Source organism: Staphylococcus sp. HMSC62B09, assembly GCF_001839115.1.
GTDB lineage: Bacteria > Bacillota > Bacilli > Staphylococcales > Staphylococcaceae > Staphylococcus > Staphylococcus haemolyticus.
This window is the reverse complement of sequence record NZ_KV840153.1, coordinates 747-57,410: the sequence shown is the minus strand read 5'-3', so window position 1 is coordinate 57,410 and position 56,664 is coordinate 747. Positions and strand designations below refer to the sequence as shown.

Here is a 56,664-nt window from a genome sequence, read left to right as displayed (position 1 = left end):
ATGAAGTATGCATTTCATTTTAATGATTTGCAGCAACGCTTTGATACAATTATTGCATTTTTACTAATTGCCTCACTTTGTAAGTTGATTTTATATCTTATAATAATTACTTTTGATAATATAGTGACGTATCGAATGATTAACCAAATCAGTAGACTATTTGGTAGTTTAATAAGTGTAGTGATGGCAGTTGTTGCGATACAGTTATCAATCTATGTGTTAGCATTGTATCCAATTGAGTGGTTACAACACAATTTACAACATGCGTACATAGGCAAACTTATCTTGTTTCATACACCATTTTTCTCGTCTTATATTTTAAATTTATAAAACAAAACTGATATAAGGTCAGGACAAGGCTTCTTTGTTAAATGTCCTGGTCTTCTTTTTATGGAGTGATTAGAATGACAAAAAAAGATGTAATTCAATTATTAGAAAAAATTGCTATATATATGGAATTAAATGGGGAAAATACGTTTAAAGTATCTGCGTATAGAAAAGCAGCTCAAAGCTTAGAAATTGATGAACGACCACTTGATGATATTAAAGATGTTACTGAATTAAAAGGTATTGGTAAAGGTGTAGGGGAAGTCATTGATGAATATCGTAAAACAGGTGAATCAAGTTATTTAAAAGAATTACAACAACTTGTTCCAGAAGGCTTGATTCCATTAATGAAGATTCAAGGATTAGGTAGTAAAAAAATAGCTAAATTATATAAAGAACTTAATATTACAGATAAAGAAAGTTTACAATTGGCTTGTGAAAGTGGAAAAGTGAGCGAACTAAGTGGTTTTGCTAAAAAAACTGAACAAAATATACTTGAAGCAGTTAAAGCTTTAGGAGCAAAAAAAGATAGCTATCCAATAGACACTATGCGAGGTTTAAATCGTATCATAATCGATTATTTAGAAACAATTGATAGTATTGAGAGATACTCAGAAGCAGGAAGCTTCCGTCGTTATAAAGAAATGAGTAAAGATTTGGATTATATTATTAGTACGAAGCATCCAGACGAAGTACAACAACAACTTTTAAATATACCTAATAAAGTTAAAGATGTTGCTGTTGGCCAAACGAAAGTTTCATTAGAGTTGACGTATGATGATGAGACTATTGGCGTAGATTTTCGCCTTATTGAGCCAGTTGCGTTCTATCACACATTACAACATTTTACAGGTTCTAAAGATCATAACATTCGTATAAGACAAATGGCTAAAGCGCAAAATGAAAAAATAAGTGAATATGGAATTGAACAGCAAGATGGCACTTTACTTCAGTTACAGAGTGAGGAAGAGATTTATCAACATTTCGGTAGTGAATGGATTGCACCCGCTTTACGTGAAGACGGTAGCGAATTTGATAAAGATTTAAGTGAAATTATTACTTTGGATGATATTAACGGAGATATTCATATGCATACCACATATAGTGATGGTGCTTTTTCTATTAGAGATATGATTGAAGCAAATATAAAAAAAGGCTATCAATTCATGGTGATTACTGACCATTCACAAAGCCTTAAAGTCGCAAATGGGTTACAAGTTGAACGTTTATTACGTCAAAATGAAGAAATTAAGAAGCTAAATGAAGAATATGCAGAAATAGATATCTTTTCAGGCACAGAGATGGATATTCTTCCTGATGGCTCGTTAGATTATGATGATGATGTGTTATCACAACTTGACTATGTTATAGCTGCGATTCACCAAAACTTTAATCAATCAGAAGAAGAGATTATGAAACGTTTGGAAAATGCATGTCGAAATCCATATGTACGACACATCGCTCATCCAACAGGACGTATTATCGGTCGTAGAGAAGGGTACAAACCGAATATCGATCGATTAATGAAGTTAGCAGAAGAAACAAATACAATAATGGAAATTAACGCAAATCCTAAGCGATTAGACTTAAATGCTGAAACAGTTAAAAAATATCCTAATGTAAAATTAACAATTAATACAGATGCTCATCATATTGATCATTTAGACTTTATGAAATATGGTGTAGCCACTGCTCAAAAAGGGTTTGTAAATAAAGATCGAGTAATTAACACAATGTCTCGTCAAGCGTTTAAGGATTTTGTTGGAAATAATAAAAAGTTGAAGAAATAGAGGGATTGTATGAGACAAAAAACATTAGACGTCTTAGAATTTGATAAAATCAAGTCATTTGTAGCTTCGGAAACAATAAGTGACTTGGGGCGTGAAAAAGTGTCTAAGATGTCTCCAGCCACTGATTTTGAAACAGTAGAATTTCAAATGAATGAGACAGATGAAATTTCACAAATTTATAATAAACATCGTTTGCCAAGTTTAAGTGGTTTAGCCAAAATTTCACCATTGATTCATCGTGCAAATATAGGTGGCGTATTAAATGTTACAGAGCTAAATTTAGTTAAACGTTTAATTCAAGTTCAAAATCAATTTAAGACATTTTATAATCAATTATTAGAAGAAGATGAACAAGTTGTTAAGTATCCAATTTTGAATGATAAAATGAACCAATTACCAATTTTATCGGATCTTTTCCAAGAGATAAATGAAAAATGTGAAACACACGATTTATATGATAGCGCAAGTTATGAATTGCAAGGTATACGAAGTAAAATTTCAAGTACAAACCAACGCATAAGACAAAATTTAGACCGTATCGTTAAAAGCCAATCCAATCAGAAGAAATTATCTGATGCTATTATAACGGTACGCAATGATCGTAATGTTATACCGGTTAAAGCTGAATATCGCCAAGATTTCAAAGGGATTGTTCATGATCAATCTGCCTCTGGACAAACGCTTTATATAGAACCATCATCGATTGTAGAAATGAATAATCAAATCAGTCGTTTACGAAATGATGAGGCAGTAGAACGTGAGCGAATTCTAACAGAATTAACAGGTATGGTTGCTGCCGAAGCAGATGGTTGCTTAATTGCTGAATCAGTCATGGGACAAATTGACTTTTTAACAGCTAAAGCACGATATGCACGCTCAATTAAAGGAACGAAACCTACGTTTTACAAAGATAGAACCGTTTATTTACCTAATGCATATCATCCACTATTAAATAAAGATACGGTTGTAGCTAATACAATTGAATTTGTTGATGATATTGAAACTGTCATAATTACAGGTCCAAATACGGGTGGTAAAACGGTTACATTAAAGACACTTGGATTAATTATTATTATGGCACAATCAGGATTGCTAATTCCGACATTAGATGGTAGTCAGTTAAGTGTCTTTGAAAATGTTTATTGTGATATAGGTGATGAGCAATCAATTGAACAATCACTATCCACTTTTTCTTCACATATGAAGAATATTGTGGAAATTTTGCAAGAGACAGATAAAAATAGTTTAGTTTTATTTGATGAATTAGGTGCAGGTACTGATCCAAGTGAAGGTGCAGCGTTGGCGATGAGTATCTTAGATCACGTTCGTGAAATAGGTTCATTAGTAATGGCTACAACACATTATCCAGAATTGAAAGCATATAGCTATAATCGTAAAGGTGTCATGAACGCTAGTGTTGAATTTGATGTTAATACGTTAAGTCCCACGTATAAATTGTTGATGGGTGTACCTGGTCGTTCTAATGCATTTGATATCTCCCGCAAATTAGGACTTAGCTTAGGTATTATTAATAAAGCTAAGACCATGATTGGGACAGATGAACAAGAAATTAATTCAATGATTGAATCTCTTGAAAAGAATTCAAAACGTGTTGATGAACAACGAATAGAGTTAGATAGACTTTTAAAAGAAGCCAAAATAACACATAACGATCTAGAGCAACAATACGAGCAGTATAAAAATTATGAGAAAAGATTGATGGATGAAGCTAAAGAAAAAGCAAATCAACGTGTTAAATCTGCTACTAAAGAAGCGGATTCAATCTTAAAAGAGTTAAGAACATTACGTGATCAAAAAGGTGCAGATGTCAAAGAACACGAACTTATTGATAAAAAGAAACAATTAGATGATCAATATGAAGAGAGATCAATAAAACAAGATGTACAAAAACAAAAATATGATGAAATACATGAAGGTGACGAGGTCAAAGTATTATCATATGGTCAAAAGGGCGAAGTATTAGAACTTGTAAATGAAGAAGAAGCAGTTGTTCAAATGGGTATTATTAAAATGAAATTACCTATTGAAGACCTTGAAAAAACTAAAAAGAAAAAAGAGAAACCAACTAAGATGGTAACTCGACAAAATCGTCAAACAATTAAAACTGAATTAGATTTACGAGGTTATCGTTATGAGGAAGCGGTTGGCGAATTAGATCAATATATTGACCAAGCTGTCTTGAGTAATTATGAGCAAGTTTATATTATTCATGGTAAAGGTACCGGTGCACTCCAAAAAGCCGTACAGAATCACTTGAAAAAACATAAAAGTGTTAAATCATATCGTGGTGGTATGCCAAGTGAAGGTGGTTTTGGTGTGACAGTAGCTGAACTTAAATAAGGCATAATAAAGTGTAAGCAGTGTTGTTGATTTTTTTAGAAAATAACGTACAATTAAGCCAGTGAAAATAAAATGAAATGAAATGAGTGAGATTCGACAATTATTGACAGACAGTTAATAAGTGAGCAATTGCAATGCACGTACTACTAAAGTCTGTTATAATTTGCTCATCATTCAAAATTTAAGGAGGATTGGCATTTATGGCAATCGTAAAAGTAACGGATTCAAACTTTGATGAAAATATTCAATCAGGCGTTAAATTAGTTGATTTCTGGGCAACTTGGTGTGGACCTTGTAAAATGATCGCACCAGTTTTAGAAGAATTAGCTGGAGATTATGATGGAAAAGCTGATATTTTAAAATTAGATGTTGATGAAAACCCATCAACAGCAGCTAAATTTGAAGTAATGAGTATCCCAACTTTAATCGTATTTAAAGACGGTGAACCAGTTGATAAAGTAGTAGGTTTCCAACCTAAAGAAAACTTAGCTGAAGTATTAGATAAACATCTTTAAGAATAATTTGAACGTATATGAGACTGGGGCATTACATAGAATGTAATAGCTCCGTCTTTTTTATGTGTAGTTAATTTTATGGGAAGGAGGATAAATGTTGTCAGACTACAAAGAGAAAATTAAAAATAAATTAAGTGTAGTTCCATTTGAACCGGGTTGTTACTTAATGAAAGATCGTAATGATCTAGTGATTTATGTCGGCAAAGCCAAGCGTTTAAGAAATAGATTACGTTCATACTTCACAGGTGCACATGATGCAAAAACTACTCGGTTGGTAGGAGAAATTCGAAATTTTGAATTTATAGTAACTTCAAGTGAAACTGAATCCTTGCTTTTAGAATTAAATTTAATTAAACAATATCAGCCTCGCTACAATATTCTATTAAAAGATGATAAAAGTTATCCATTTATAAAAATTACTAAAGAAAAGCATCCAAAGTTAATTGTTACGCGTACAGTTAAAAAAGGTACTGGAAAATATTTTGGACCATACCCTAATGCTTATTCAGCTCAAGAGACAAAAAAGTTATTAGACCGTATTTATCCTTTTAGAAAATGTGATAAAATGCCTGATAAATTATGTCTTTATTATCACATTGGACAGTGTATGGGACCATGTGTATATGATGTTGATCAACAAGTTTATGCACAAATGACTCGTGAAATAAGTGATTTTTTAAATGGTGAAGATAAAACTATACTTAAAAATTTAGAAGATCGTATGATGGATGCTAGTGAAAAATTAGACTTTGAACGTGCAAAAGAATATCGTGATTTAATACAACATATTCATAATTTAACTAAAAAACAAAAAATTATGTCATCTGATAATACGATTCGAGATGTGTTTGGTTATAGTGTCTCTAAAGGATGGATGTGCATTCAAGTCTTCTTTATTCGTCAAGGTAATTTGATACAAAGAGATGCTACAATGATTCCTTTACAACAGCAATCTGAAGAAGAAGAATTTTATACATTTATAGGTCAATTCTATAGTTTAAATCAGCATATATTACCCAAAGAAGTACATGTTCCTAAAAATTTAGATAAAGATATGATTCAATCTGTAGTAGGTACTAAAATTGTACAGCCAGCTCGTGGCGCAAAAAAAGAAATGGTAGATTTAGCAAACCATAATGCGGAAGTCGCTCTTGAAAATAAATTCGAGCTAATTGCTAGAGATGAATCACGTACGATAAAGGCAATAGAGGAGCTCGGTGAACGAATGGGTATACAAACACCTATTCGTATTGAAGCATTTGATAACTCAAACATACAAGGTGTAGACCCTGTGTCTGCTATGGTAACCTTTGTTGATGGAAAAGCAGATAAAAAAGGTTATAGAAAATATAAAATTAAAACAGTTGATGGACCTGATGACTACAAATCAATGAGAGAAGTTGTTCGTCGTAGATACACACGTGTTCTAAATGAAGGCTTACCGTTACCTGATTTGATTATAGTTGATGGTGGGAAAGGACATATGTCGGGTGTATTAGATGTTCTAGAGAATGAACTAGGACTGGATATTCCGGTCGCTGGATTAAGAAAAAATGATAAACACCAAACGTCAGAGTTACTTTATGGAACAAATGCAGAAGTTGTACCATTGAAGAAGAATAGTCAAGCATTCTATTTATTACATCGAATTCAAGATGAAGTACACCGTTTCGCAATTACATTCCATCGTCAAACACGTCAAAAAACAGGATTACAATCAGTATTGGACACTGTTGATGGAATTGGAAGCAAACGCAAGACAAGTTTGTTAAGAACATTTGGATCGATTAAGAAAATGAAGGAAGCGAGTGTAGCGGATTTGAAGAAAGCAGGACTTCCTGAAAAGGTTGCACTAAACTTGCAGCAAGCATTATCAAATGATTAATTAAAAAAAGGGCTATGAGAATTATTCTCATAGCCCAAAAACATATAAAAAATGTTACAATACAGTTAACAAAAAGTTTATTTTTTTAAGAAAGTATGGAAGCGTTTTCTGATTGAGAAACATTATCATTAAAGTGGTTTTATTAATGATTAATGTAATACTAACATTTCTCATTAAAACAAATATGATTTATTTACTTTTTTAAGTCCTACTTGTTTACATAGTTCTTAATAGAACCGATATTTATTGATTATTGTCACAATAATTTAACAATGAACAAGTACTAAATAAAATAGTAAATCATTATGATGTTTCTTGATTGTAAAGACTTTCTTATAAATAAACTATTTAAATCAATAGTTTTACAGGGGGGACTCCTTTTGGCAAAGTCTAAAAATGAATTCTACCTTAGACGTGTTCACTCGTTACTAGGTATTATTCCAATTGGTGCATTTTTAGTTGTTCATTTAATTGTGAATCATCAAGCAACACAAGGGGCAGAGGCTTTTAATAAGGCAGCTGGCTTTATGGAATCAATTCCATTTTTATTAGCAGTTGAATTTTTATTAATTTATATTCCAATTTTATATCACGGTTTGTATGGTATTCACATTGCATTTACAGCTAAAGAAAATATCGGTCATTATTCTTTATTTAGAAACTGGATGTTTGCATTACAAAGATTTTCAGGTATTGTGACATTCGTATTTATCTTCATGCATTTATGGCAAACTACAATTCAAAAATACTTCTTTGGTAAAGCAGTTGATTTTGAATTGATGCACAAAACACTTGAAAATCCAATTTGGGTTATCGTATATATCGTTTGTGTATTATGTGTTATTTTCCATTTCTCAAATGGTTTATGGTCATTCTTTGTAACATGGGGATTCTTACAATCTAAACAATCACAACGTGTATTCACTTGGATCTCTTTAATCGTATTCTTAGTTCTAGGATACATTGGAGTATCTGCAATTTTCGCATTTGTATAAAACACAATTTGTAATCATATATAGTACGTTGAATTTTAGATAAGTATTTATATCACGTACTTATCAAATGAGCTTAAGCAATTACGTTAAGCTATCGATATATTTTAGGGGAGTGACTTTTCTATGGCAGAGAAAAAAATTATTGTTGTCGGTGGAGGACTTGCCGGTCTGATGTCAACAATTAAAGCTGCAGAACAAGGTGCGCATGTAGATTTATTCTCAATTGTACCTGTTAAACGTTCGCACTCTGTTTGTGCCCAAGGTGGTATTAACGGTGCGGTAAATACCAAAGGTGAAGGGGATTCTCCTTGGATTCACTTTGATGATACAGTTTATGGTGGGGACTTCTTAGCAAACCAACCACCTGTTAAAGCTATGGCTGAAGCTGCTCCATCAATCATTCATTTATTGGACCGTATGGGCGTTATGTTTAGTAGAACAAAAGAAGGGCTATTAGACTTTAGACGTTTCGGTGGTACGCTTTATCACAGAACTGCTTTTGCAGGTGCAACTACTGGTCAACAATTATTATACGCGCTTGATGAACAAGTACGTTCATTTGAAGTAGATGGATTAGTAACTAAGTATGAAGGTTGGGAATTCCTAGGAATTGTCAAAGATGAGGACAATGCTGCAAGAGGCATCGTAGCTCAAAATATGACAACTTCTGAAATTAAATCATTTGGTTCAGATGCCGTTATTATGGCAACTGGTGGACCTGGTATCATTTTCGGTAAAACAACAAACTCAATGATTAATACAGGTTCAGCGGCATCAATTGCATACCAACAAGGTGCTAAATATGCAAATGGTGAATTTATTCAAATTCACCCAACAGCTATTCCTGGTGATGATAAATTACGCCTAATGAGTGAATCAGCACGTGGTGAAGGTGGTCGTATTTGGACATACAAAGACGGTAAACCTTGGTACTTCTTAGAAGAGAAATATCCTGATTATGGTAACTTAGTACCTCGTGATATTGCAACGCGTGAAATCTTTGATGTTTGTATCAATCAGAAATTAGGTATAAACGGGGAAAACATGGTTTACCTTGATTTATCTCATAAAGATCCACACGAATTAGATGTTAAACTTGGTGGTATTATTGAAATTTATGAGAAATTTACGGGTGATGACCCACGTAAAGTTCCAATGAAAATTTTCCCTGCCGTTCACTATTCAATGGGTGGCTTATACGTAGACTATGATCAAATGACTAATATTAAAGGATTATTTGCAGCTGGGGAATGTGATTTCTCTCAACATGGTGGTAACCGATTAGGTGCCAACTCATTATTATCTGCAATCTACGGTGGTACTGTAGCTGGTCCTAATGCAATAAAATATGTTGAGAATGTAGAAACAACATATACTGAATTAGATGACAGCATTTATCAAAAACGTGTCGATGAAGAGCAAGAACGCTTTGATAAATTATTAAATATGCGTGGAACTGAAAATGCATATAAACTTCACCGTGAACTTGGTGAAATTATGACAGCGAACGTAACAGTTGTTCGTGAAAACGATAAATTATTAGAAACAGATAAAAAAATCGTTGAATTAATGAAACGTTATGAAAATATTGATATGGAAGATACACAAACTTGGAGTAACCAAGCTGTATTCTTCACTCGTCAATTGTGGAATATGTTAGTTTTAGCACGTGTAATTACAATTGGGGCTTACAATCGTAACGAATCTCGTGGCGCACATTACAAACCAGAATTCCCTGACCGTAATGATGATGAATGGTTAAAAACAACATTAGCTGAATATCAAGGTAGAGAAGAAGCGCCTAAATTCACTTATGAACCAGTTGATGTAAGTTTAATTCCACCACGTAAACGTGACTATACAAGTAAGTCTAAAGGAGGTAAAAAATAATGGCTGACAATCAATCAGTAAAAGACACTCCCGAAGAACTTCGCCAAAACGATAATAATACAAATGAAAAAGAGCAAAAAGAACCAAAACAAAAATCAATCAAGTTGATTATCAAACGACAAGATAATCAAGATTCTAAACCGTATGAAGAAACGTTTGAAATTCCTTATAAAGAAAATATGAACGTAATCGCATGTTTAATGGAAATCAGACGTAATCCAGTAAATAATAAAGGTGAAAAAACAACACCTGTTACATGGGATATGAACTGTTTAGAAGAAGTTTGTGGTGCTTGTTCAATGGTCATCAATGGACGTGCTAGACAATCATGCTCAGCAATTGTTGATCAATTAGAACAACCTATACGTCTTGAACCAATGAGTACTTTCCCTGTTATTCGTGACTTACAAGTGGATCGTACTAGAATGTTTGATAACTTAAAACGTATGAAAGCTTGGATTCCTATTGATGGTACGTATGATTTAGGACCAGGACCACGTATGCCTGAGAAAAAACGTCAAACAGCTTATGAGTTATCTAAATGTATGACGTGTGGTGTTTGTTTAGAAGTTTGTCCTAATGTTACTCAAAATAATAAATTCGTTGGTGCTCAGGCAATTTCTCAAGTTCGTTTATTCGACTTACATCCAACTGGTGCAATGACTAAAGACGAACGATTAGACGCTTTAATGAGTGCTGGCGGTTTGCAAGAATGTGGTAATTCTCAAAACTGTGTAAATGCTTGTCCGAAAGGTATTCCTTTGACAACTTCTATCGCAGCTATGAATAGAGAAACAACATTCCATATGTTTAAATCATTCTTCGGCTCAGACCACAAAGTAGATTAATATATACATTTAATTATAATTTGAAAAGTAGTTAATGATTCTTAATTGAATTGATTAACTACTTTTTTCTTTATAAAGCTTTTTAAGGTATGTATATGAATGCTTAATCGGATTAGTCAAACTCTTAGCATGTATATGATAAAATAAATGTATTATGTGTTATAAGGATGAATGAAGATGAACAAACCAATTGGTGTTATAGATTCAGGTGTAGGTGGTTTGACAGTTGCTAAAGAAATCATGCGTCAATTACCCAACGAAACAATTTACTATCTAGGGGATATTGCAAGATGTCCTTATGGTCCAAGACCTGGTGATGAAGTTAAACAATTTACTACTCAACTTGCTAATAAATTAATGCAATTTGATATTAAAATGCTTGTAATAGCTTGTAATACAGCTACCGCTGTAGCATTAGAACATTTGCAACAATTGCTGCCTATTCCAGTTATTGGAGTTATTGAGCCAGGGTCAAGAACAGCCATTATGACTACTAAAAATCAAAATGTTTTAATTTTAGGGACTGAAGGAACAATTAAATCTGAGGCGTATAGACATCATATTAAGCGCATTAACCCAAACGTACATGTTTATGGTGTAGCTTGCCCTGGGTTTGTTCCACTAGTTGAACAAATGCGCTACGATGACCCTACAATTACAAGTATTGTCATTCATCAAACGTTAAAACAGTGGAGAAATACTGATGCAGATACGATAATTTTAGGATGCACACACTATCCATTGTTATATAAGCCTATAAATGATTATTTTGGAGGAGAGAAAAAAGTTATTTCCTCTGGATTAGAAACAGCACGTGAAGTTAGTGCTTTATTAACTTTTAGTAATGAACATGCGAGTTATACACAACATCCAGAGCATAGATTCTTTGCTACTGGAGATACAGTACATATTAAAAATATCATTCTACAATGGTTAAAATTAGATGTTGAAGTTGAACGCATCAGTGTAGATGAATAATCAAGGAGGAATATGAATGACAGACATCGTAATTGCTACAAATAATAAAGGTAAAATTAATGATTTTAAATCAATTTTTCCCAATGACAATGTGATAGGTATATCAGAACTAATAAAAGACTTTGATGTAGAGGAAACGGGAACAACTTTTGAAGAGAATGCACGATTAAAGTCTGAAGAAGCTGCAAAAGTATTGAATAAACGTGTGATAGCAGATGATAGTGGATTAGAGGTATTTGCTCTAAATGGCGAACCTGGCGTTTATTCAGCTAGATATGCAGGATTAGATAAGAGTGATGATGCTAATATTGATAAATTATTAAAGAATTTAGATAGTATCGAAAATCGAGATGCACAATTTGTTTGCGTCATTAGTATGAGTGCACCTAATGAAACTACTCAAACTTTCAAAGGTACTGTTTCTGGAGTGATTACTACTGAAAGACAGGGCGAGCATGGTTTTGGTTATGATCCTATTTTCTATGTGCCTGAAAAAGGTAAAACTATGGCTCAACTTACAGCAACAGAAAAGAGTGAAATCAGTCATAGAGGTAATGCAATTAAAAAATTGAATGCTTATTTGGAGAGTGAAAAGTAATGACAAAGTGGCTTATCGTCAGTGACAATCATACAGAATCTGGTATTTTATATCACTTATATGAAGCGCATAAGGATGCTGATGTTTTATTACATTTAGGGGATTCAGAATTTGAATATAATGATACTGAACTAAGCCTATATAGAAGAGTAAAAGGGAATTGTGACTTTTATCCTGAATTTCCTAATGAAGAAGAAGTGGAAATTAAAGGTTTAAAGGCTTTATATACTCATGGACATTTGTATTCAGTAAATCAAACTCGTATGCATTTAGCACAAAAAGCTAAATCTCAGGGATGTCAATTTGCATTTTATGGTCATACTCATGTTGCAAAATATGAGCATTTAGATGGTGTACATGTCATAAATCCAGGCAGTATATCACAATCTCGCAGTGGTATTGAAGAAACGTTTGCCGAACTCATTATTGATGAAGTGAATGGTAGGGCTATTCTAAATTATAGAAATCGAGATAATCATATTATAGAAACGATTGAATTTGAACTTTGATATATAGACACTTAAGCATTTAATTAACTCCTAAGTGTTTATTCCAATACATATAATATTGGTTAATAGAATATTAATATTGAATGGAGTTTTTAAATTGAGAAGTGAAAAACTAACGTCTTTAACGTTTTATTTTGCAATAGTCATTTTGGTCATTTCAATAATTAATTTAATACTTACATTTAAAAACTAAATTTTTTAGGTAAAAAAGTTGTTGATCACGTGTCAAATACGTGTCAAAAATTTTTAAACTAACAACATAATAATATTATCTTAGAAACTCGTCATAACATGGCGGGTTTTTCTATTTTTGGTGCAGTTTAGCTTAGTTACAAGACAAAATAAAAAGAACGCCGTCATAACAGCGTTCTCAACCTAAAAATATATGTAATTTTTAGTTAATGACGTCCTGGGAGGGATACTATAAACCTTATAACGACGGGTTTCATGGGCTTTCGGGTCCCTAATGGGTCCCTAAAAATCACATTGCACTTATTATTTGTGTCGCTTTTTCATCTTCTTCTTTGTATGTTTCTTCAAGTAAATGTGAATAAACTTCAGTAGTAACTGATATATTTTTGTGTCCTAGTCTTTTCGAAATGTAATATATAGAAATGCCTTTGGCTAATAAATATGAACAGTGAGTGTGACGTAGTGCATGTGAAGTAATTTCTTTGATACCTAGATTTTTACAATATACTTTTAAACGTTTATTAACCGCATTGTTTGTTAGTTCGCCAAATACAGTTCCGTCAATTGTTCTAGGTAATTGATCAACAGACTTAATAATATGATTCATATCTTTTTGACTGATAGATACATAACGAGGGGAAGAATCTGTTTTATGCTCATCAATATATATTTCACTTTTAACTTGGTTAATATATTCACGTTTTAGATTCAAAGCACCACTTATGCGACAACCAGTACAAATCATAATGAATAGTACAAGTGATGATGCGTTGTCTTTAGTCATCAAATGCTGTTTTAACAATTCATAGTCTTTTAGGTTGATATACTTACTATCTTCACTTTTGTTTGGTTTACTAGCTCTATAACTCACTTTAAAAGTAGGGTTCTTTGCAATAAGTCCCTCGTATACTGCGTCGTCTAAAGATGTTCTAATATAACCGTTTAGCTTTCTAATAGATTCTTTAGAATGGTATTTTGAAAATTCATTGATGAAATCTTGATAGTGATATCGTGATAAATCTTTCAATTTCTTTTTGCCAATTGAATGATTGTTGATATGCTTTATAGCAGAAGTATAAGACTTGTAAGTTTTAGGTGTCACCGTCGATTTTTTAAACGTTTCGCACCAGGTTTTAAAATAGTCACATAGTGTTAAATCAGGTTCGTACTCAATACCTTGCTTTAACTCACTTAACTTATCTAACCCTGCAGAATTTGCCTCACGTTTGGTTCTGAAACCTTTCTTACGATATCGTTTGCCTTCATATTTAAATTCATATTGCCATTTTTTACCGTCATAACATCGTGTTTGCATGTTATCCCTCCTAAAAAGGTAAAAAAATAATAAGGGTAGGCGAACTACCCTGAAAATTAATTAATTGGTTCTACTTCGTCTAATATTTCTTCTTGTCTTTTTTCCATAGAGTTATATTCAGATTCACTAACTCCATCTTCATACATTTTATCGCTTAAATCGAAATATTCATCTTGAAGTTTTTGTTCTTTAGCTTCTTGTTTCTTATTCCATTCTATTTGCCCATTAACCCAATCTTCATGAGCCTTTTGTTCTGCAGGGGTTCTATAAACGCCATTATGGTCATAGTCATATCTTTGTTCATTTTGTTGATTGTTATTAGCTTGTTGTGTTTGTTGTTCCTGAGTTGTCGCTTGTTGTGTCTGCTGTTGTTCTTGTGTGTTAGTTTGCTGTTCTTGTGACTGTTCTTGGCTATTTTGATTCTCTTCATTTGAAGATTTTTCTTTATCTTCTTTCTTTTTATCTTTATCCTTTGACTTGTCTTTATCTTTATTAGGATCATTCGATTTTGTTTCTGATTTAGAATCAGAATCGTTGTTAGATGTGTCATCGTTACCACAAGCGCCTAATACTAATAAACTACTAAATAATAAAACTAAAAACTTTTTCATTTTACATTTCTCCTTAAAATAAAATTATATTAGAGCGCCGCTTGGGCGCTTATTAAAATAGTTTTTGACTTGCTACAACTCTACCAATTATTTTTACTTCGTCATTTTTGCCATACACTTGTGGGTAGTGGCTAGAATTATTTGATTCTGGAATTAATATAATTTGGTCGCCATTGTATCTAATACGTTTAATAGTAGCGTTATAACCATTAATCATAACGACACCTAATTGACCGTTTTCAACAACAGAATCTTTTTCTACTACAACGATATCGCCATCTTGGAAAATCTTATCCATGCTATCGCCAGACACTTTTAAACCAAATTCTTCTTTATCAGAATTAAATTTATTAGTAGCGAAGTATATGTAATCTATTAAATTTTCTTCACTATATATAGGTAAGCCAGCAGATACTTTTGAAACAACTGGAATCTTTTTGACTGGTAGGGTTTCTAGTTGAGGTTGTTCATGTTTTTGAAATAAATCTGTCGGAGTCACACCGAGAGCCTCACAATAGTTCATTATATCTATCTCGTCTATTCCTCGAGTCCCATTTTCATGAGATGAAATAGTATTTTGTTTGTATCCAGTCAACTTACTTAGATCATTTTGAGTTAGTTTTTTCTGTTTTCTTAGTTCTTTTATTCTTTTTCCTATCACATTTTTGCTCATTTGGTATCACTCCTTGAGATAAATATAACACATCTATAATAAGGAAACAATAAAAAATATTACAAAATGTGATAAAAAATGTTTGAAATGTATCACGAAACGTGATATAGTTTATATACAGTCATCGGAGGTGATAATAAATGACGGCGACAGATAAAAAGAAAATGCTTAAAGAAAAATATTTAAAACCTAAAACTAAATTGCGTAAACTTAGATTATCTGAAGAGTTTACCACAGAGTATGTAGCTAATTTGATAGGTTTACAACGTAGGCAGTATGAGCAGAAAGAACAAGGTAAATATCCTTTCAACGATTATGAAATGGAAATCTTAGCTAAAACTTTCGATGTTAGTGTCGAAGATATTTTTTTTAATTATTAATATCACGAAACGTGATATAGGAGGGTTGAAATGAACGAATTACAAAAAGTGAATGAAGAAGTAGTAATAGAAGAATTAGAAACATTGAAAGTAGTTTTAGAAAGAACGAAGCAACAACCAACTCCCCAACAGATTGAGGCTGCTGCGAAACTGGTTGAAGCTGTACGTGCTACAGCATTTAATTACTAGCGTGTAACATTACTTACTTGATTTTCATCTTTGCAAAGAATTGCATTCGTAACATTGTTCAAATTTATAAATTGATTTTTGTTTGCAAAGATAGTTGATTCATCAATGATTTCAGAATGAGTTACAGTAGTGTGTCTGCCATTAACGTATTTAATCACTACAGCATAATTATCATTTAATGAATCATTTATTGATTTAGCGTTCATAATTATCACCTCCACAGGTGATTATACCAAAACAATCGAACAAACAACTTAAGGGAGGAATGAACATGCAAGATTTAAAACCAATTAAAAAAGCAATCATTCTATATGCTGCTGTAACAGTTATAGAACAATTGCTTAATCGACCTAAGAGTCTTTCAGAGTTATCAAATGAAAAATTTGTTATACCTAAATGCTCAAAATCGGCTAATGATTCTGCTCGTCGTCTTGTAGAAGCAGCATCGCGGTATTGTAAGTGATAGATTGAGAATACTTTTTGTTTAGCTCATAAAGAGATAAATAGAAATTCATATCCTCGCTCATTTCAGGGTTGAATTCATAGAATTTTTGTTGAGTTTCTTTGAAATAGTCGCTTTCAACATTTAACTCTACTTCTAGGAATTCTTTCAACTCATCAAATTTTTAATCAAATAGATTTTTATCCATAAAATCACCTCCTCATAAGGAGTATAGCAGAAAGGAGTATAAACGATTGAACGAATTACAACAACAAGAATTTGATTATTCGTTAGTAGACAACGAAACGGCAACTAAATTAGAAAAATATGAAAAACAACTTAATAGAATTTACAACAGTTATTCGATAGAGGTTGGAGAAGTCTTATATAACGCTCATAAAGATTTATCTAATTACGGAGATGGAACTTTTATCAAGTGGGCTGAAAGTAAAGGGATAAAAAAAGCAAGTGTATATAACTATATAAACGCTTATAAGTTTGTCCAACGATTGGACAAACCAGAAGAAAAAGATACGTTTTTATCTCAACCTAAGACACTTCAATATGCAATGTCAAAACCATCTGCGAAAGAAAAAATTAATCAAGAAGTATTCAATGGCAATATTAAAACTTCTCAAGAGTATAAAGAAATGGAACGCAAAGCTAAAGAATACGAGCAACAACTCAAACGACGTGACGAACAAAACGCTCAACTTCAATCTCAAGTAGAACAAGCACAACGTTCCGAAGAGATTGCTAAGAAACAACTAGAGGATGCAGAGAGTAGAGAGCCAGAAGTGATTGAGAAGTATATGGAGCCAGAAGATTATCAAGAAACTAAAAATGCTCTAGCGCAATCAAGACACCAACAAAAACTCATTGAACAACGTAACGAAAAATTAGAAAAAGACATCAAAGAAATGGAACTACGCAGAGATGAAGTGAGTGAGAAATCACAGAAATATGATGAGTTGAATAAAGCTATCAATGATATGAACGCCAAATTGAATGACGGCCAACAAAGGTTAAAAGCTCAAAAAGAAATTTATGATTTGGTCAAAGGTAGTGAGAAAGTCATCAGGGAAGTAGCACCACTTTGTTATCTGGCTTTTTCAAAAGATATTATCGACAACGATTATGCAAGAAAACCTATTGAAAAAATTATCGAAGATTTAACTGATATGGCAAACAGATTAAGAAAACAATTAAAAAAAGGAGATGTTATAGATGTCTAATCAAGTAATGGAATTAAGAAGAAGCCAAATGGAAAACATGGTAACACAGGCAAATTCAATTTTACAAATGTACGACGAAATTGTGGAAACAAAAAACGAAATTAGAGAAACAAAAGCAGATATTGCTCATACAAAAGATGAACTTTTATCTTTATACAAAGAAATTAAAAAGGAATTTGAAGATTTCAAAAACACAGTACCTTTAACTGGGCCACAAGCAGATAGATTATACGCAGTTTGTACAAGAAAAGGTCACCAACTCACTAAACAATATTTTGGAGAAGAAGTGTCTCAAGAGTTGTATTCTAAAAAGTTTGGTCATCTTGTGAAAGGTGTTTACACAGCTATTAGAAAGAAATTTGAAGTTAATAAATACAATCAAGTAAAACGTGTGGAATGTGAAGTAGCTATTGCGTTTACAGAAAGTTTGGTTTTAAGCGATTTACCTAAAAATTATTTAAGACTTACAGACCATCAAATTGATGTTGCTGAAAGACATGGAGATTTCGGAATTTTAAAAAGACTCGCTTAACCCACAATCGAACAAACAAATTAAAGGAGGCAAAACATGAACATTTTATACAAAACAACCCTCCTCATCACAATGGCGGTTGTGACTTGGAAGGTTTGCAAAATTGAAATAAACACTAGGAAAACGACAATTAGTTACATCGATAAAAAAGATTTAAATACTAACCGTCATTTTGGGTTTTCTCGACATATTTTCTAGCGTGTTCAAACGCCATTAAATATACGGCAAACGCTTCGTCAAGCATTTCTTGTTCACTTTCGTAATTACTCGGTTTGAACTCTTGAGTGCTTAAATAAGCATTTGCAAACTGTTGAGGGTCGAAATATATCTTAGACATTTATGTCACCTCACTTTCATTTGAAGATAACCAAATTATACACGAAAGGAGTATCTAAGATGACGCAAACTTTAAACGTAACTGTTCCAATACCGGACACACATGTTCTTGTTTCTAAAGATGAATATGAAGAGTTAATAAATTATTCATTAGATCCAGTTTGGGACTTAAAAGAATTGAAAAAGAAACTCAAAATGTCAGCTGACGACACGATTAAAGACAGATTATTAACCCACCCAAAATTTGAGAAATTACTCAAAAAGCAAGGCATCGTACATTATCCAGATGAAAATTTAAATCGTTGGAGAATCAACGCAAGAAAGATGAATAAATTCATCGATGAGCATTTCGAAGAAATTTATGGAAAGGGGAGATAAATATGAAATCACACGATAAAGCATTCTTAATATCAGGCATGTTGTTCAACGCAGTATTCTTCTTGCTCATGCTAGCAGAAGTGGTCATCACTAAGTCAGCAGGATATGCACTATTCGCAGCATTAGCAACTTATGTATTTTTCGACCAATGTTACTACAAAATAAAAGACTGAATGCTATCGGCAAATAGCAAACAGTCGGAGACTTTTAAAATTATATGTACTTAAAATTTACAACTAAATAAGGAGGTAGTCAAGTTGAAACACAAATTACTAAAAATAGTTAATGAATTGAATGAATTAATTATGCACAGCAAAGAAAGTGTTGAATGTCAATTCGGAACAGGAATTTGTGATGACGAAGTAGTCCTATTCTTCTTTCATCACTCAGACGAGTATAAAACAGATGTTAAGAACATTATGTTCGCTGAATTTCATACATCAGAAGAACTTCATGACAAATTCGAACTAGCTAAAAAAGTGATTAAAGGAGAGTGCTTGATTGATGAAAGAAACAACCAAAATCGAGTATCGCATACAAGATGAACATCATGGCTGGTGGCTTACAAATAAACCTAGTTCACAAGATTTCGCAAATTACAACGGTATGCGAAGTAGAGCAGCAGTTATTAGTGGATTAGATGGTATTGATATCGATTGGGAGAAACATGATATCGAAATAACAACTTACAAAATACAAGAAACACGCAAAAAAGTGAAAATGAAAGACTTGAAGGAGGTCGAAGCTGATGAGTGAAGAAAATCAAGAAGTAGATATTCTTAAACAACTCGGTGTAAAAGATATTGGTAAACAGAATGCTAACAAGTTTTACAAGTTCGCTATCTACGGAAAATTCGGTACTGGTAAAACAACTTTCTTAACTAAAGATGAGAACGCACTTGTACTTGATATTAACGAAGATGGAACGACAGTAGCGTCAAATGGCGCTGTGGTATCAATAGCCAATTACAATCATTTTGCAACAGTAGTTAAAAACTTACCACTCATTATTAAGCAGCTAAGAGATAACGGTAAAAAGATTGATGTAGTAGTGATTGAAACTATTCAGAAATTACGTGACATCACTATTCAAGACATCATGAATGGTAAAAATCGTAAACCTACTTTCAATGATTGGGGAGAATGTGCAACTCGAATAGTAAGTATTTATCGCTTTATCTCTAAGTTACAAGAACAACATCAATTCCACTTAGCGATAAGTGGTCATGAAGGTATCAATAAAGATAAAGACGACGAAGGTAGCACGATAAACCCAACTATAACGATTGAAGCACAGGATCAAATTCGGAAGGCAGTTGTCAGTCAATCTGATGTACTTGCAAGAATGACAATAGAAGAACACGAGCAAGAGGGTCAGAAAACGTATGAATATGTATTGAATGCTGAACCTTCCAGCTTATTTGAAACAAAGATAAGACATGCAAGTAACGTAACAATTAATGATAAACGATTTGTTAACCCTAGTATTACAGACGTAGTAGAAGTAATTAGAAACGGAAACTAAAAATTAATTAAAAGGACGGTAATCAATTATGAATTTCAATTTAAACTTACAAAATGCTCAAAAATTAGGTAACTATATGCAACCTGGTCAATATAGCGTGAAAGTAAAAAACTTCGATAGTAAAAATTCTAAAAATGGACATCCTCAATTTGTTATCACATTCACTCACAGAGAAGAAGGAGACTTCACTCATTATGCTAATGCTGATATGGAAAATGAGTTTGCTAGAAACTGGATGTACACATTCTTAGATGACTTAGGTATTCAAAGTGATAACGGAATGTTTAATTTCACAGAAAGAGATGTTATCGGTAAACCAATCAATATCGAATTAGAACGTAAATACAATGACTACACAGATAAATGGAACACTTCTTTAAAACGTGTTTGGAAATTTGATGGTACGCCAGTATTTGAAAAACATGAAATTAAAGATAATCAAAAGAATAATAATAATGAACAACAAACAAGTAAATCTAGTTTGAACAGTCCAAATAATCCATTCGCAAACGCTAACGGTCCAATTGATATATCTGATGATGATTTACCTTTCTAGGTCGTGGTTAGATGTCGCAAATAATTAAGTATCAAAAGAATAATAAAGGCACTTACACAGTGATTGTTACTGATGTAGAGATACCTGAACAAGCTATTGATTTATTGAACTTAGGCAAACCTATTAATGTTGATTGTTCAGTGATAGATCCAAACTCTATCACTAGCAAACAACGTAGGTTGATATTCGCATTATGTAACGATATAGAAGCACATACTGGACAACCTAGAGATTATATGAGGCAAATGTTCCAAGATTATGTGAAGTTCTTATATGGATATGAACAGCGAATTTCATTAGCTGATTGTACCAGAACGATTGCTAAACAAATTATAGATGTAATGTTCGAATGGATATTCACTAATGGAATACCACTTAACTACAAAACAAGCGAAATGATGAAAGAAGATAAAAATTATCTCTATTGGGCAACTATTACAAGACATTGTGTCATATGTGGCAAACCTAATTCAGACCTAGCACACCTAGAAACAGTAGGTAGAGGGATGAATAGAAATAAGATGGACCACTATGACAAGCACGTTTTAGCGTTGTGTCGTAAACATCATACTGAACAGCATGCAATTGGTGTTAAGTCGTTTGATGAAAAGTATCAATTAGAAAACTCATGGATTTCAGTAGATAGCAGGTTAAACGATATGTTAAAGGGGCGTAGTTAGATGAAAGAAATTTGGAAAGATATACCAGGTTATGAGGGGTATTATCAAGCTAGTAATTTAGGGAGAATAAAACGATTGAAAGGTAAATATGTTCCTGACGAAAGGGTTTTGAAACCTCAAAGAAGGCCTAATGGCTATTTAGCTATAACATTATCGAAAGATAAAAGTCGTATAACTAAATCAATTCATAGAATTGTAATGTTAGCGTTTATGGGCGAGTCAAAATTAACTGTTAATCATATAGACGGAGATAAACATAACAATAAATTAGAGAATTTGGAATACGTTACCTCTAGAGATAATTGCAGACATGTATTTGAATCAAAGATAAAACTCACTAACATTCAAAAATTCGAAAACGATATTATAAACGATTATGGTAAAGGGTTTAATTTAACAAAATTAACCCAAAAATATCATGTGGATTTGCGTGATTTGAAAAAACTTTTACTAAAAAATGGTTTTGAATTAAAAGAGCAAAGAACAGGAAATTACCCGAAAATTATAAATGAAAAAATCATAAATGAGATTCAAGCTATCTACAAAAATGATCCAGAAATAACTAATAAAGAAATATCTATTAAAACAGGTCTTTCTATAACGACGGTAGGCAGAATATTGAAAGACATTTCTTAAACGCCATGCTGAAAGGAGTTAAACAATGAAATCAAGAAAGATCACGTATGAAGATAGAATGCACATTGCTCGTAGAATTAACACGCTAAGACTTGATGCTGAACTATCACAAATTGAATTCGGAAAACGTGTAGGTGTAGGGAGACTTGCTGTAACACGTTGGGAAAATAGAGCGCAACTACCAAAAATGGAAGCTATTAGAAAGTTAGCTAAAGAATTTAATACAACGCCTGAATGGATATTGTACGGGAGTGATAGCAATGAGTGAACAACCTAGTTACTACTCAATTATTACTGCAAACGTAAGATATGATAATCGGCTAACCGATAGCGAAAAGCTACTATTTGCAGAGATTACTTCGTTAAGTAATAAGTATGGTTACTGTACAGCGAGTAATGGTTACTTCGCGAAATTGTACGAAGTAACTAAAGTAACAATATCAAGAAGGATAGCAAACTTAAAAGACAGAGGTTACCTCAATGTTGAAATCATTAGAGAAGGTAATGAGATTAAAAAAAGAAAGCTATACCCCTTAACACAAATGTTAAGACCTATTAACACAAATGATAATACCCCTATTAACAATTCTGTTAATACCCCTATTATCACAAATGTTAAAGAGAATATTACAAGTATTAATAATACAAGTATAAATAATATAAATAGAACAGATAATAGCGCAACTGACGTTACGCGTGAACGTTTTGAAGAATGGTGGGAACTTTACGATAAAAAGTTAGATAAGAAAAAGGCTTTCAGTTTATTCAAATCAGCGCTTAAAAAACATGAATTTGAAACTATCATGAACGGAACTAGAGAATATCTAAAAACTATTACCAATAAACAATATCAAAAATATCCTAAAACATTTTTATCTCAAGAAAGTTATTTAAATGACTTTAGTGAAGAACTACAACCTAGTGGCATGGATCAACTTAACAGAATGAAGTATGACGAAAGTTATTGGGACTAGGAGTGATAAGTAGTGCAATCATTAGGGAGTTTAGCAAGAAATATCAAGCCTAACCAAAACATTGTAGAAGAAGAACATAATCTTAAATGTGAAAGATGTGGCAACACCTACGACTATTACAAGTTTAGTAATGGTCAAGAGTTCAGACATGGTTGTGATTGCTCAATGATACAAGCTGGTAAAGAAGCTGAGCAACAGAGAAAGCAAAAGTATCTTAATCGTATCTTTAACCAATCTAATGTGAACGCTTCTTTACGTGATGCAACAGTTAATAGCTACCAACCACAAAACGAATATCAAATACAAGCGAAGAATACAGCTATTGAGTACGTTAAAACATTCTCGCTAGATGAACCTAAGTCATTAATACTACAAGGCTCGTATGGTACTGGAAAAAGCCATTTAGCTTATGCCATAGCAAAGGCAATTAAGCAACAAGGGCATTCGGTAGCATTCATGCACATTCCAATGTTAATGGAACGCATTAAAGCAACATATAATCGTAATGCTACTGAAACGACAGACGAACTTGTACAGCTATTAAGCAGCATAGATTTACTTGTACTTGATGATATAGGTGTAGAAAACACTGAACACACATTAAATAAACTATTTTCAATTGTAGATAACAGAGTAGGTAAGAACAACATCTTTACTACTAACTTTAGCGATAAAGAATTAAATCAAAACATGAACTGGCAACGGATCAATTCACGTATGAAACAAAATGCAAGAACGGTTCGAGTGCTAGGAGATGATTTCAGAGGACGTGACGCATGGTGACGGTAGACAATATTAAGCAAATACTTGAGTGTTCCGATGTGTATGCTCAAAAAATGATTGATTGGTGCAGTGGTAATCAAGCTGCACTTATCAAATTAATCAATGACAAATTGGAAGAAAAAGACAACAGGCATGCAATCGTGGAGGTGTCCTAATGGCAATTATCGAAAAGTATTACCTTTATAGACCTGACGGAACAGAAGAAATAAAAGTAGAGAAACGTAAGCCTAATGTGAATGTCGTTAAAACGCTCACAGGCGCTCATTTTAGCGAAGAATATAAAGAAATGACTGATAGTGAGTTGAAACATTTCAAAGGCGTGTATGAACTTCTATACGAAGAAGAACTAGGGTTACAAGCAACGATATTTGATATGTAGGAGTGACAACGTGAGTAAATACAATGCTAAGAAAGTTGAATATAAAGGTGTCGTGTTCGATAGCAAAGTCGAATGCGACTACTACCACTATTTAGAACGTAATTTAGGTGATGGGTATGATCGCATCGAGTTGCAACCTAGATATGAATTAATACCTAAACTCGATAAGCAACGTAAAACGGAATATATCGCTGACTTTGCACTATTCAAAAATGATGTGCTAGTCGAAGTGATAGACGTAAAAGGAATGCCAACAGAAGTAGCGAAGTTGAAAGCGAAAATGTTTAGACATAAATATCCGAAAATCAAACTCACATGGATATACAAAGCGCCTAAATACACAGGCCTTGAGTGGATAACATATGAAGAACTAATTAAAGCACGCAGAAAGCGTAAGAAGGAGAAGATGAAGAATGGCAACAGTCAAAGCTGAAGTGTTAATCAGAGGCACGATTAAGTTACCGGCAACCGAAGAAACTGAAGAAGAAATGGAATACAGAATCGAGCAAGCGAAGAAAAACCCTATCGACACATTAGAAGATGTGGAAGTCAAAGATATAGAAATATATGAAGCGTATTGGAAGTGATCGTATGAGAAAACGCAAAAAAACTGCAACACGTGTTTATATCAATGGCACTCGTATCGCATTAAGAGATGTAGCAGAAATATATAACGTACCACTCACTACCTTACGTGGGAGATACAACAAAGGTTTACGTGGTCCAGAATTATTATACGGAAAAGGAGTATATGAGTATCGTGATTAATAATGATGAATTAGTAAAAGAAGAGCAACGATTAAGCAATAAAGAGCAGTATGGCAGATTATCAGAAAGAGAATACCATCAGCTTATGCATATCAGAGTAGCACACGAAAGAGCATTGAAACGTAAACGACGTGAACAACGTATCGCAAGAGCAAGACGTTCAGAAGAATTAGTCGCTAAGCACAGAGTGAGTAGTAAGTGGTTTAGATACTTAGTGGAGAATGACATATTTCCAAAGGTAAGGGGATAGGTAAATGGAAAACTTGAGAATAGTAGAACTTAACCGAAATGACATCGTTCAGTTCCAATGTGCTAATAAAAAGTTTAGTGCTTTTCAAACTGCGATTGTAAACCGAGTGTACGCAGAAGAAATACTGTTAAAAACGGTATGGAAAGCAGAAGTAGAAAACCAAGCAGGCTATAAATTCACACTTACTGATAGTGACGACTTTATGAAAGTGAACGAGCCATTCACACGTAAAGTTAATTTAAAGCAGAAAAAACAAGATAATAATATACCTGATCATTATAAAGGTAGTGAAAATATAGATGTTATCGACTTCTTGTATCAACAATTACCATTTGAACAATTCAAAGGTTTTATGAAAGGCAATATGATTAAATATCCAGTTCGTGCAGGTCGAAAAGATGATGAACTAGCAGATATTAAAAAAGCTAGAGATTACGCAGATAGATTAATCGAAAAAATGGAGGTAGAACAATGATCTATTTAGGTGGCGATATGCTTAGTATTGGGCAACAAATGCGCAGAGAGTGGGAAAAGCAAGAGTTACAGCGATTAGGTTTTAAAGTCTACGCACCACATGACGACAAAGACATAAATGATAAAACAAATGCTAAGCAAGATAAATTAGCAGAACGTATTGTGTTTAACGACACACTAGGCATGGAAACAAGCGCTGTAATGATATTTGACTACTTACCTCATGCACAAGGGACAATTTGCGAAATGGGGTATGCACAGCACCTAAAAAAAGCTAGTGAGAAGGATATTAAAATTTACGTTCAATGTACTGACATCAGACAAGGAACTGGACATATTTCAGACGAACAGGACCGAGCAGAGTTCAGTATTAATCAGTATGTCTATGGCGTAATCATGGATGTCACTGATGGCAGAGGCATTCAAGAATTCGATGAGATATGCAAAGAGTTGGTGGAAGAATGATTAACGACATATTAAACATAAACGACAGCTATAAAGCACCACAACGCATTATGGATATTCTGTACGGAGATATAGAAGAACGTAACAAAATATTTATGGAATTTCTCGAGGCATTTGATAAAGATGTCAATTACGACTGGTTTCACGAATACTTTCAAGATGAACATGCTAATAGAAAGAAACATAAGCAAGACTTTACACCACAATCTATTAGTAGACTACTTGTGGAAATGGTAGATGACACTAATGGTAGTTACTACGAGCCAGCAGCAGGTACAGGTGGGATAATCATCGAGAAATGGAATAAGGATAGAATGAAACACTCACCTTTTGATTATGAGCCTAGAATGTACTTCTATACAGCAGAAGAATTAAGCGATCGTACTATTCCTTTCTTACTATTCAACATGCTTATTCGTGGAATGAATGGTCTAGTTATTCAATGCGATGTACTTACTAGAGAGGCATACGGTGCATGGTTTATACAAAACGACGCTAACGACCATTTAGGTTTTAGTAGTTTGAATAGACTACCTTATACAGAAAGTACAAAGAAAATGCTCAATATTAAATTTGTTGAACATAAATACCCAGATATTAGACAGACTAAAGAAATACCGGAGTGGTTAGCACATGATATTATCCAACACAATTAACCAACGCTATCGCTATGCTACACAAGGCAAGACACCTACACAAATACAGCATGAGTTACGTGAGATAGGTGTCAAAGGCTTTGTGGTTAAGGTAGCAGGAAGTAGAGTGACGATGAAAGTTAGTGAGTGTGACATAAAAAGGAACAGGGAGTGTTTGAGATGATACCTAAATTTAGAGCGTGGGATCTAATAGATGGCCGAATGAGATATGACATAGGCGTTATTGAATTCAACGGAATTGATAAAAATGTTTCAGCGATATCGTTTAATTACGTATTAGACGATACAGGTTATGGAGAAGTCGATAACAGTCATTCAGAATATTATGATGCAAATTGTTTTGAACTCATGCAATCAACAGGCTTGAAAGACAAAAACGGTGTCGAAATATACGAAAAAGATATTGTCAGAGATATTTATGGAGATAAATATTTAATTGAATGGTTAGACGGAGGATTTGTCTTAACTGAGTTTTATATTGGTGGCTACGACCATTATAACATTGATGATTCGACTGAATATGAAGTTATTGGCAATGTGTTTGAAGATAAGAACTTATTAAGTGAGGAGTAAAAATATTGATTGTTAATTCACAAAAAAGCATAAATTTTAGAAATGAATGTAATTGTAAAGTCGATTATAAGGAATTAGAAAAAGCTATATTATGGGTACAAAGCAAACCCACTTCAAGTAATAAGAAAATTTATATACATGGTTTTTACCCTTGTGTTTCTGTACACGATAAAAAATACCATGTACATAGATTATTAATGATGTATTGGTTAGACAGAAAATTAGAAAGAAATGAACACGTTCATCATATCAATGGCGATAAATTAGATGCTTCAAAATCAAATCTTACCATTTTAATAGCAAACCAACACTTGTCAAATCATAACAAAGGAAAAGCTTTTACAGAAGTCCATAGAAGTAAAATTGCTAAAGCTAATCAGAAAAGAAAAGGAATGAAAATGAAACGTAAATATAATATTGACCCAAAGGAATTGAAACAGCACTTAGAAAACGGGCTGAGTATTAGCGAAATAGCCAGAATATATAATTGTGATTGGACGGTAATAAAACAAAGAATCTACGAAAACCCAGAGTTATTGGAGGACGAGTAAATGAACGCAGAAGCTAAGTTTGTATCTAGTGTTATGGACGCTAGGTTGAAGAAAGTTAGAAAGGAATGTGAGAGTTTCCGTAAGCAACGTGATGAACTAATACAGGATATAGCTAAATTAAGAGAACAATTGGAGGATAAGGAAATGGAAAATAGATTAGAATTCAAGAAGTTATCGAAAGACGCAACTACACCAGAACGTGACCGATTAGATGCTGGTTATGACATCTTCGCAGCAGAAACAGTAATACTTGAGCCACAAGAGAAGGCAACGATTAGAACAGACATCGCTGTGAACATTCCAGAGGGTTATGTAGGGCTATTAACATCAAGAAGTGGTGTAAGTAGTAAAACACATTTAGTGATTGAAACAGGCAAGATAGACGCAGGGTTTCAAGGTAATATGAAGATTAATATTAAGAATGATATTGAAGTAGTAAATGCAGATGAATTTTACTATGTAGATATAAAAGGTGAAGTGATTGACGATGGAAGCTTTAATGAATCAATTGATGAGCAAAGCTCTAATCCGCTAGATATTTTTAAACCAAGAAACACAAGTTATGTTATCAAAAAAGGCGACAAACTCGCACAACTTGTTATCGTACCTATTTGGACACCAGAGTTAAAAGAAGTAGAGGAGTTTAGTTATGTGTCAGAGAGAGGGACAGACGGGTTTGGATCAACAGGATACTAAGGACATACTAGAAAGAGTAAAAGAGGTGCTGGGGAAGTGAAACAATACCTAATCAGAGAATTCACAGATAGCACAGGTCATGCGCATGTAAATGTAGAACAACCTAGAGAGAATGAACACATACGTGTAGTAGAAGCAGAAAGTAAAGAAGAAGCTGAAAAGAAAGCAAAGTGTATATTAAGTCAGCACGATAGATTACAACTTAGAAAATTATATCGTTTGCAAGACTTATTGGGATAAGGAGTGAACAGAATGAAAAGTAGTGAAGAAGTAGTCGAAAAATTAAAAAGTGTAATTAGCGATATTGAAGAATCAATGCAGGAAGATTCAATAACACTTACTTATAAATCAGCATTGGAACACGTTATAGAATATATCGAACATGGAGATGATGTAGATGTTTAAACGCATACTAAAAATATGGTTCATTATCGGAATGTATGAACTAAGCAAATATCTAACTAACGAACTTATCGTTAAGTTGCAGAGCGAAGATGATATAGAAGCACCTAAAGATTTTAATAAGCATGATCATATCCATTTAAACAAGGAGATAGATTAATATGTGGATAATCATATCAATACTATTAGCTGTTGTTTGTCTTGTCTCTTTAGGTGTACAACATGAGCAACGTAAGGAGATAGAGGCACATAAGTATGCTAATGAATTATTGTTGCACAATGTTAAAGAATGTATGGAAGATAAGTATAAGTAATGGAGGTAATGTAATGGATAATATATTTAATATGGACGGCAGTAAAAAAGAAGGCGTTAATATTCAAAACCAAATATATGAATTGAAATCAATGTTACCTTTAATACTTGAAGTTGCTAAGATGAAATCTGAATACCAACACGAGAGATTAACAAGTTTAAGACAACAAGGTTTTACAGAAGAGCAAGCATTAGAAATTATTAAAGTGGAACGCACACCTTTTGACCAACAATAAACAATGGAGGTAATCACTTGTACACACACGAACAAATAAGAGATATGATATTTGAATACCATTGGCGTAGAAACAGATTAGTAGATGAGGGATATACCAAAGAGAGTAACGGTACTGCTCAATATGGTATAGAGGCTACTATGCCTAAAGGTAAAGGACATACTTCAAACAAAGTATTGAATATCGTTACACGTAATGACACATTGTATAGAGTGTTGTACAAACATATAGAAGTTGTAGAGTTTATAGATAAACATGAACATAAGATAAATGATGATATGAACCTCAACATCTTATATGAGTTCAAGAAGGGAAAGAACTTCACTCAAGTTAAAAAGATAATGAAGATTGGAAGAGATAACTTAAACAAAAGGATAGATGAGATTGTGAACAGTTATATCAATCAACAAGAACAACACAAACAACAACATCAACACAATCAACAACTTCAACAAGATAAGCAACATCAACACTAATTTTTAATATATTTATATAAGTCTATAATTGAGTTAACACGATATGAATATACAGGCACATCACATAGGTGGTGTGTCTTTTTGTTTGGAGTAAATGAAGATGAGTAAAGCATATGCAGATTATATAGAACAACGAACCAAGAACAAAGGTTTCTATTCAAACGCTAGATGGCGCAAGACAAGACTGAAGGTGTTGGCACGTGATCATTATGAATGTGTGATGTGTAACGCTGAAGGTCGATTGACAATTAATCAAAAACAATCACTGGAAGTTGACCATATCAAAGAGTTAGAAATACGACCAGATTTAGCATATGAACTTTCTAACCTAAGAACACTATGTAAATTTCATCACAATAAACGTCATGGAAGATTTGAACATAATCCAAACAATAGAAAGAATAAATTTAATGATGAAAATTGGTAAAACAAAATTGTATAAAAATATTGTTTAATTAAAATAAATAAAAGTTTAAAAAGTGTCAAATACCCCCCACCTAAATAAATCGCGCCACAAAAGGCTTCGCGGAAACCGGCGCTTGGGTCAACTCTGCAGATTTATTCATCAAAAAGATACGTAAGGGGGCTTGACATTTCGAAAAAAATAAAAAATAAGCAAAGGGGGGAGGGGATTGAAAAAGGATAAATACCTCAAAGATAAATTAACACCCAGTCAAATTGAACGAATTAATGCTTCAGAAGATTACCTAATGAAGCAGATAGATACAGATAATGATATAGAAGTTGAAAAAGTTGAGCGCTATACCAATTTACTTAAATTATTTTACGCATTAGATGTTTATATCGAACAATCTGGGCCGATTACAGTAGTAAAAAACGCTTCACAAGAGTACATCAAACCTAATCCTGCAATAGCAGAGAAGAACAAAGTGAATGGTTCGTTGTTAGCTTTAGAGAAATCGTTTCATTTAGAAAGAAAAGCCGAAGAAAGACGCAGACAAGAACAAGCGAAAGGACCTGATTTAACATGAAGATACCTAAACATGTTACAGATTATATAGAAAAATATAAATCAGGCAACGTTATTTTTAACAAAGAGCGCATTAGACTTGTATCTTTTTTAGAAGATAATATCTTGCAACGTGATGACCTTTATTTTGATGATCAAAAAATAGAAGATTACATCAAGTTTAGTGAGAAATGGTTTTTCAAACTACAAGACTTCCAAAAGTTCATTTCATGTTTTGTTTTCTTATATGAAAAAGATACTAAAACGCCTTATTTTTCGGAGTTCTTCATATCAATGGCTCGTGGCGGTGGCAAGAACGGTTATATTAGTACGTTAGCAGCATTCTTTATGACACCATTACATGGTATTCCTAAATATAATATGTCAGTAGTAGCTAATAGTGAGAAACAGGCGCTAGTAAGTTTTAGGGAAATCTATGAAATGATAGAAAGTAACAACTTATATATTACAGGCGAACGACCTAACAACCCTTTTTATTTAAGTAAGGTTTATGTGGAAGGTACAAGTACCAAATCACAGTTCTTGTTTGATACATCTAATGAGAAAACGAAAGATGGCGCTCGTGAAGGTTGTATTTTCTTTGACGAAGTCCATGCTTACGAAAAAGATACGATTATTAATATCAAACGAAGTGGACTAGGTAAAGTTGCACACCCTCGTACTTTCTACATAGGTACAGACGGATATGTAAGAGAAGGGTTTTTAGATAGATTAAAAGAAAGAGCAGACAATGTCTTAAAAGGTATTAATCCAAAAGATAGATTGTTCCCTTTCATTTGCAAAATTGATGATAAAGAAGAAATAGATAAACCGGAACTTTGGGAAAAAGCAAACCCAATGTTTGAAAACCCTAAAAGTGAATATGGCGCTCAATTATTTAAAGAAGTCCATCAACAATATCTAGGACTTCAGTTTAATCCATCTAATCGACCGGAATTTATGACTAAACGAATGAATATGCCTGAAACTGATACTCAAAGTGTTGTAGCACCGTGGGATGACATAATGGCTACAAATCGACCTATACCCCCACTTGAAAACAATGAATGTATTGGTGGGCTTGATTATGCGAGTTTAAAAGACTTTGCAGCAGTCGGCTTATTGTTTAGATCTGGTGATGATTATATTTGGAAAACTCACTCATTCGCTAGAAAAGAATTTCTTGATAAATACAAATTAAAGCCACCTATTCATGAATGGGAGAAAAAAGGTTTACTCACAATTGTAGATGAGCCAACAATAAACCCTAAACATATTATTGATTGGTTTATTGAAGCGCAAAAGAATTATGGACTACAAAAAGTCGTAGCCGACAACTTCCGTATGGATTTACTTAGACCTTTATTTGAAGATGCAGGTATCGAATATGAAGTAATAAAAAACACTCGTGCAATTCAATCATTACTTGCACCAAGAGTTGAAGATATGTTCGCGCAACATCATCTTATCTTTGGTGATAACCCTCTAATGCGTTGGTATACGCAAAATGTAGCTGTTAAGATACGCAAGGACGGTAATAAAGAGTATGAAAAGAAAGAACCAATAAGACGTAAAACTGATGGTTTCCAAGCTCTTATACATGCGTTGTATAGAGCAGATGATTTGAAAGATTCTAATTTAGAAGAAGAAATTAATCTGTTAAGGGGCTTGAGATTTTAAAGGAAGGAGGGAGTAAGTTATGGGGCTATTTGATAAGATATTTCAAAAAAATAAAGAGATTTCATGGATGTATGACTTAGAACTTTTACAAGAAACAAGTTCAAAAGCCTATATCAAAAGAATGGCTTTAAATGTGGTAGTTGAGTATGTAGCAAGGACAATCGCTCAATCTGAATTTAGAGTGAAAGAAAGTGATCATGTCACTAAAGATGATATGTATTACTTATTGAATGTTCGACCAAACCCTAATCAAAATGCTACACAGTTTTGGCAGAAATTTATTTATAAACTTCTTGTCGATAACGAAGCTTTAATCATTAAATCGGATGATGATTATTTATATGTGGCAGATGATTTCGAACATGAAACAGACTTAGGACTATTACCACATCGCTTTAATTCAGTTATGGTTAACGACTATAAATATAATCGCTACTTTTCAATGGATGATGTAATTTATTTAGAATACGCCAATGAAAAGCTAGATAAATTCTCATTAGGATTGTTTGAAGATTATGGCGAAGTATTTGGTCGCATGTTAAATATGCAACTCAAGAAAAATCAAATACGAGGCGTTTTGAATATAGGTTCAACACAATTAAGTACGAAAGGTATCCAAGATTATATAGATATGATTTTTAATACCTTTGAGAAAAATCAAGTTGCAGTTGTACCTTTGACGAAAGGTTTGGAATACGAAGAACATTCAACGAATAACTCTAGTGCGAATGGATCAGATTTCAAAGAGTTACGACAAGCAATAGAAGATATTCTCATCTATATTGCACGCATTGTCGGTGTATCACCTTCTCTAATTCTGGGAGAAAATGCAGATTTAGAAAAAGCGATTGAAGCAACTAATCAATTTTGTTTTAAACCTTTAACTAAGAAATTAGAGCGTGAATTAAATGCTAAATTATTTTTTAAAGATGAGTATTTAAAAGAAAATAAACGCATTGAAATTGTTGGTATAGATAAGAAAAAACCAATCGAATTGGCGGAAGCGATTGATAAACTGCGTTCTTCTGGTACTTATACTGGTAATCAAATTCGTGTCATGCTTGGTGATGAACCAGGAGATGATGAACACCTAGATGAATACGTATTAACTAAAAACTACGAATCAGTTTCACCAGTTGGAGGAGGTGAGACTAATAATGAGTAATCCAATTGTGAGAAATGTCACGCCAGTTTTTAGAAACGAAACTAAGAATAACAAGCACATTTTAACGTTGTCAGGTACTATTGCTAACTTATCTTTTCTTGACGACACTATCAGCGCTAAAGTTGTGAAAGATTCGCTTGATAATGTTAAAGAAGATATTGTTATTCGTTTAAATTCTGGCGGTGGTGATGTGTTTGAAGGGATAGAAATTTATAATTACTTAAAGTCCTTATCAAATCACATTACAATTGAAGTCACTGCATTAGCTGCAAGTGCTGCATCATTAGTTGCAATGGCAGGAGATAAGATTATTATCCGAACAGGCGCAAATATGATGGTACATGAAGCTTCTACAATGGCTTTTGGTAACAAATCAGACATTCAGAAAACATTGAATGCTTTAACTGCAATTGATACATCTATTGTTGATATATATCACGATAGAACAGGTTTAGATCGTGATGAGATTGTTAATCTAATCACTAATGAAACATGGTTAACTGCAGATGAGGCAATCAATAAAGGTTTTGCAGATGAGAAATCATCTCGTAAATCTGTTGATAAGCAGAAAGAAGGTGTAAAGAACGTGGGGAATTCAAAATATGTAGCAAAATTGAAGGAACAGTTGCAAATCATTAATTCTATGATTGATGAAGCAGAAGAAGGAACACCAGATGAACCTTCAAGTGATGATTCAAATAAAAAACGTATTGCAGATTTGGAAAACGAAGTTAAAAACATTAAGTCACGCCTAGATAAATTAGAAAAAGGCGATGACGAAGGTAATGAAGGCGAAGGCCAAGGCGGAGGTACTAATCCACCACCAAAAGAAAATAAATTTTCAAGATTTGCATTTTAAGTAGCTATTAGCAATTGATGTTAATGGCTATTTTTTATGCATAAATTTAAGGAGGAATATTAATGCCTATCAAAGTAGGAGAAAAATTAAAAAACTATCAAGATCACAAAACACACTTTGCAGAATTAGTTCGCAATGGTGCAAGTGATGAAGAACAATCAAAAGCATTCGGAGAAATGTTTGATGCATTATCAAACGATTTACAAGAAGAAATTTCAGCGGAAGTAAATAATCGTGTAGTAGACAACGGTATTTTAGCTAAACGTTCACAAGATCCTTTAACTTCAGAAGAACGTAAATTCTTTAATGAAATCAATACAGAAGTAGGATATAAAGAAGAAAAATTATTACCTGAAACAGTTATTGAACGTGTGTTTGATGATTTACAATCAGAACATCCATTACTTTCAAAAATCAACATTCAAAACGCAGGTTTAGTAACACGTATCATTAAAGCAGAACCAACAGGTCAAGCTGTTTGGGGTAAAATCTTTGGTGAAATCAAAGGTCAATTAGATGCTGCATTTGATGAAGAAGAATTCAAACAATCTAAATTAACTTGTTTCGTAGTTATTCCAGATGATTTAAAAATGTTTGGTCCTAACTGGGTAGAGCGTTTTGTTCGTACTCAAATTGAAGAAGCTATTTCAGTTGCTTTAGAAGCTGCTTTCTTAACTGGTGAAGGTGCATCTAAAGACCAACCAGTTGGATTGATGAAAGATATCCAAGAAAATGGCGGTGTCGTTGATAAAACAACATCTGGAACTTTAACTTTTGCAGATGCAGACACAACTGTAAATGAATTAAAAGACGTATTAAAAGGCTTATCTGTTAAAGAAAACGGTAAAGAAGTAAACATTGACGGTAAAGTTGTATTAGTAGTTAACCCACAAGACTCATGGGATGTACAAGCACGTTACACTTACTTAACTGCTAATGGTGGTTTTGTAACTGTATTACCTTATAACGTACAAATCGTATCATCTGAATTTGTTCCAACAAATAAATTAGTTGCTTTTGTAACTGATCGTTATGATGCAGTACGTGGTGGCGGATTAACAGTAAAAAAATTCGACCAAACTTTAGCTTTAGAAGATTGTATTTTATACACTGCTAAAACATTTGCTTATGGTCAACCAGCTGATAACAATGCATCACGCGTGTATGACTTAGAATTATCTACTGCAGTTCGTACTTCAACTCCTGCAGGTGGTACTACAGACGGTGCAGCACAAGCCTAAGAAAGTAGTTGATACTAATGCCAAGCGTTAAGATATCGGATGAAATTTTAGATGAATTTAAAGAATACACTAAGATTTCTCATGATACGGAAGATGAACACTTATTACGTGTTTTAAATATGTCTTACGAGAACTTAGAAACACGTTTTGGTGCATTTGATATTAATAGTAATTTGAATGGTAAAAACTTAGTTTTTGCACGCGCTCGATATGATTATGAAGATTTATTAGAGTTCTTTAACGACAATTATCAAGATGATTTGTTACACTTTGGATTTTTGACATTAAGAGAGCGTGATGTAAATGAAAAGTAAATTTAAAAAACCATTTATTACAACAAAAAAGTTAAATACGCGTGTTCATTTTTATGAGTATCAAGATAACGAAGGACCAGAAGCAGGTGTAAAACGTAAAAGAGTTTTATATCATTGTTGGGCATACGTTCCACAGTGGAAAATGACTGAATTACAACAAGCAATTGCAAATGGTACAGAACATGATGTGAAGATATTTATACGTGAAACACACGGGCAATATATACCAAACGAGAAGCATTACGTTGCAATAGATTCGCCATATATTCATCAAGATTTGAATATTAAATTAGTACAACCTGATGTAGAGAACGAACAATTTTTAATGTTAACTGCAGGGGTGGTATCTAATGGCGAGTAATAATTTTAGTGGTATTCGTGCAGATGGATTAAAACAACTTCAAAAAGATTTGGAGAATAAATTTAGTCGTCAAAGAATGAACAAAATTATAGATAAGGCGTTGATTAAGGCAGGAAATATTGTTTTAGACGCTATCAAAAGTAATATTCGTTACTTTAGAGATACTGGCGCAGAATACGAAGAGGCTAAGCTATCAGCGCCTTATTGGGATAAAGGCGTTCGTTCTGTTCGAGTATATTGGGAAGGACCACATCATAGATATTCTATTGTTCATTTAAACGAGAAAGGCTTTCACGCTAGAAATGGTAAGTTTATTCGACCTAAAGGTTTTGGTGCGATAGATAAAGCGTTGCGTACAGCTGAGAAAGAGTTTTATAAAACGGTGCAGGAAGAAGTGGAGAAGTTACTATGATTGATATATTAAATAAAATATACAGCGTCCTAAAAGATGACGAAAAACTAATGAAAATACTAGATATCAAGAATGTAAAGTTCAATGACTATCCTGACGTTAAAGACATCACAAAGCCTTATGTCGTATTAGATGATTTTGATGATCCTATTCCCGAAGTACATTATGACGGAGAACGTGCAGCGTATAGTTATATTGTTCAAATAGATGTATTTGTGAAAGCTAATGCAGATTACAATGCACGATTAAGAAGAAACGAAATATCACAACGTATTAGTGATTTGCTCTGGAAAGAATTGAAAGCAGGGCAAGTAAGTAATTTAGGAAATGAATATAACAAAGAATTTGCTTTGTATCGCTCAACAAGACGATATGAAGCAATTTTTTATGAGGAGGAAAATTTAAATGGTTAAATATGCTAAAACACCAAAATCATTTATTAATATTAAAGATTTAGGTTTCGCTTTATTAGAAACAGATGAATTAGATGGCACTATCAAATATTCAAATGTAACACAAACTCGTGGTTTACAAGAAATTTCAGTAGAAACTGGTGGAGAAATTGCTAATGCTTACGCTGACGGTTCAATCATTGAATCAGGTACTACTGATGGCGAAGGTAAAATTTCAATGACAATGCATGCTTTCCCACAAGAAATTCGTGAGTTAATCTTCAATGAAATTTACGATGAAAACGGAGTGTACGCAGAAAAACGTGGTAAACAAAACAACTACGTATCAGTATGGTTTAAACGTGAACGACGTGACGGTTCTTACCAACAAGTTGGTTTAACTAAAGTTATGTTTGCTGATCCAAACTTAGAAGGTAAAACTGCCGAAGAAGATTGGGAATTCAGTTCGGAAGAATCAGAAGGTACTGCAATGCACCGTGTAGCTGACGGTAAACGTAAAATCTTATTCGATAGTTCTCGTGAAGGTGCAAATGTCGATTCATTCTTCAAGGAATTATTAAATGGTGCTTATGACAGTAAAACAGAAGTAGATACTGATGATAGTACAACAGGAGAATCTGCTGCTGAAGCATAAGGAGTGTTAATCCATGGTTCAATATAAAGTTTTAAAAGATGCTAAAGACCTTAAAACTGGTAAAGAATATCGTAAAGATGAGGTTGTAGAAGAAAAAGTAAAAGTAGTCAACGACTTTGAAAAACGTTTAAAAAAAAAGGTTATAAGTTACCTTTCTTTGAAAGAGTAGAAGAAAATTAAATTATCTTTAGGACGGTGTAATGCCGTCCTTTTATTTCGAAATAAAAGGAGATATTAAGACATGTCAAACAAATTAAAACGTAACTATATTCGTTTAGTAGAAAACCCAGAAGCAGAAGAAATTAAATTAGAAACATACTTAACACCACATTTTATTCCATTAGATGTTTTATATGAATCAGTGGATATCATGGCTGAATTAGAGAAAGCAGAAAATGGAGAAGTTGAATTATCATTCAAAGAACAATTAGATAAATTAATCGATGTAGTAGTTAAAATTTATGGTAAACAATTCACTGCTAAAGATATTAGAAATCGTTTACATGCGCCTGACGCACTTGAAACATTACAAAAACAAGTACAATTCATTGCTAATGGCCAACAAGACGAGGAAACAAAAAAGTTTATTCAGAGCATCAGCTAAACAAATTAAAAAAAGAAGAATTAACTTACAATGGCATGTTGAAGAATTTGGATAAAGTCGTAAAAGATATGGTAGAAAATGGTACACCAGCAAACCAAGTTCTTGAAATGCCATTTTATTATATACTTCAAATTTTAGATGAACGTCATCTAAATACTGTTGATACTGATGAAAAAGCCGATGCGCTATTCTCTGCATTATAGCCTTAGTCATTAGTACTAAGGCTATTTTTTTTATACCTAAATAAGGAAGGAGGGACAGTAAGTGGCTGAATCAAGATTTAAAGGTTTATCAATCTTAATGAATATGCGTGATGTTGGTATTGAACGTACAATGAAACAAATAAGAGCGCAATTCAAAACGTTAGATTCAGAAATGCGTAGATCTAACGCTAATTTCAAACACTCAGAGAAAAACATGCAGTCTTATGCAACAAGAACGAAAGAATTAACTAAAGCGATTGATGTAACTGAAAATTCTATGAAAGATATTTCTAATCAGTTAAAGAAAATGACTTTAGAAGAACAACGCTCTAGTGTTGAAGCCGAAAAGTTACGTCAAGAATACAGTAAGCAACATAGAGCATTACAAATGTATCAACGACAATTGAATTCAACTGAACAAGAGATGAAACAATTCGGTACAACGACTAAACAAACAATTTTCTCAATGAAAAAGATTAATGATGTTCTAGGTACAATGAAACGTCAACTTAATATTGCAAATATGGCATTTCAAAGTACAGAAAAATCTACAAGTAGTTATAAGAATTATTTAAATCAATTAAACACAGTTATTCAAAAACATCAAAATACAATTAGAGTATTAGAAGCTCGTTATCAAAAGGTTGTTAGAGAACAAGGCGTTATGAGTAAAGAAGCATTAGAGTTAAAAGAGAAAATCTTACAAGAAAAAGCAACTTTAGGACAACTAGACAATCAATATAAGAAAACGACTATGGAAGCTAAACGATTTGCATTTGAACAAAAAACATTAACTGCTTCAATGTCTGAAATTCGACAAAAAATGTCACAAGTAGCACAATCTTTAACAATTAGTGCTAATAAATTTAAGATGAGTGGGCAAACTGCACAAGCATATAAAGCGCGTATTTCTGAATTAAACAACGGAATGAAACAACAGCAACTTATTGTTCAAAATTTATCAAGACAGTATGACTTTGCTAAAAAACAATACGGTGCTACAAGCCAAGAAGCACAACAGCTTAACGTAAAGTTATCTGAAGAACGTTTGAAATTAAAAGAGTTAAATACTCAATTAAATCAAACAACACAAGCACATAATCGTTTAGAAATGGAACAAAAACAAGGCATCTCTTCTATGACTCAAATCAGAGCGAAGATGTCGCAATTTAACGATACTCTATCTCTATCAAGAAGTAATCTTGCTCGTGCAGGAGAAAGTGTAAAAGCTTATGGTAATCATTTAAACACTCTTAAAACTAATATGTCAGAGCAACGTGTAGTGTTAAGAGAATTAATTGCACAATACAATCATGTAGCCACTGCACAAGGACGCGACAGTCAAGAAGCTAGAGAATTATCTAGTGCTATCACTCAACAAAAAATTAAAATGAATGAACTTGAGAGCGAACTAGATCAAACTACGCAAAGTTATAAACGATTAGAAACAGAACAACGCAACGCAGAACGTTTATCTTCAACTGGCTTTGGCAGAAGTATTCAAAGTGTCAATAAATATAAAGATTCAATTAGAAATGTAGGCTCTACTATGAGAAGTGTAGGATCTACTTCAATGCTTTATATGACTATGCCAGCAGTTGCGGGTATGGGAACAGCTATTAAATCATCAATTGAATGGGAACAAGCTTTAGCGGGTGTTGCTAAAACAACAAATATGAGTGGTAGCGAATTAAATAAAATGGGCAATGAAATTACTAAAATGAGTAATACAATGCCATTCGCTGCAACAGAAATAGCAGGTGTAGCAGAAGCTGCAGGACAACTAGGTATCAAGAAACAAGATATTACTTCATTCACTAGAACAATGATGAACTTAGGCGTTGCTACTAACCTTACTGCAGATGAAGCAGCAACAGAGTTTGCAAGATTTGCTAATGCTGCAAATATGCCAATCAAAGATGTAGATAGATTAGGTTCAACCGTTGTTGCTTTAGGTAACAGTACAGCCACAACTGAAAAAGAAATTGTTGACATGGCACAACGTTTAGCTGGTGCTGGTGCGCAAGCAGGATTTAGTTCTGATGAAATTATGTCAGTCAGTGCTGCAATGTCATCCGTCGGGATAGAGTCGGAAGCCGGCGGCACAGCAATGACACAAATTTGGAATAAGATGACAAAAGCAGTCGCTGAAGGTGGCGACACTTTAGATAGTTTTGCACAAACAGCAGGTGTAAGCGGTAAAGAATTTGCGCAAATTTGGGAAAATAACCCAAGTAAAGCTTTATCAATGTTCGTTAAAGGGTTAGGCGACACTGAAGGCGGAGCAAAAGGTGTATTAAAAGCCTTAGATGATGTAGGTATCAAAGGGATAAGAGAAGCCGATACAATTAGACGTATGGCTAACAATCATCAAGTTCTAGATAAAGCACTGAAAACAGGCTCAGAAGGTTGGAAAGAAAATAGCGCTTTAACTAATGAAGCTAACATCCGTTATGAAACAATGGGTAGTAAGTTGAAAATGTTAAAAAATACTTTCATCAACTTTGCTAGAACAATTGGAGATGCAGTTGCACCTATCGTTTCATTCTTAGCAGATAAGTTGACTGGACTATTCGAACACTTACAAGGGACAAGTAATGCTACTAAGATAGCAATCGCAGCATTCACTTTATTAGGTGTTGCTATACCTCCGCTCATTGTTGCAACTGGTGTATTAGCACATAGCATCGTAGGTATTTCAGAAGCTATGAAATTGTTAAACGATACTAAAGGTGGGGCTAAGTTCTTTAGCCTATTTAATGGTGGAATTAAAGGAGTTTTACCTAAGATAGGCCAACTACTTACTAAGATACCTTTAATTGGTGGTTTAATGACTGCATTAACAGGTCCAGTTGGTATCGCAGTTGCAGCTATTGCAGGAATAGGAACAGCTTTTGTAGTTGCTTATAAAAAATCAGAAACATTTAGAAATATTGTTAATTCTGTAATAGAACCAGTCATTAACGGTTTCAAAAAAATGTGGAATGTAGTGAAATCTATATTCGGTGCAATGAAACAATTATTATCTGGAAACTTCTTGCCAACACTTGATTTACTTTCAAAGATAATGCCAAAAGAAACAGCAACTAAATTAACGATGAGATTGTTACAAATTCGCCAATTATTTGTAGATGCTTTTAATTCTATATTTGATTTTGTCAAAGAGATCGGGAAAAAGTTAACAGATTTTTGGACTGAAAATGGTGATACCGTTATACAAGCGTTAAAAAATATCGGTAATTTCTTCGTTGACTTTTTTGTATATCTTAAAGAACTGATCGGACCAAATTTGAGAGATTTAGGTAACTTAGTTCAATCGATATTTATGAATGTTCTTGTTCCAGTTATTAAGGGCGCTATGAATATCATTTTAGGCATAATGAAATTTGTATGGCCTTTTATTAAAGTTCTTATAGTAGATACTTGGAATAATATTAAAAATATTATTAGAGCTGCATTAGATGTAATAATAGGCATTGTTAAAATCTTCTCAGGTATTTTCACAGGTCAGTGGAAATTAGTTTGGGAAGGTGTCAAACAAGTATTTAAAGGCGCATTAGTTCTAATCTGGAACTTAATACAGTTATGGTTTATCGGAAAAATATTGAAAGTTGTAAAAATATTTGGTGGTTTCTTTAAGTCGGTTATTAGTAAATCATTTAATGGTGTAAAAACCATCATTGGTAATGTTTTAAGATTTATATGGAACATTATTAGTACAGTGTTCAGAAAAATCTTATCAATAACTCAAACAATATTTGGTGCAGTTCGACGATTTATAAGCGTTGTTTTCCATGCAATAAAAAATGTTGTAGTAAATTCAGTGAAAGCTATCTTTAGCGGAGTGAAAAGATGGTTTACTGCAGTTAAGAATATTACACATACAATCTTCAGTGCTTTAAAACAATTTATATATAAGATTTGGACTTCTATAAAAAATAAAGTTGTTTCTTTAGCTAAAGCTTTAAGCAACGGCGTTAAAAATATATTTAATAGCTTGTCTAAAGTAACGCGTAGCATTTTCAATAAACTGAAAAGCTTTATGTTAAGTGTATGGCGCAACATAAAAAATACTGTTATTAAATTAGCAAAAAGTCTGTGGAACGGTATTAAAGCTACATGGAACATTTTGTCTAAAGTAACACGCAGTATCTTTAATAAACTAAAAAAATTCATGTCTAATGTATGGCGTAGTATTAAGAACACAACTGTTAAATTCGCTAAAAGTCTTTGGTCAGGCGTAAAATCGACGTGGAATAGCCTATCAAGAGGAACGCGTAGTATTTTTAATAAAGTTAAGAACTTTATGAGTAATATATGGCGAAACATTAAAAACACAACTGTTCGCTATGCTAAATCATTATGGACAGGTGTTCGTAACACGTTTAACAACCTTTATAGAGGTACTCGTAATATCTTTAATCGCGTCAAAAGCTTCATGTCTAACACTTGGCGCAATATTAAGAACACAACTGTTAATATGGCAAAAGGTTTATGGAATAGTGTTCGAAACGTGTTCAATAATATGAATAGTGGACTTAAAAATATTATTGGAAAAATCAAAGGTCATATTACTGGAATGGTAAGCGCGGTCAAGAAAAGTTTGAACTCATTGATTGGTGCTGTAAACTGGGTAGGCGGTAAATTAGGTGTAGATAGTAAAATACCTAAACTTTCTACAGGTACAGAAAGTACACATACACAAAATTTTATAACTAACGGTGCAATCAATCGACCTACGTTAGCTACAGTTAACGATAAAGGTAAGGGCAATGGTAAAGGTAGAAATGGTCATCAAGAGTTAATTCAACGTAAAAATGGCTCTCTCTTTGCGCCAAAAGGTAGAGATGTTATAGTTCCATTAAGCAAAGGCGATAAGGTTATCAACGGTAAAACTACTCAAAAACTTCAAAATCAAGGGTTTATTCCTAAATTTTCCGTAGGTACAAGTGGAGACGATGTTAGAAAACGCATGCTTAAAGATGCTAAAAAACACAAAAAACATAATCATCCTACATTTGATGCTGGAGAAATGATGGCTGGTGCAGGTGGAGCTGGTGGCGCATTTAAAGAAGCATGGAAGTATGTTACTGATAAAACTAAAAATATTGGTAAAGGTACTAAGAAAACAGCGAAATCATTGTCAGATGGCGCTAAAAAAATGATTAATACTTCTAAAGATGCTTTAGGTGCTGCAGGAACATGGGCTAAAGAAAAAGCAGGAGACTTACTTGATTACGTTGGTAAACCTGGAAAACTTGTTGATAAAGTTCTAAAAGAGTTTGGCGTTGACTTTAGCATGGTTAATGGTGAAATTCCTAAAATGCTTTGGGATGCAATGTGGAAACAACTAAAAGAAGGCGTTAAATCGTTATTTGGCGGTTGGTTAGATGACGTTTCTGGTGGCGATGGCGACGGTCGATTTATTAAGTATCTTGATAACATTACTACAAGATACAGTCCGAACGGTCCACCACCAGGCTATCCGTTTAACTGGGCGCATCCAGGTATTGACTTACCATATATTTATGAAAAAGTCCTAACGCCGATGGGCGGTAAAGTTGAGACAAGACATACAGCATCAGGCTTTGGGAAGCATGTTATCGTAAGAGCAAAACCTTATGACGCTTACTTTGGTCATTTAAGTAAATGGCTTGTTAAAAATGGTCAACATGTCAAACCTGGTGATGCTATTGGTATTTCTGGTAACACAGGTTCAAGTAGTGGGCCTCACTTACACTATGAAATGAACAAACACGGTTTTGGCTCAATGACAGGACATTCTATTGATCCAGTTAAATGGTTGAAATCACATAATGGTAGTAAGAGTGTTTCTAAATCTGCAAGCGCATGGAAACCAGATATTCGACGTGCAGCTAAAGCAATAGGAGTAAGAGTTTCTAACGCTGATGTGAATGACGTTGCTCGACTTATCCAAACAGAAAGTAGTGGTAATGCTGGAGTTACACAAGGCATAAAAGACGTGAACAGTGGCGGTAACGAAGCGCAAGGTTTACTACAATATACACCAGGCTCATTTAACAGTTACGCAATTAGAGGGCATAAAAACATTAAAAACGGTTATGACCAATTACTTGCTTTTTTCAACAATACAGATTGGCGAGCTAACTTATCTTACTGGAAACGTAGAATGGCTAGTGGTTTAACTGGTTGGGGTCCAACTGGTAGACGTAAAAAATACGCCACTGGTGGCTTAATCAAATCTGCTGGTTGGTACAACATAGCAGAAGGTGGTTATCCTGAGTGGGTAATTCCAACTGATCCATCTAGACACAATGATGCTATGAAGATGTTGGCACTTGCTGCACAAGATATTGATAGAAAAAGTAGCACTAGAGGTAATAAACGACCTAATTCATTGCCTAAACCAAGTGGAAGTAACGATAATGATGTGTTGTTACAAATGCTACAAGCACAACAACAACAAATTGCTTTATTAACTCAAATTGTGACAAGTAATCAAACGATTGCAGATAAAAACTTTGAACCAACGATTGATAAATATACACATGAACAACAAGTTTTTAATTCTATTGATAAATACAATAGACAAAAACAAAGAAAATCAAGATTTAAACCAGGGGAGGTCACATAATTGATTGATACTATAAAAGTTAATAACAAAACACTTCCATGGTTAGTAGTTGAAAGAGGGTTTAAAATACCCTCTTTTAATTTTGGTATTGAAACTGAAGAAGTATTAGGTAGAAGTGGAAGTGTAGTTAAACAAAGAAAACTTAAAGAATATAAATTCGAACTTCCACTAATCATCAGAAACGATTATCTTTCATCTGGTGGTACTAAAACTCATGATGATGTGTTGAATGAACTTGTTAAGTTTTTTGACTATGATCGTTCAGTACCACTCCAATTTAAATCACAAAACTGGTACTGGAACGCTTACTTTGAAGGACCTATTGAATTAGAAAAGTATAATAGAAATTTTTGGCAATTCAGTATTAATGTAGTTTTAACTGATCCTTACAAATACGCAGTAGAAGGTACTAAAAACACAGCTATTTCTGACCAAGTTTCAGTGGTAAGTACAGGAACAGCAGACAGTCCTATTATTGTGCAAGCAACAGCATTAAAGAATTCGAGTTACTTCTCTATCACCAAGAATAATGAAGATTATTTCATGATTGGCGATGATGATTTAGATAAGAAAGTCGAAGATTATACACCAACTTTATTTAATGATGAGATGCGTTCTTTCTTTGGATGGACTAAAGTCACTAACGGTACTATTAACGACAATGTAACTGGCGGAACAGTTGGTGGTGCTATGACAATGAGTTCTTCAAAAGACGCTTTTATGCTCAATGAAAGTAGTATTACAAGTACAAGTGGATGGAATGGTGCAGAATATAAGCACTCATTCGGTAAAAGTACTCAAGATTTTAGTTCGACAGTTAAAATACACGTTAATCAAGGTAAAAAAGGTGCAACACATGCAACACAGTATATATATGACACAGATAACCGTGTGATTGCTTCTATTGGTTATAGCAACCCTAGAGCAACGCAAAACATCGGAACAATCTATGTAACACTATTCGACCAAAACGGTAATCAAAAGAAGATATACAGTTATACAAACGCACCTAAGTTTTATACATGGAAACATATAGTAATTTATATGCGTTTAAAACGTATTGGAGATAAGTTCTATATAAAAACATGGAAATATGATGAAGTGGACTATCCTAAACGAATTACACCAGTAGATGTGACTGAAAAAGTATTTGTGGATGCAGGAAACTTCTATCAACGACCTATATCATCAGTAAGTATTTACATTGCTAAAAATGGTAGTAACTATCATATGCCTACAACAATTTTAGGTAGTTATAATCATGAAATATTACCTAAACCACCTAAAGCAAGAAATTTAATCATTAAAAAAGGCGATTTGATTAATATCAATATGGAAGAAAAGACAGTGACAATTAATGAAGAGCCTGCACTCGATTTAAAAACATTTGGTAGTGACTTCTTCAATATAAATAAAGGGATGAATGAATGTATGATTTATCCAGAAAACACATATGACACGACAGTATATTGGCAAGACAGATTTTTATAGATTGGAGGTGAAAAAGTGAAGAATGTAGGAATACATGTACTTGATTTTAATGACAACATCATTGACTTCATTAGTCAAAGTGATGGTGCATTGATTAATGCTGAAATGAGTATGAATGTAGAAGAAAAAACAGAAACCTTTGATTTTACGATTGAAAATACTCGAGCAGAGAAACTGAGAGAACGTAATCGAATTATCGCTCAAGACAACAACGGTATATTCAGAGAATTTATTATTATCCACATTGCAGATAACTTTGACGGTACAACTGAAATCGAATGTAATGCTAGTTATTTAGAAGATTTGAAAACAGCTAAACCTATTAAACCTGGTAAATTTGAAGCACATACAACAACACAAGCGTTACTTAAAACACTTGCTGATACAGGTTGGAAAGTATCTGATGATACAGAATATGGTGGTAATAGAACAACATCATGGACTTCTCATACTAACCCGTTTGAATTAATTTACATGCTTTGTACTACTTACGACATGGTCCCTAGTTTTTATATTGAATTAGGCGCACATACTGTCGAACATCGTTATGTATCAATTACTAAACCTAAAAACTTATTCAAAGGTAAGGAAATTACTAAAGGTAAAGACTTAACAGGTATGACAAGAACGATTGATCTATCTGAAGTGAAAACTGCTTTACTTGCAGTTGGTCCTGAAAAAGAAGATGGCTCAAGAATTGAAACTGTTGTAGTAGATGATGAAGCACAAGAGATTTTCGGACTTCCTAATCGTTATATTTGGGATGTATATGAGCCTGAAAGTAACGATGAGAATATGACACTTAAACGTTTGACCACACTTGCTAAAACAGAACTCAACAAACGTAACCAAGCAGCGATAAGTTATGAAGTTTCTTCCACTGATATTCATAAATATTATAACGATGTAACAGTACATCTTAGAGATATCGTAAGGGTAAAAGATAGAGATTTCAGACCACCGTTATATATAGAAGCAGAAGTTATAGGTATTAAGTACAACTGGCTAGCAGATGAAAGTGAATTTACTTTTGGCAATGTCATTGAATACGAAGAAACCAAACTAAGAGAGTTCTTTACTAGGAAACTTGATGAAATTACTAAAAAACTTAATGATAATATTTCCAACGTAAACACAATCGTGAGTGATGTTGTAGCTGGGGAAATGGAATACTACGAACGTAAGATATTTAAAGGTGCAGAGCCACCAGAAAATCCACAAAATGATACATTATGGTACGACACGTCTAATCCTGACGTTGCAGTACTACGTCGTTACTGGAATGGTAAATGGATAACTCAAACAGCTGATGATGTAGAAAAAATCGGTGGTTTAAGACGTGAGCAAGTGATGTATCGAGATTTAAACAATAGTTTCATCAATTTAACTATTCAACACAGTAAGTTACAAAATGATGTGTACGATGTGTTAAATAATGAGTATCTTGTTGATGATGATTTGAAAGCAAACTTAAATCAAGCATTATCAGATGTAGACAGTGTGTATCAAAATATCAAGACAAATTTAGATAGCATGGATGAAGATACAGCTACAATAGGAAAATTAGTTGATACACAAACTTTATTTACAGTATATAGAGAAAAGCTACAAACATTATATAAATATGTTACTGAGGCTAAATTTTCTATTGATAGACGTTTGAAATTACTTCAATCACAATATACTGATGAGAAATTCAATGACGCTATGGATAAAATAGCTCAAACGTTACCTAATGGTCGTTGGGATAGTGAAAACCAACAGTTATATGCAGATATTCCTAATAAGGAAGAACTAAATAATTTAAGACAAACACTGCAAGATTATTACGACGGTAATATAAAAGAATTAGAAAAACGTTTGAATAATAGTGTTGATAGTAAAGTAAATATAGCAAAAAATGAAATCAGTACAAGTGTTAAAAGTGTCGAAAGTAAAATTGATGGTTTGAATATTGGCACTAGAAATTTACTGTTAAATTCAGAGGAACGTAGCGATAGTATTATTAATGATACTCACGCTTATATAACATATTTTCTAACGCAACCTTTAGAAGTAGGCGAAGATTATACTATATTGAGTGAAGTTTATACTACATCTCCTGAACAAAGTGGAAAAGTGTCAATTAGAGGTTATTTCCCAGATAATGGTCTAATAAATGTTCCGATAATCGACAATAAAATTAAATTAACTTTTAAACCAAAAGTGCCTAGTGAAAGAATATTATTGTATAAAGATATTGCGGGACAATCATCTGATAAGTTAGATACTACATTTAAAAACACAATTCTGGTGAAGGGAAATAAAATAGGCGACTATGCACAAGCACCAGAAGATTTACAAAGACAAACACAACAAGCACAACAAGACTCAGAAAATGCTGCTAAAGCATATGCAGATGCACAGGATAATCTGAAAGAAACGCAATTAAAAGCATACGCTGACGGAAAAGTATCAGATGAAGAAAAACGAGCAATAGCTGATGCAATAGCCAAACGCGATGAAGCAAAAAAATACGCAGAGCAAAAAGCACAAGAGGCGCAAGAGGCAGCAAACCAAAACACATCTAATCAGTTAAAGCCTATCACAACACGCGTAACTACTAACGAAACAAACATCACAGAATTAGATAGTCAAATTAGTGCAATGGCTAAAAGTGATGATGTAGAGCAAAAATTGAAAGGTGTTGACGGACGTCTTACACCTTTAGAAACAACAGTCCAAAATAATAAAGCCACACTCGACATCTTACCTACACAAATAGAAAGTAAGGTATCAAAACAAGATTATACTTTGGATAAAGATAATATAGTTCAAAGATTAGATAATGCTGATAGTGAAAGAAAACAACTTTCAAATGAAATCACAGACAAAGTTACTTTAACTAAATTTGAGAGTGGTATTTCTGACGCTAAAAATTATACAGATAACATAAAAAAAGAAACAGAGAACTATACAGACAATCAAATCAACAATTTAAATATTGGAAGCGAGAACTTACTGTTAGATAGTGAAAGAAGAAGTGATGGATCTAACGGAGAAGGTTTTTCTTATATAAGATATTATTTATTACACCCACTAGAAGTAGGTGAAACTTATACTTTAAAAGCGGATGTTGTTACTACTGATGAAAGACAAAGTGGCAAAACTAGCGTTTATCCATATAGCCCTTCAGGAACAAGAGATACAGTAGATATTAAAGACGGTAAAATTATTTATACGTTTACAGCACAAGCTGAAAGCACACAATTTTTAATTTATAAAGATGTAGCAGGACAATCTAACGTAGATTTAAATGTAACAATCGAAAAAGCTATCCTAGTTGAAGGCGACAAGGTTACAGGTTGGGCGCCGGCTAATGAAGATGTAAAAAATGATATACAACAAGCTGAAACAAACGCTAAAAATTACACAGACGATTATAAACGATCTAATGACGTAGCCATGACTAAACTAGAAACATCAATCACTCAAAATGGCGATAAAATAGCGTTAAAAGTTGATGAACAAAAGTTCAATGCTAGTCGTAAAACGTTATCTCAAGTTATTGCAGAAATATCAGCAACAACTAAGGGAATAAATTTAAGCTACGATGAAAACGGTAATATCCAATCATATACAATGGATAGAAATGGTATCCAACTTAGAGGCGATAAAGTAGATATTACGGTTAATAAAGATTTTAATGTTATGGCTAATCGTGTAAATGACAAAGTAGGTAAAGATGAAATTATCAACCGTTTAAATTTAAGTCCAGAAGGCTTAGACATTGATGTAAACAAAGTTGGCATACGTGGTGGCGACAGTACGAATTATATTTATTTAAGTCAAGATAAAATCGAAATGGCTGGTACGTTCCAACGTACTTTTAGAGGAAACACTCAAAAAGATAATGTATTTATGCGAGCGCAAGGAGGTTTTTTACGTTTTAGAAACAATAACCAAAATCGTTCGCTTTATTATTCTGACTTTGGTATATCAACATATATAGACGGAGATAGTAGCGAGGCGTCTGGTACATTACAATTCTTTGATTATACTTATTCGCCTACTAACAGTGTTAGAGGTGTAACGCTAAATAGTGCGGGTGGTGCAATCGCCTTAAATTCTGAACGCAACCGTATTGTGTTAGACGCCAATGCCACTGTAAACATTGAGAGTGAAACAAGTTCCGTTTATATTAGACCAATGAAAAACAATCGTGCAGGTACAAATGAATTTAGATTTTGGACTAAACTGAATGACAGCGTCGCAGATACAGACGGCGTTTTATCTTATGGAACAATAACTGAATTAGTAGAAAAAGCGCCAGCGTCTTATAGTTTTGGTTCTGGAATACGATTTGATAAATCGCCTAAATCAAGATACATCTACGCAACTGATAAAGACGGTAATATTGGTACTGGAGATTTTTATGCTCGTAATTTATTAGGAGATTGGTGGGCTAAAAATAACAATTTATATGCTTTAGTAGACCCGAAAGAAGGCAAACTAAGAATAACTGATTATAATGGATATAATAATGGAAGCCCTAAATACAAAGATTTGCAGTGCGACGATATACAAGCAAATTCAGTTCGTGTAAATACTGGACAAAACTTTTATATTGGAGTATCTACCAATGAACTATGGGTAACTAACAACTTACGTTATAACGGTGGAAATACAGGGTTCAAACCAGTCAGAGCGAGTGACTTTATAAAAGCGTCTAGCGCTGAATTTAAGCATGATATTAAAAAATGGGACTATGACGCATTAAATGTTATTTCTAACGAATTGCAGCTATATAGTTACAAATACAACGATGATGAAAAAGAAATAATACATCACGGACCAGTAATTGGCGACGGCTACGACATTCCGGTAGAATTTGTTTTTAATAGTGGTGTGAATACTAACGAAATGCTATCTTGGGCGTTAAGAGCAATACAACAATTAAACGAAAAAATAAATACACTGGAGGAACAATTAAATGAACAACCAATTACAAGCTAATCCAAATTATGTTATTGAGGAGTTAGTTACTCAAAACGCTAAACTTTCACAAGAAAATGCAATGTTAAGAGCAGTAATTAGAGAGCAATCAGAACAAGAAAATAAAGATACTGTAAGTGCTGAAGGAGAGTAACCTTTAGCACTATTTTTATACCAAATTTTAGGAGGAAATTATTATGGCAAATGAAATCGTAAAAAACACAGAAAGTTATATCTTAGTACAAGTGAATGAAAAAGGAGAAGAAGCTGTTTTAGATAATGACTTTAGAGGTCAATTCTACCCAACTAATAATGTGAATATCGCAACTAAATTTGATGATTTAGATAAAGTTAAAGCGCTTGCTAGTCGTTTAAATAGTCTAAATGAATTAAATTATGAGTTCGGTATTATTAGTGAAAAAGTGACAGTTAAACCAGTAAAGTTAACAACTTCACTAGAGTACGTGGAAGAAACAACTGAAACTGACGCAGAATAGGAGTTGAAAATGTGAAAGAAAATTCATTTAATTACAAAGTGTTAGCTATCTTTATTTTCGGTTTTGGTCTACTCATGTTTGAAAGAGGTTTCTTTTGGACTAAAGAACAAAGCACTGTATTAAGCGATAGCGACTTCTATATAACACTTCATCAAGTCATGCCTATTTGGTTATGGGGCGTTCTAGGCATGATTTTTAGTTTGTTTATCATTCTTGCACCTGTATTCTTACCTAAACAACAAATAAGCAATAAATTTAATTTCTTGTTAATTGTAGGTGGAAGTGGCAACGCTATTTATTATTTTTTATTAACTTCTGCAAGTATATTTAATGCGATTAATTGGTTAACTCCAGTACAGTTTGCAACCTTAGCGATGATTAATGCGTTGATTGCTTTTAACGGGGGTGCTGACGTTGCAAGAAAAAGATGAACGTTTCGTCTTAAGAGAAGAATTTATCGATAATAACAGGGAAATTTATCATAAAATAGATGAGAATGATAAACGACACACAAGTGAATTGAAAGATTTAAATAATAAGGTAGATAAACAAATCATCTATCAAAAACAAGCATTTGAAAGTCAAGAACGCTCAGAAAAACATTTGGAAAAACTCTCAGATACAATGAGCAACTTTGGCAGAGAGTTCACTGATGTTAAGTATCAAGTTAAGGATCATAGCAAACAACTTGAAACGTTTAGTGAAGTCATTAAAGAAAAACAAGGTTATAACGTAAAGATTATAGTTGCAATTATCAGCGGTATTGCTTCGGTACTTGTCGGAGCATTAGGTTTTGCAGCTGCATTCTTTTAAGTCGGCGCTTTTATGTGTCGACTTTTTATTTTAACTAAAAGGAGTGTATACATGAAAACAGATGTAGGTTCAATCGTTAGAACAATAGTATTTATTTTAGCTTGGGTTAACCAATTTTTAGCTACGAAACATATATCCCCTATTCCAGTAGACGAAGTGACTATCAGTTCTATTATTACTGGTGCAGTTTCCTTGTGGACTTGGTGGAAGAATAATAATTTTTCTCATGCAGCACAAAAAGGGCAACAAAAATTGCGTGAAGTTAAAGCGGGTACAGACACAACAGGTGCTGCACCTAGAATGAATGGAGATGATTTTTAATGGTATCTGTTAGAACGTATAAACAAGCTATTCGTTATTTGAAATCGCTTGAAGGTAAAGCGTGGAACCCGGACAGAGCGTATGGCTACCAGTGCTTTGATGTAGCCAACCAATATTGGTTGTACCTATTCGGTCATACTTTAAAAGGTGTAGGCGCTGCGGATATTCCGACATGGAACAATTTTACTGGTGAAGCTACTGTTTATGAAAATACATTATCATTCTTAGCTAAACCCGGAGATGTTGTAATTTTCAATAGAAATTATGGCGAGGGTTATGGCCACGTTGGTATCGTCGTCTCTGCTACTTCCAACTCTATAAAGATACTTGAGCAAAATTGGTTGGGTGGTGCATATTGGACACCTCCAGAAGTAACAACAAGACGCACACATGGTTACGACTTCCCTATGTGGTTTATTAGACCGTTCTATGCTAAAGCAACGACTAAAAACAAAATTAAAAGCAAAACTAAGCCAGTTAAGAAAGCGAAAGCTAAGAAAGGTAAGAAAATATTACTTGTAGCTGGACATGGTAAAGGTGCTTATTCAAACGATCCGGGTGCAGTAGCAAATGGATATAATGAGCGTGACTTTAACAGAAAAGAGATTATACCTAGAATCAAGAAGTATCTTGAAAGTGTAGGTAATAACGTTGTTTTATACGGTGGCAAATCAATGAACCAAGACTTGTATCAAGACACATTATACGGACAACGTGTAGGTAACTATTCAGATTATGGTTTGTATTGGGTTAAAAAGAACGTGAAACCAGATGTAATTGTAGAGTTCCACTTAGATGCTGCTAGTCCACAAGCCAGTGGAGGTCACGTAATTGTCAGTAATAAGTTCCCGGCAGATGATATTGACAAGGCGTTATCTAGTGCATTAGGTAAAACAGTAGGTAAAATTAGAGGTGTGACACCTAGAAACGATTTATTAAATGCTAACGTTACAGGTCAACTTAATTTAAATTATAGATTAATCGAGTTAGGTTTCATCACTAGTAAAAAAGACATGGACTATATCACTAAGAACATCAACAGTTTTACTAAGCGAATTGCAGAGGCTATCAATGGTAGACAAATCAATGCACCTAAGAGCAAACCTTCCAGCAAAAAGACAACATGGAACTGGGGAGGCATTTTCTATCCTAACGCACCTAAAAGTGGTATTAGAGTTAGAAGGTCGCCGGGTATCAATGGTACTGTTGTTGAAAGCGGCTCGTGGTTATACGGAAAGACAGATTGGGTTGAATTCGACCAAGTTATTAAAAAAGATGGATATTGGTGGCTTCGTTTTAAATATCAAGCACCCGGTTCAAGCAAAAAAGATTTCTATTGCGCTGTTTGTAAAATTACAGATAAACAACAAAAAATCAAAAATGAGAAATACTGGGGCAAGATAGATTGGAAATGATATAATTAAATTACCACGACATTACACAAGGGTAGTCACTATGGCTACCCTCTTTTTTTATGTTATAATTAAATTGAAATTGCGGTACATATCTGCGGAGTGTACTTGAGGTAACTGTTACTGACGGTTGCCTTATTTTTATGTTATAATAAATATACTCAATTTGTGATAGTTATGATGATTAACAGTTTTATATTTTAAGAGGCAAATACTATATTCTACTGACCACGTTCTTACGAGCGTGGTTTTTTATTTAGGGACTCGGGTCCCTAAAAAGTCCCTAAAAATTCGTTTTATATGGTGTGTTATTAATAGGCAAAATAAAAAGAACCCCGTCGCTATGGGATTCTTGATTTCGAAAAGTGTTTAATTTTCGCTTATTAGCGTCCTGGGAGGGATTCGAACCCCCGACCGATGGCTTAGAAGGCCATTGCTCTATCCAGCTGAGCTACCAGGACATGAATTTTTAACACAAGAATAATTATAGCTAAAGAAACCTTATTTAGCAATAGCTTTAATATAAAAAAAGTTTATATTTTTCACTAATTATGTGTATTTGTAACTCATATCGATTATGTGCAAGTGCAATAAGACATAAAGTCGAGCAATTGAATGAATATCTTCAAGCCATATGGACGCAGAAGTAATCAAATATATAGAACCAATGGGAGGCATTATAAACAACTATGAACAAACTATAAACATCTATGAATGAATAAAGTAATAAATAGATCCTAAGTGTTGAAATTATTCTCATCTATTATTCATATACTCAATCCAATTACAAAATAAAAGTATCATGATAAATAGTGAAATACAGAAATTAATAAAATTGCAATGACTAACATTACGATTAATTAAATAGTTGAAAAGGACTAGAGTATATTCACTTGTCTGTTTAGATAAATGGTTGTAATGAGAATCCTTGACTTGCAATGGTCTCTAAGTAGGTTAAAGGGTTTATAAAACAAGGTGAATTTTAAAGAAATATAAAGCTAATGTAAAGGTCTTGTAAACGTTTGCAGAATTGTCAGATTTTGCACAACATATTTGAATGCCTAAGTGTGTTTTATGTAATCAAAGGTCTACAGTTTTGATGTCTAATTTATAAGTTAAGAAAGATAGAACGCAAATAGCATAAATCACTATATAGTATAAGTAACAAAACGATAGGTAAACAAAAACTTACCAATTAATCGTTTTTGGTTTTAAGAAATAGCTTAATGTATCTATTGAATTTTATACATTAAGATTTAAATACTTTAAATAAAAAGAAATGGAGCGATTTAAATGTCAAAATTAGTACAAG

General features: G+C 33.4%; 73 protein-coding genes, 1 tRNA gene and 3 pseudogenes (1 of these 77 cut by a window edge). 70 read left to right on the top strand and 7 right to left on the bottom strand.

The annotated features are described in order from the left end of the window. From HMPREF3265_RS08960 to HMPREF3265_RS08910, 11 genes are all read left to right on the top strand, one after another. A protein-coding gene (locus tag HMPREF3265_RS08960; RefSeq protein WP_070440227.1) for a CvpA family protein crosses the window boundary here: on the top strand, positions 1-330 show its 3' portion. Its footprint begins 192 nt before the window's first position; 330 of the gene's 522 nt are visible here — the last part of the coding sequence; the start codon falls outside the window, past its left edge; its stop codon occupies positions 328-330. Between the two features lie 74 nt (positions 331-404). Further along, positions 405-2,117, top strand: coding sequence for a DNA polymerase/3'-5' exonuclease PolX (polX, locus tag HMPREF3265_RS08955; RefSeq protein ID WP_070440225.1), 1,713 nt, complete (start codon positions 405-407; stop codon positions 2,115-2,117). Between the two features lie 9 nt (positions 2,118-2,126). Further along, positions 2,127-4,478 (top strand): endonuclease MutS2, encoded by a 2,352-nt coding sequence (locus HMPREF3265_RS08950; protein ID WP_070440223.1) that lies wholly within the window; start codon positions 2,127-2,129, stop codon positions 4,476-4,478. Between the two features lie 200 nt (positions 4,479-4,678). Beyond that, positions 4,679-4,993: a thioredoxin gene (gene trxA / locus HMPREF3265_RS08945; protein WP_011276093.1), complete on the top strand. Its 315-nt coding sequence runs from the start codon at positions 4,679-4,681 to the stop codon at positions 4,991-4,993. 97 nt (positions 4,994-5,090) lie between these two features. Continuing rightward, positions 5,091-6,878 carry an excinuclease ABC subunit UvrC gene (uvrC, locus tag HMPREF3265_RS08940; RefSeq protein WP_070440314.1) on the top strand — a complete coding sequence of 596 codons (1,788 nt, stop codon included), beginning with the start codon at positions 5,091-5,093 and terminating at the stop codon, positions 6,876-6,878. Between the two features lie 380 nt (positions 6,879-7,258). Continuing rightward, complete coding sequence (locus tag HMPREF3265_RS08935) at positions 7,259-7,873, top strand: succinate dehydrogenase cytochrome b558 subunit (RefSeq protein ID WP_011276091.1); 615 nt, start codon at positions 7,259-7,261, stop codon at positions 7,871-7,873. Positions 7,874-7,996: 123 nt separating this feature from the next. Next, positions 7,997-9,763: a succinate dehydrogenase flavoprotein subunit gene (gene sdhA / locus HMPREF3265_RS08930; protein WP_053016987.1), complete on the top strand. Its 1,767-nt coding sequence runs from the start codon at positions 7,997-7,999 to the stop codon at positions 9,761-9,763. Beyond that, on the top strand, positions 9,763-10,611 hold the full coding sequence (gene sdhB, locus HMPREF3265_RS08925; protein WP_070440219.1) for a succinate dehydrogenase iron-sulfur subunit: 849 nt from the start codon (positions 9,763-9,765) through the stop codon (positions 10,609-10,611). Before sdhA ends, sdhB begins: the two co-directional genes overlap by 1 nt. Before the next feature lie 177 nt (positions 10,612-10,788). Continuing rightward, entirely contained in the window at positions 10,789-11,589 is an 801-nt protein-coding gene (gene racE / locus HMPREF3265_RS08920) for a glutamate racemase (RefSeq protein ID WP_037549449.1), read from the top strand. A gap of 16 nt (positions 11,590-11,605) precedes the next feature. Continuing rightward, on the top strand, positions 11,606-12,187 hold the full coding sequence (locus HMPREF3265_RS08915) for an XTP/dITP diphosphatase (RefSeq protein ID WP_070440217.1): 582 nt from the start codon (positions 11,606-11,608) through the stop codon (positions 12,185-12,187). Beyond that, on the top strand, positions 12,187-12,696 hold the full coding sequence (locus HMPREF3265_RS08910; RefSeq protein WP_070440215.1) for a YfcE family phosphodiesterase: 510 nt from the start codon (positions 12,187-12,189) through the stop codon (positions 12,694-12,696). Before HMPREF3265_RS08915 ends, HMPREF3265_RS08910 begins: the two co-directional genes overlap by 1 nt. A gap of 481 nt (positions 12,697-13,177) precedes the next feature. On the opposite strand, the gene HMPREF3265_RS08905 is transcribed toward HMPREF3265_RS08910, so the two are convergent. From HMPREF3265_RS08905 to HMPREF3265_RS13150, 4 genes and pseudogenes are all read right to left on the bottom strand, one after another. Further along, on the bottom strand, positions 13,178-14,203 hold the full coding sequence (locus tag HMPREF3265_RS08905) for a tyrosine-type recombinase/integrase (protein ID WP_070861461.1): 1,026 nt from the start codon (positions 14,201-14,203) through the stop codon (positions 13,178-13,180). Positions 14,204-14,259: 56 nt separating this feature from the next. Continuing rightward, positions 14,260-14,814 (bottom strand): hypothetical protein, encoded by a 555-nt coding sequence (locus HMPREF3265_RS08900; protein WP_070861459.1) that lies wholly within the window; start codon positions 14,812-14,814, stop codon positions 14,260-14,262. Between the two features lie 52 nt (positions 14,815-14,866). Continuing rightward, positions 14,867-15,274 (bottom strand): annotated as a pseudogene (locus HMPREF3265_RS08895) (LexA family protein); the annotation flags it as partial. A gap of 24 nt (positions 15,275-15,298) precedes the next feature. After that, positions 15,299-15,487: pseudogene (locus tag HMPREF3265_RS13150) on the bottom strand (helix-turn-helix domain-containing protein); the annotation flags it as partial. 140 nt (positions 15,488-15,627) lie between these two features. Here HMPREF3265_RS13150 and HMPREF3265_RS08890 point away from each other — a divergent pair. Both HMPREF3265_RS08890 and HMPREF3265_RS12670 read left to right on the top strand, forming a co-directional pair. Then, entirely contained in the window at positions 15,628-15,867 is a 240-nt protein-coding gene (locus HMPREF3265_RS08890; RefSeq protein ID WP_037557781.1) for a helix-turn-helix transcriptional regulator, read from the top strand. Positions 15,868-15,897: 30 nt separating this feature from the next. Further along, positions 15,898-16,056, top strand: coding sequence for a hypothetical protein (locus HMPREF3265_RS12670; protein ID WP_154393627.1), 159 nt, complete (start codon positions 15,898-15,900; stop codon positions 16,054-16,056). Here the strand turns inward: HMPREF3265_RS12670 and HMPREF3265_RS08885 are convergent. After that, entirely contained in the window at positions 16,053-16,262 is a 210-nt protein-coding gene (locus HMPREF3265_RS08885) for a hypothetical protein (RefSeq protein ID WP_070861454.1), read from the bottom strand. The two genes, HMPREF3265_RS12670 and HMPREF3265_RS08885, sit on opposite strands and share 4 nt — an antisense overlap. 65 nt (positions 16,263-16,327) lie before the next feature. Here HMPREF3265_RS08885 and HMPREF3265_RS12470 point away from each other — a divergent pair, with 65 nt between their 5' ends. The 4 genes and pseudogenes from HMPREF3265_RS12470 to HMPREF3265_RS12990 form a co-directional block, all read left to right on the top strand. Then, positions 16,328-16,519, top strand: a complete 192-nt coding sequence (locus HMPREF3265_RS12470; protein ID WP_070861452.1) for a hypothetical protein — start codon at positions 16,328-16,330, stop codon at positions 16,517-16,519. A gap of 233 nt (positions 16,520-16,752) precedes the next feature. After that, complete coding sequence (locus HMPREF3265_RS12995; protein WP_070861449.1) at positions 16,753-17,733, top strand: hypothetical protein; 981 nt, start codon at positions 16,753-16,755, stop codon at positions 17,731-17,733. Then, a complete protein-coding gene (locus HMPREF3265_RS08870) occupies positions 17,726-18,265 on the top strand; it encodes an ORF6C domain-containing protein (RefSeq protein ID WP_070550226.1) in 540 nt (179 codons plus the stop codon). The genes HMPREF3265_RS12995 and HMPREF3265_RS08870 overlap by 8 nt, the downstream gene beginning before the upstream one ends. Positions 18,266-18,301: 36 nt before the next feature. Beyond that, a pseudogene (locus HMPREF3265_RS12990) lies at positions 18,302-18,409 on the top strand (hypothetical protein); the annotation flags it as partial. 16 nt (positions 18,410-18,425) lie between these two features. Here HMPREF3265_RS12990 and HMPREF3265_RS12665 read toward each other — a convergent pair. Continuing rightward, positions 18,426-18,602, bottom strand: coding sequence for a hypothetical protein (locus tag HMPREF3265_RS12665; RefSeq protein WP_011276076.1), 177 nt, complete (start codon positions 18,600-18,602; stop codon positions 18,426-18,428). 59 nt (positions 18,603-18,661) lie between these two features. On the opposite strand from HMPREF3265_RS12665, the gene HMPREF3265_RS08865 reads away from it, so the two are divergent. The 53 genes from HMPREF3265_RS08865 to HMPREF3265_RS08650 all read left to right on the top strand — a co-directional run bounded on the left by HMPREF3265_RS08865 (position 18,662) and on the right by HMPREF3265_RS08650 (position 55,355). After that, entirely contained in the window at positions 18,662-18,979 is a 318-nt protein-coding gene (locus HMPREF3265_RS08865) for a DUF771 domain-containing protein (RefSeq protein WP_011276075.1), read from the top strand. Positions 18,980-18,981: 2 nt separating this feature from the next. Next, on the top strand, positions 18,982-19,152 hold the full coding sequence (locus HMPREF3265_RS12660; protein WP_176746625.1) for a hypothetical protein: 171 nt from the start codon (positions 18,982-18,984) through the stop codon (positions 19,150-19,152). A gap of 84 nt (positions 19,153-19,236) precedes the next feature. Continuing rightward, the gene (locus tag HMPREF3265_RS08860; RefSeq protein ID WP_053022069.1) at positions 19,237-19,524 is read left to right on the top strand and encodes a hypothetical protein; all 288 of its coding nucleotides are present in this window, start codon (positions 19,237-19,239) and stop codon (positions 19,522-19,524) included. Beyond that, positions 19,484-19,735 (top strand): DUF2483 family protein, encoded by a 252-nt coding sequence (locus HMPREF3265_RS08855; protein WP_070861447.1) that lies wholly within the window; start codon positions 19,484-19,486, stop codon positions 19,733-19,735. The genes HMPREF3265_RS08860 and HMPREF3265_RS08855 overlap by 41 nt, the downstream gene beginning before the upstream one ends. Beyond that, positions 19,728-20,504, top strand: a complete 777-nt coding sequence (locus tag HMPREF3265_RS08850; protein ID WP_037549497.1) for an ATP-binding protein — start codon at positions 19,728-19,730, stop codon at positions 20,502-20,504. The genes HMPREF3265_RS08855 and HMPREF3265_RS08850 overlap by 8 nt, the downstream gene beginning before the upstream one ends. Before the next feature lie 28 nt (positions 20,505-20,532). Beyond that, positions 20,533-21,060 carry a hypothetical protein gene (locus HMPREF3265_RS08845; protein ID WP_053022071.1) on the top strand — a complete coding sequence of 176 codons (528 nt, stop codon included), beginning with the start codon at positions 20,533-20,535 and terminating at the stop codon, positions 21,058-21,060. A gap of 11 nt (positions 21,061-21,071) precedes the next feature. After that, positions 21,072-21,740 (top strand): putative HNHc nuclease, encoded by a 669-nt coding sequence (locus HMPREF3265_RS08840; protein WP_053022072.1) that lies wholly within the window; start codon positions 21,072-21,074, stop codon positions 21,738-21,740. After that, positions 21,741-22,376, top strand: coding sequence for an NUMOD4 domain-containing protein (locus HMPREF3265_RS08835; RefSeq protein WP_053022073.1), 636 nt, complete (start codon positions 21,741-21,743; stop codon positions 22,374-22,376). Positions 22,377-22,401: 25 nt separating this feature from the next. Further along, a complete protein-coding gene (locus HMPREF3265_RS08830) occupies positions 22,402-22,644 on the top strand; it encodes a helix-turn-helix domain-containing protein (RefSeq protein ID WP_070861445.1) in 243 nt (80 codons plus the stop codon). Further along, positions 22,637-23,350 carry a helix-turn-helix domain-containing protein gene (locus HMPREF3265_RS08825; RefSeq protein ID WP_070861442.1) on the top strand — a complete coding sequence of 238 codons (714 nt, stop codon included), beginning with the start codon at positions 22,637-22,639 and terminating at the stop codon, positions 23,348-23,350. Before HMPREF3265_RS08830 ends, HMPREF3265_RS08825 begins: the two co-directional genes overlap by 8 nt. A 12-nt stretch (positions 23,351-23,362) precedes the next feature. Beyond that, positions 23,363-24,133: an ATP-binding protein gene (locus HMPREF3265_RS08820; RefSeq protein ID WP_070861440.1), complete on the top strand. Its 771-nt coding sequence runs from the start codon at positions 23,363-23,365 to the stop codon at positions 24,131-24,133. Then, a complete protein-coding gene (locus tag HMPREF3265_RS12655; RefSeq protein ID WP_176746624.1) occupies positions 24,127-24,288 on the top strand; it encodes a hypothetical protein in 162 nt (53 codons plus the stop codon). Before HMPREF3265_RS08820 ends, HMPREF3265_RS12655 begins: the two co-directional genes overlap by 7 nt. Then, positions 24,288-24,512, top strand: a complete 225-nt coding sequence (locus HMPREF3265_RS08815) for a DUF3269 family protein (RefSeq protein ID WP_070861438.1) — start codon at positions 24,288-24,290, stop codon at positions 24,510-24,512. The genes HMPREF3265_RS12655 and HMPREF3265_RS08815 overlap by 1 nt, the downstream gene beginning before the upstream one ends. Positions 24,513-24,522: 10 nt before the next feature. After that, positions 24,523-24,945 (top strand): DUF1064 domain-containing protein, encoded by a 423-nt coding sequence (locus HMPREF3265_RS08810; protein ID WP_070861436.1) that lies wholly within the window; start codon positions 24,523-24,525, stop codon positions 24,943-24,945. Beyond that, complete coding sequence (locus HMPREF3265_RS12650; RefSeq protein ID WP_176746623.1) at positions 24,926-25,099, top strand: hypothetical protein; 174 nt, start codon at positions 24,926-24,928, stop codon at positions 25,097-25,099. The genes HMPREF3265_RS08810 and HMPREF3265_RS12650 overlap by 20 nt, the downstream gene beginning before the upstream one ends. A gap of 4 nt (positions 25,100-25,103) precedes the next feature. Beyond that, positions 25,104-25,280, top strand: a complete 177-nt coding sequence (locus HMPREF3265_RS12645) for a hypothetical protein (protein WP_154393817.1) — start codon at positions 25,104-25,106, stop codon at positions 25,278-25,280. Then, positions 25,273-25,530, top strand: coding sequence for a hypothetical protein (locus tag HMPREF3265_RS08805; protein ID WP_070861434.1), 258 nt, complete (start codon positions 25,273-25,275; stop codon positions 25,528-25,530). The genes HMPREF3265_RS12645 and HMPREF3265_RS08805 overlap by 8 nt, the downstream gene beginning before the upstream one ends. Before the next feature lie 4 nt (positions 25,531-25,534). After that, positions 25,535-26,005, top strand: coding sequence for a DUF3310 domain-containing protein (locus HMPREF3265_RS08800; RefSeq protein ID WP_141764279.1), 471 nt, complete (start codon positions 25,535-25,537; stop codon positions 26,003-26,005). Then, positions 26,002-26,469, top strand: a complete 468-nt coding sequence (locus HMPREF3265_RS08795) for a nucleoside 2-deoxyribosyltransferase (RefSeq protein WP_053022081.1) — start codon at positions 26,002-26,004, stop codon at positions 26,467-26,469. Before HMPREF3265_RS08800 ends, HMPREF3265_RS08795 begins: the two co-directional genes overlap by 4 nt. Continuing rightward, positions 26,466-27,125, top strand: a complete 660-nt coding sequence (locus HMPREF3265_RS08790; RefSeq protein ID WP_218117583.1) for an N-6 DNA methylase — start codon at positions 26,466-26,468, stop codon at positions 27,123-27,125. The genes HMPREF3265_RS08795 and HMPREF3265_RS08790 overlap by 4 nt, the downstream gene beginning before the upstream one ends. Then, a complete protein-coding gene (locus HMPREF3265_RS12985; protein ID WP_070861429.1) occupies positions 27,103-27,288 on the top strand; it encodes a hypothetical protein in 186 nt (61 codons plus the stop codon). The genes HMPREF3265_RS08790 and HMPREF3265_RS12985 overlap by 23 nt, the downstream gene beginning before the upstream one ends. Beyond that, a complete protein-coding gene (locus tag HMPREF3265_RS08780) occupies positions 27,285-27,698 on the top strand; it encodes a YopX family protein (RefSeq protein ID WP_070861426.1) in 414 nt (137 codons plus the stop codon). Before HMPREF3265_RS12985 ends, HMPREF3265_RS08780 begins: the two co-directional genes overlap by 4 nt. A 5-nt stretch (positions 27,699-27,703) precedes the next feature. Then, positions 27,704-28,249, top strand: coding sequence for an HNH endonuclease (locus HMPREF3265_RS08775; protein WP_070861424.1), 546 nt, complete (start codon positions 27,704-27,706; stop codon positions 28,247-28,249). 144 nt (positions 28,250-28,393) lie between these two features. Further along, a complete protein-coding gene (locus tag HMPREF3265_RS08770; protein WP_070861470.1) occupies positions 28,394-28,945 on the top strand; it encodes a dUTP diphosphatase in 552 nt (183 codons plus the stop codon). Between the two features lie 36 nt (positions 28,946-28,981). Then, positions 28,982-29,185, top strand: a complete 204-nt coding sequence (locus HMPREF3265_RS08765) for a DUF1381 domain-containing protein (protein WP_070861421.1) — start codon at positions 28,982-28,984, stop codon at positions 29,183-29,185. A gap of 12 nt (positions 29,186-29,197) precedes the next feature. Beyond that, positions 29,198-29,350, top strand: coding sequence for a hypothetical protein (locus HMPREF3265_RS12640; RefSeq protein WP_154230744.1), 153 nt, complete (start codon positions 29,198-29,200; stop codon positions 29,348-29,350). Continuing rightward, complete coding sequence (rinB, locus tag HMPREF3265_RS08760; RefSeq protein WP_070861419.1) at positions 29,343-29,507, top strand: transcriptional activator RinB; 165 nt, start codon at positions 29,343-29,345, stop codon at positions 29,505-29,507. Before HMPREF3265_RS12640 ends, rinB begins: the two co-directional genes overlap by 8 nt. 1 nt (position 29,508) lies before the next feature. Continuing rightward, the gene (locus HMPREF3265_RS12460) at positions 29,509-29,661 is read left to right on the top strand and encodes a DUF1514 family protein (protein ID WP_141764278.1); all 153 of its coding nucleotides are present in this window, start codon (positions 29,509-29,511) and stop codon (positions 29,659-29,661) included. 13 nt (positions 29,662-29,674) lie between these two features. Then, a complete protein-coding gene (locus HMPREF3265_RS08755) occupies positions 29,675-29,896 on the top strand; it encodes a hypothetical protein (RefSeq protein ID WP_070861416.1) in 222 nt (73 codons plus the stop codon). A gap of 17 nt (positions 29,897-29,913) precedes the next feature. Next, entirely contained in the window at positions 29,914-30,372 is a 459-nt protein-coding gene (locus HMPREF3265_RS08750) for a hypothetical protein (RefSeq protein ID WP_070861413.1), read from the top strand. A 100-nt stretch (positions 30,373-30,472) separates the two neighbouring features. Further along, on the top strand, positions 30,473-30,799 hold the full coding sequence (locus tag HMPREF3265_RS08745; protein ID WP_070861410.1) for an HNH endonuclease: 327 nt from the start codon (positions 30,473-30,475) through the stop codon (positions 30,797-30,799). 283 nt (positions 30,800-31,082) lie between these two features. Beyond that, the gene (locus tag HMPREF3265_RS08740; RefSeq protein ID WP_229359318.1) at positions 31,083-31,364 is read left to right on the top strand and encodes a hypothetical protein; all 282 of its coding nucleotides are present in this window, start codon (positions 31,083-31,085) and stop codon (positions 31,362-31,364) included. Continuing rightward, positions 31,361-33,022, top strand: a complete 1,662-nt coding sequence (locus tag HMPREF3265_RS08735) for a terminase TerL endonuclease subunit (RefSeq protein ID WP_070861408.1) — start codon at positions 31,361-31,363, stop codon at positions 33,020-33,022. Before HMPREF3265_RS08740 ends, HMPREF3265_RS08735 begins: the two co-directional genes overlap by 4 nt. Before the next feature lie 19 nt (positions 33,023-33,041). Then, positions 33,042-34,187, top strand: coding sequence for a phage portal protein (locus HMPREF3265_RS08730; RefSeq protein WP_011276052.1), 1,146 nt, complete (start codon positions 33,042-33,044; stop codon positions 34,185-34,187). Beyond that, a complete protein-coding gene (locus HMPREF3265_RS08725; protein WP_070861405.1) occupies positions 34,180-35,046 on the top strand; it encodes a head maturation protease, ClpP-related in 867 nt (288 codons plus the stop codon). Before HMPREF3265_RS08730 ends, HMPREF3265_RS08725 begins: the two co-directional genes overlap by 8 nt. 62 nt (positions 35,047-35,108) lie before the next feature. Then, positions 35,109-36,287, top strand: coding sequence for a phage major capsid protein (locus HMPREF3265_RS08720; protein WP_070861403.1), 1,179 nt, complete (start codon positions 35,109-35,111; stop codon positions 36,285-36,287). 17 nt (positions 36,288-36,304) lie between these two features. Further along, on the top strand, positions 36,305-36,601 hold the full coding sequence (locus HMPREF3265_RS08715; protein WP_011276049.1) for a hypothetical protein: 297 nt from the start codon (positions 36,305-36,307) through the stop codon (positions 36,599-36,601). After that, positions 36,591-36,962 (top strand): head-tail adaptor protein, encoded by a 372-nt coding sequence (locus HMPREF3265_RS08710; protein ID WP_011276048.1) that lies wholly within the window; start codon positions 36,591-36,593, stop codon positions 36,960-36,962. The genes HMPREF3265_RS08715 and HMPREF3265_RS08710 overlap by 11 nt, the downstream gene beginning before the upstream one ends. Next, positions 36,952-37,374, top strand: coding sequence for an HK97 gp10 family phage protein (locus HMPREF3265_RS08705; protein ID WP_011276047.1), 423 nt, complete (start codon positions 36,952-36,954; stop codon positions 37,372-37,374). Before HMPREF3265_RS08710 ends, HMPREF3265_RS08705 begins: the two co-directional genes overlap by 11 nt. Further along, complete coding sequence (locus HMPREF3265_RS08700) at positions 37,371-37,787, top strand: hypothetical protein (RefSeq protein WP_053022041.1); 417 nt, start codon at positions 37,371-37,373, stop codon at positions 37,785-37,787. Before HMPREF3265_RS08705 ends, HMPREF3265_RS08700 begins: the two co-directional genes overlap by 4 nt. After that, positions 37,780-38,421, top strand: a complete 642-nt coding sequence (locus HMPREF3265_RS08695) for a major tail protein (protein WP_070861401.1) — start codon at positions 37,780-37,782, stop codon at positions 38,419-38,421. The genes HMPREF3265_RS08700 and HMPREF3265_RS08695 overlap by 8 nt, the downstream gene beginning before the upstream one ends. 13 nt (positions 38,422-38,434) lie before the next feature. Next, positions 38,435-38,590, top strand: a complete 156-nt coding sequence (locus tag HMPREF3265_RS12635) for a hypothetical protein (protein ID WP_176746622.1) — start codon at positions 38,435-38,437, stop codon at positions 38,588-38,590. A gap of 72 nt (positions 38,591-38,662) precedes the next feature. Beyond that, positions 38,663-39,025 (top strand): phage tail assembly chaperone G, encoded by a 363-nt coding sequence (gpG, locus tag HMPREF3265_RS08690; RefSeq protein ID WP_011276043.1) that lies wholly within the window; start codon positions 38,663-38,665, stop codon positions 39,023-39,025. Positions 39,026-39,072: 47 nt separating this feature from the next. Beyond that, positions 39,073-39,228, top strand: a complete 156-nt coding sequence (gene gpGT, locus HMPREF3265_RS12630) for a phage tail assembly chaperone GT (protein WP_017175428.1) — start codon at positions 39,073-39,075, stop codon at positions 39,226-39,228. A gap of 61 nt (positions 39,229-39,289) precedes the next feature. Next, positions 39,290-45,844 (top strand): phage tail tape measure protein, encoded by a 6,555-nt coding sequence (locus tag HMPREF3265_RS13050; protein WP_070861398.1) that lies wholly within the window; start codon positions 39,290-39,292, stop codon positions 45,842-45,844. Next, the gene (locus HMPREF3265_RS08680) at positions 45,845-47,335 is read left to right on the top strand and encodes a phage distal tail protein (RefSeq protein WP_070861397.1); all 1,491 of its coding nucleotides are present in this window, start codon (positions 45,845-45,847) and stop codon (positions 47,333-47,335) included. Between the two features lie 15 nt (positions 47,336-47,350). Further along, entirely contained in the window at positions 47,351-52,330 is a 4,980-nt protein-coding gene (locus HMPREF3265_RS12970; RefSeq protein ID WP_070861394.1) for a phage tail spike protein, read from the top strand. Then, the gene (locus HMPREF3265_RS12625) at positions 52,308-52,463 is read left to right on the top strand and encodes a hypothetical protein (protein WP_176714878.1); all 156 of its coding nucleotides are present in this window, start codon (positions 52,308-52,310) and stop codon (positions 52,461-52,463) included. The genes HMPREF3265_RS12970 and HMPREF3265_RS12625 overlap by 23 nt, the downstream gene beginning before the upstream one ends. A gap of 43 nt (positions 52,464-52,506) precedes the next feature. Then, positions 52,507-52,806, top strand: a complete 300-nt coding sequence (locus HMPREF3265_RS08670) for a hypothetical protein (RefSeq protein WP_037549614.1) — start codon at positions 52,507-52,509, stop codon at positions 52,804-52,806. Positions 52,807-52,817: 11 nt separating this feature from the next. After that, positions 52,818-53,237 carry a hypothetical protein gene (locus HMPREF3265_RS08665; RefSeq protein ID WP_037549617.1) on the top strand — a complete coding sequence of 140 codons (420 nt, stop codon included), beginning with the start codon at positions 52,818-52,820 and terminating at the stop codon, positions 53,235-53,237. After that, on the top strand, positions 53,221-53,619 hold the full coding sequence (locus HMPREF3265_RS08660; protein WP_053021451.1) for a hypothetical protein: 399 nt from the start codon (positions 53,221-53,223) through the stop codon (positions 53,617-53,619). The genes HMPREF3265_RS08665 and HMPREF3265_RS08660 overlap by 17 nt, the downstream gene beginning before the upstream one ends. A gap of 51 nt (positions 53,620-53,670) precedes the next feature. Beyond that, the gene (locus HMPREF3265_RS08655; protein ID WP_070861391.1) at positions 53,671-53,940 is read left to right on the top strand and encodes a phage holin; all 270 of its coding nucleotides are present in this window, start codon (positions 53,671-53,673) and stop codon (positions 53,938-53,940) included. Continuing rightward, a complete protein-coding gene (locus tag HMPREF3265_RS08650; RefSeq protein WP_070861389.1) occupies positions 53,940-55,355 on the top strand; it encodes an N-acetylmuramoyl-L-alanine amidase in 1,416 nt (471 codons plus the stop codon). Before HMPREF3265_RS08655 ends, HMPREF3265_RS08650 begins: the two co-directional genes overlap by 1 nt. Positions 55,356-55,739: 384 nt before the next feature. On the opposite strand, the gene HMPREF3265_RS08645 is transcribed toward HMPREF3265_RS08650, so the two are convergent. After that, positions 55,740-55,813: transfer RNA gene (locus HMPREF3265_RS08645), tRNA-Arg, on the bottom strand. Positions 55,814-56,664 lie beyond the last annotated feature (851 nt).

Coding starts and splice junctions, on each gene's coding strand:
- polX (WP_070440225.1), top strand. CDS start 405: ATGACAAAAAAAGATGTAATTCAATTATTAGAAAAAATTGCTATATAT.
- HMPREF3265_RS08950 (WP_070440223.1), top strand. CDS start 2,127: ATGAGACAAAAAACATTAGACGTCTTAGAATTTGATAAAATCAAGTCA.
- trxA (WP_011276093.1), top strand. CDS start 4,679: ATGGCAATCGTAAAAGTAACGGATTCAAACTTTGATGAAAATATTCAA.
- sdhA (WP_053016987.1), top strand. CDS start 7,997: ATGGCAGAGAAAAAAATTATTGTTGTCGGTGGAGGACTTGCCGGTCTG.
- sdhB (WP_070440219.1), top strand. CDS start 9,763: ATGGCTGACAATCAATCAGTAAAAGACACTCCCGAAGAACTTCGCCAA.
- racE (WP_037549449.1), top strand. CDS start 10,789: ATGAACAAACCAATTGGTGTTATAGATTCAGGTGTAGGTGGTTTGACA.
- HMPREF3265_RS08915 (WP_070440217.1), top strand. CDS start 11,606: ATGACAGACATCGTAATTGCTACAAATAATAAAGGTAAAATTAATGAT.
- HMPREF3265_RS08910 (WP_070440215.1), top strand. CDS start 12,187: ATGACAAAGTGGCTTATCGTCAGTGACAATCATACAGAATCTGGTATT.
- HMPREF3265_RS08905 (WP_070861461.1), bottom strand. CDS start 14,203: ATGCAAACACGATGTTATGACGGTAAAAAATGGCAATATGAATTTAAA.
- HMPREF3265_RS08900 (WP_070861459.1), bottom strand. CDS start 14,814: ATGAAAAAGTTTTTAGTTTTATTATTTAGTAGTTTATTAGTATTAGGC.
- HMPREF3265_RS08890 (WP_037557781.1), top strand. CDS start 15,628: ATGACGGCGACAGATAAAAAGAAAATGCTTAAAGAAAAATATTTAAAA.
- HMPREF3265_RS12670 (WP_154393627.1), top strand. CDS start 15,898: ATGAACGAATTACAAAAAGTGAATGAAGAAGTAGTAATAGAAGAATTA.
- HMPREF3265_RS08885 (WP_070861454.1), bottom strand. CDS start 16,262: ATGAACGCTAAATCAATAAATGATTCATTAAATGATAATTATGCTGTA.
- HMPREF3265_RS12470 (WP_070861452.1), top strand. CDS start 16,328: ATGCAAGATTTAAAACCAATTAAAAAAGCAATCATTCTATATGCTGCT.
- HMPREF3265_RS08870 (WP_070550226.1), top strand. CDS start 17,726: ATGTCTAATCAAGTAATGGAATTAAGAAGAAGCCAAATGGAAAACATG.
- HMPREF3265_RS12665 (WP_011276076.1), bottom strand. CDS start 18,602: ATGTCTAAGATATATTTCGACCCTCAACAGTTTGCAAATGCTTATTTA.
- HMPREF3265_RS08865 (WP_011276075.1), top strand. CDS start 18,662: ATGACGCAAACTTTAAACGTAACTGTTCCAATACCGGACACACATGTT.
- HMPREF3265_RS12660 (WP_176746625.1), top strand. CDS start 18,982: ATGAAATCACACGATAAAGCATTCTTAATATCAGGCATGTTGTTCAAC.
- HMPREF3265_RS08855 (WP_070861447.1), top strand. CDS start 19,484: ATGAAAGAAACAACCAAAATCGAGTATCGCATACAAGATGAACATCAT.
- HMPREF3265_RS08850 (WP_037549497.1), top strand. CDS start 19,728: ATGAGTGAAGAAAATCAAGAAGTAGATATTCTTAAACAACTCGGTGTA.
- HMPREF3265_RS08845 (WP_053022071.1), top strand. CDS start 20,533: ATGAATTTCAATTTAAACTTACAAAATGCTCAAAAATTAGGTAACTAT.
- HMPREF3265_RS08840 (WP_053022072.1), top strand. CDS start 21,072: ATGTCGCAAATAATTAAGTATCAAAAGAATAATAAAGGCACTTACACA.
- HMPREF3265_RS08835 (WP_053022073.1), top strand. CDS start 21,741: ATGAAAGAAATTTGGAAAGATATACCAGGTTATGAGGGGTATTATCAA.
- HMPREF3265_RS08830 (WP_070861445.1), top strand. CDS start 22,402: ATGAAATCAAGAAAGATCACGTATGAAGATAGAATGCACATTGCTCGT.
- HMPREF3265_RS08825 (WP_070861442.1), top strand. CDS start 22,637: ATGAGTGAACAACCTAGTTACTACTCAATTATTACTGCAAACGTAAGA.
- HMPREF3265_RS12655 (WP_176746624.1), top strand. CDS start 24,127: ATGGTGACGGTAGACAATATTAAGCAAATACTTGAGTGTTCCGATGTG.
- HMPREF3265_RS08815 (WP_070861438.1), top strand. CDS start 24,288: ATGGCAATTATCGAAAAGTATTACCTTTATAGACCTGACGGAACAGAA.
- HMPREF3265_RS12650 (WP_176746623.1), top strand. CDS start 24,926: ATGGCAACAGTCAAAGCTGAAGTGTTAATCAGAGGCACGATTAAGTTA.
- HMPREF3265_RS12645 (WP_154393817.1), top strand. CDS start 25,104: ATGAGAAAACGCAAAAAAACTGCAACACGTGTTTATATCAATGGCACT.
- HMPREF3265_RS08800 (WP_141764279.1), top strand. CDS start 25,535: ATGGAAAACTTGAGAATAGTAGAACTTAACCGAAATGACATCGTTCAG.
- HMPREF3265_RS08795 (WP_053022081.1), top strand. CDS start 26,002: ATGATCTATTTAGGTGGCGATATGCTTAGTATTGGGCAACAAATGCGC.
- HMPREF3265_RS08790 (WP_218117583.1), top strand. CDS start 26,466: ATGATTAACGACATATTAAACATAAACGACAGCTATAAAGCACCACAA.
- HMPREF3265_RS12985 (WP_070861429.1), top strand. CDS start 27,103: ATGATATTATCCAACACAATTAACCAACGCTATCGCTATGCTACACAA.
- HMPREF3265_RS08780 (WP_070861426.1), top strand. CDS start 27,285: ATGATACCTAAATTTAGAGCGTGGGATCTAATAGATGGCCGAATGAGA.
- HMPREF3265_RS08770 (WP_070861470.1), top strand. CDS start 28,394: ATGGAAAATAGATTAGAATTCAAGAAGTTATCGAAAGACGCAACTACA.
- HMPREF3265_RS12640 (WP_154230744.1), top strand. CDS start 29,198: ATGAAAAGTAGTGAAGAAGTAGTCGAAAAATTAAAAAGTGTAATTAGC.
- rinB (WP_070861419.1), top strand. CDS start 29,343: ATGTTTAAACGCATACTAAAAATATGGTTCATTATCGGAATGTATGAA.
- HMPREF3265_RS12460 (WP_141764278.1), top strand. CDS start 29,509: ATGTGGATAATCATATCAATACTATTAGCTGTTGTTTGTCTTGTCTCT.
- HMPREF3265_RS08755 (WP_070861416.1), top strand. CDS start 29,675: ATGGATAATATATTTAATATGGACGGCAGTAAAAAAGAAGGCGTTAAT.
- HMPREF3265_RS08745 (WP_070861410.1), top strand. CDS start 30,473: ATGAGTAAAGCATATGCAGATTATATAGAACAACGAACCAAGAACAAA.
- HMPREF3265_RS08740 (WP_229359318.1), top strand. CDS start 31,083: ATGAAGCAGATAGATACAGATAATGATATAGAAGTTGAAAAAGTTGAG.
- HMPREF3265_RS08735 (WP_070861408.1), top strand. CDS start 31,361: ATGAAGATACCTAAACATGTTACAGATTATATAGAAAAATATAAATCA.
- HMPREF3265_RS08730 (WP_011276052.1), top strand. CDS start 33,042: ATGGGGCTATTTGATAAGATATTTCAAAAAAATAAAGAGATTTCATGG.
- HMPREF3265_RS08725 (WP_070861405.1), top strand. CDS start 34,180: ATGAGTAATCCAATTGTGAGAAATGTCACGCCAGTTTTTAGAAACGAA.
- HMPREF3265_RS08720 (WP_070861403.1), top strand. CDS start 35,109: ATGCCTATCAAAGTAGGAGAAAAATTAAAAAACTATCAAGATCACAAA.
- HMPREF3265_RS08715 (WP_011276049.1), top strand. CDS start 36,305: ATGCCAAGCGTTAAGATATCGGATGAAATTTTAGATGAATTTAAAGAA.
- HMPREF3265_RS08710 (WP_011276048.1), top strand. CDS start 36,591: ATGAAAAGTAAATTTAAAAAACCATTTATTACAACAAAAAAGTTAAAT.
- HMPREF3265_RS08705 (WP_011276047.1), top strand. CDS start 36,952: ATGGCGAGTAATAATTTTAGTGGTATTCGTGCAGATGGATTAAAACAA.
- HMPREF3265_RS08700 (WP_053022041.1), top strand. CDS start 37,371: ATGATTGATATATTAAATAAAATATACAGCGTCCTAAAAGATGACGAA.
- HMPREF3265_RS08695 (WP_070861401.1), top strand. CDS start 37,780: ATGGTTAAATATGCTAAAACACCAAAATCATTTATTAATATTAAAGAT.
- HMPREF3265_RS12635 (WP_176746622.1), top strand. CDS start 38,435: ATGGTTCAATATAAAGTTTTAAAAGATGCTAAAGACCTTAAAACTGGT.
- gpG (WP_011276043.1), top strand. CDS start 38,663: ATGTCAAACAAATTAAAACGTAACTATATTCGTTTAGTAGAAAACCCA.
- HMPREF3265_RS12625 (WP_176714878.1), top strand. CDS start 52,308: ATGAACAACCAATTACAAGCTAATCCAAATTATGTTATTGAGGAGTTA.
- HMPREF3265_RS08670 (WP_037549614.1), top strand. CDS start 52,507: ATGGCAAATGAAATCGTAAAAAACACAGAAAGTTATATCTTAGTACAA.
- HMPREF3265_RS08655 (WP_070861391.1), top strand. CDS start 53,671: ATGAAAACAGATGTAGGTTCAATCGTTAGAACAATAGTATTTATTTTA.
- HMPREF3265_RS08650 (WP_070861389.1), top strand. CDS start 53,940: ATGGTATCTGTTAGAACGTATAAACAAGCTATTCGTTATTTGAAATCG.